Annotated in this window: 66 protein-coding genes and 2 tRNA genes; 61 read left to right on the forward strand and 7 right to left on the reverse strand. The window is 25.6% G+C overall.

The window, feature by feature from the left end:
* Positions 1-461 precede the first annotated feature (461 nt).
* Positions 462-547, forward strand: a tRNA-Leu gene (locus BT993_RS01495).
* 4 nt (positions 548-551) lie between these two features.
* Positions 552-627 (forward strand) — tRNA-Gly (locus tag BT993_RS01500).
* Positions 628-777: 150 nt separating this feature from the next.
* Here the strand turns inward: BT993_RS01500 and BT993_RS01510 are convergent.
* The 6 genes from BT993_RS01510 to BT993_RS01535 form a co-directional block, all read right to left on the reverse strand.
* Positions 778-1,821 carry a site-specific integrase gene (locus BT993_RS01510; protein WP_064581209.1) on the reverse strand — a complete coding sequence of 348 codons (1,044 nt, stop codon included), beginning with the start codon at positions 1,819-1,821 and terminating at the stop codon, positions 778-780.
* Between the two features lie 150 nt (positions 1,822-1,971).
* Entirely contained in the window at positions 1,972-2,949 is a 978-nt protein-coding gene (locus BT993_RS01515) for an Abi family protein (RefSeq protein WP_064581208.1), read from the reverse strand.
* Positions 2,950-3,381: 432 nt separating this feature from the next.
* Positions 3,382-4,389: an Abi family protein gene (locus BT993_RS01520; RefSeq protein ID WP_072592909.1), complete on the reverse strand. Its 1,008-nt coding sequence runs from the start codon at positions 4,387-4,389 to the stop codon at positions 3,382-3,384.
* A gap of 165 nt (positions 4,390-4,554) precedes the next feature.
* Complete coding sequence (locus BT993_RS01525) at positions 4,555-4,938, reverse strand: hypothetical protein (RefSeq protein ID WP_072592910.1); 384 nt, start codon at positions 4,936-4,938, stop codon at positions 4,555-4,557.
* A gap of 38 nt (positions 4,939-4,976) precedes the next feature.
* Positions 4,977-5,405, reverse strand: coding sequence for an ImmA/IrrE family metallo-endopeptidase (locus BT993_RS01530; RefSeq protein ID WP_072592911.1), 429 nt, complete (start codon positions 5,403-5,405; stop codon positions 4,977-4,979).
* Between the two features lie 4 nt (positions 5,406-5,409).
* Positions 5,410-5,835, reverse strand: a complete 426-nt coding sequence (locus BT993_RS01535; RefSeq protein ID WP_072592912.1) for a helix-turn-helix domain-containing protein — start codon at positions 5,833-5,835, stop codon at positions 5,410-5,412.
* A gap of 183 nt (positions 5,836-6,018) precedes the next feature.
* Here BT993_RS01535 and BT993_RS07305 point away from each other — a divergent pair, with 183 nt between their 5' ends.
* The 35 genes from BT993_RS07305 (at position 6,019) to BT993_RS07310 (ending at position 26,119) form a co-directional block, all read left to right on the forward strand.
* The gene (locus BT993_RS07305) at positions 6,019-6,174 is read left to right on the forward strand and encodes a hypothetical protein (protein WP_158007922.1); all 156 of its coding nucleotides are present in this window, start codon (positions 6,019-6,021) and stop codon (positions 6,172-6,174) included.
* 297 nt (positions 6,175-6,471) lie between these two features.
* The gene (locus tag BT993_RS01540) at positions 6,472-6,690 is read left to right on the forward strand and encodes a helix-turn-helix domain-containing protein (protein ID WP_072592913.1); all 219 of its coding nucleotides are present in this window, start codon (positions 6,472-6,474) and stop codon (positions 6,688-6,690) included.
* A gap of 47 nt (positions 6,691-6,737) precedes the next feature.
* Positions 6,738-7,493: a phage antirepressor KilAC domain-containing protein gene (locus BT993_RS01545; protein WP_072592914.1), complete on the forward strand. Its 756-nt coding sequence runs from the start codon at positions 6,738-6,740 to the stop codon at positions 7,491-7,493.
* A 2-nt stretch (positions 7,494-7,495) separates the two neighbouring features.
* The gene (locus tag BT993_RS01550; protein WP_072592915.1) at positions 7,496-7,786 is read left to right on the forward strand and encodes a hypothetical protein; all 291 of its coding nucleotides are present in this window, start codon (positions 7,496-7,498) and stop codon (positions 7,784-7,786) included.
* Positions 7,787-7,799: 13 nt separating this feature from the next.
* A complete protein-coding gene (locus BT993_RS01555) occupies positions 7,800-8,021 on the forward strand; it encodes a hypothetical protein (RefSeq protein WP_072592916.1) in 222 nt (73 codons plus the stop codon).
* A complete protein-coding gene (locus tag BT993_RS01560; protein ID WP_072592917.1) occupies positions 8,021-8,326 on the forward strand; it encodes a VRR-NUC domain-containing protein in 306 nt (101 codons plus the stop codon). Before BT993_RS01555 ends, BT993_RS01560 begins: the two co-directional genes overlap by 1 nt.
* Positions 8,327-8,328: 2 nt before the next feature.
* A complete protein-coding gene (locus BT993_RS01565; RefSeq protein WP_072592918.1) occupies positions 8,329-9,504 on the forward strand; it encodes a helicase-related protein in 1,176 nt (391 codons plus the stop codon).
* Positions 9,505-9,587: 83 nt separating this feature from the next.
* Complete coding sequence (locus tag BT993_RS01570) at positions 9,588-9,809, forward strand: hypothetical protein (RefSeq protein WP_064590377.1); 222 nt, start codon at positions 9,588-9,590, stop codon at positions 9,807-9,809.
* A gap of 2 nt (positions 9,810-9,811) precedes the next feature.
* Positions 9,812-10,468, forward strand: a complete 657-nt coding sequence (locus BT993_RS01575) for an AAA family ATPase (protein WP_072592919.1) — start codon at positions 9,812-9,814, stop codon at positions 10,466-10,468.
* A gap of 26 nt (positions 10,469-10,494) precedes the next feature.
* Positions 10,495-11,103, forward strand: a complete 609-nt coding sequence (locus BT993_RS01580) for a hypothetical protein (RefSeq protein ID WP_072592920.1) — start codon at positions 10,495-10,497, stop codon at positions 11,101-11,103.
* 147 nt (positions 11,104-11,250) lie between these two features.
* Positions 11,251-11,742 (forward strand): siphovirus Gp157 family protein, encoded by a 492-nt coding sequence (locus BT993_RS01585; protein ID WP_072592921.1) that lies wholly within the window; start codon positions 11,251-11,253, stop codon positions 11,740-11,742.
* A gap of 7 nt (positions 11,743-11,749) precedes the next feature.
* Entirely contained in the window at positions 11,750-12,070 is a 321-nt protein-coding gene (locus BT993_RS01590; RefSeq protein ID WP_083557352.1) for a single-stranded DNA-binding protein, read from the forward strand.
* Between the two features lie 21 nt (positions 12,071-12,091).
* Positions 12,092-12,415 (forward strand): helix-turn-helix domain-containing protein, encoded by a 324-nt coding sequence (locus BT993_RS01595; RefSeq protein WP_072592923.1) that lies wholly within the window; start codon positions 12,092-12,094, stop codon positions 12,413-12,415.
* 181 nt (positions 12,416-12,596) lie between these two features.
* Positions 12,597-13,247, forward strand: a complete 651-nt coding sequence (locus BT993_RS01600; protein WP_072592924.1) for an ATP-binding protein — start codon at positions 12,597-12,599, stop codon at positions 13,245-13,247.
* Positions 13,248-13,376: 129 nt separating this feature from the next.
* Positions 13,377-13,610, forward strand: coding sequence for a hypothetical protein (locus tag BT993_RS01605; protein ID WP_072592925.1), 234 nt, complete (start codon positions 13,377-13,379; stop codon positions 13,608-13,610).
* A gap of 4 nt (positions 13,611-13,614) precedes the next feature.
* A complete protein-coding gene (locus BT993_RS01610; RefSeq protein ID WP_072592926.1) occupies positions 13,615-13,908 on the forward strand; it encodes a hypothetical protein in 294 nt (97 codons plus the stop codon).
* Positions 13,909-13,918: 10 nt separating this feature from the next.
* On the forward strand, positions 13,919-14,191 hold the full coding sequence (locus tag BT993_RS01615; RefSeq protein ID WP_072592927.1) for a hypothetical protein: 273 nt from the start codon (positions 13,919-13,921) through the stop codon (positions 14,189-14,191).
* 16 nt (positions 14,192-14,207) lie between these two features.
* Positions 14,208-14,573: a hypothetical protein gene (locus tag BT993_RS01620; RefSeq protein WP_072592928.1), complete on the forward strand. Its 366-nt coding sequence runs from the start codon at positions 14,208-14,210 to the stop codon at positions 14,571-14,573.
* Positions 14,574-14,650: 77 nt separating this feature from the next.
* A complete protein-coding gene (locus tag BT993_RS01625; RefSeq protein ID WP_143604225.1) occupies positions 14,651-15,046 on the forward strand; it encodes a hypothetical protein in 396 nt (131 codons plus the stop codon).
* 286 nt (positions 15,047-15,332) lie between these two features.
* Entirely contained in the window at positions 15,333-15,875 is a 543-nt protein-coding gene (locus BT993_RS07230) for a MerR family transcriptional regulator (protein WP_072592929.1), read from the forward strand.
* A 3-nt stretch (positions 15,876-15,878) separates the two neighbouring features.
* Positions 15,879-17,672, forward strand: coding sequence for a phage terminase large subunit family protein (locus BT993_RS01635; RefSeq protein WP_064580841.1), 1,794 nt, complete (start codon positions 15,879-15,881; stop codon positions 17,670-17,672).
* The gene (locus BT993_RS01640; protein WP_064579425.1) at positions 17,672-17,911 is read left to right on the forward strand and encodes a DUF6148 family protein; all 240 of its coding nucleotides are present in this window, start codon (positions 17,672-17,674) and stop codon (positions 17,909-17,911) included. The genes BT993_RS01635 and BT993_RS01640 overlap by 1 nt, the downstream gene beginning before the upstream one ends.
* A 22-nt stretch (positions 17,912-17,933) precedes the next feature.
* Positions 17,934-19,505 carry a phage portal protein gene (locus BT993_RS01645; protein WP_072592930.1) on the forward strand — a complete coding sequence of 524 codons (1,572 nt, stop codon included), beginning with the start codon at positions 17,934-17,936 and terminating at the stop codon, positions 19,503-19,505.
* Complete coding sequence (locus BT993_RS01650; RefSeq protein WP_064590489.1) at positions 19,465-20,454, forward strand: head maturation protease, ClpP-related; 990 nt, start codon at positions 19,465-19,467, stop codon at positions 20,452-20,454. The genes BT993_RS01645 and BT993_RS01650 overlap by 41 nt, the downstream gene beginning before the upstream one ends.
* On the forward strand, positions 20,454-20,777 hold the full coding sequence (locus tag BT993_RS01655; protein WP_064590488.1) for a hypothetical protein: 324 nt from the start codon (positions 20,454-20,456) through the stop codon (positions 20,775-20,777). The genes BT993_RS01650 and BT993_RS01655 overlap by 1 nt, the downstream gene beginning before the upstream one ends.
* Complete coding sequence (locus tag BT993_RS01660; protein WP_072592931.1) at positions 20,777-21,805, forward strand: major capsid protein; 1,029 nt, start codon at positions 20,777-20,779, stop codon at positions 21,803-21,805. The genes BT993_RS01655 and BT993_RS01660 overlap by 1 nt, the downstream gene beginning before the upstream one ends.
* 13 nt (positions 21,806-21,818) lie before the next feature.
* Entirely contained in the window at positions 21,819-22,022 is a 204-nt protein-coding gene (locus tag BT993_RS01665) for a hypothetical protein (RefSeq protein WP_064590484.1), read from the forward strand.
* 2 nt (positions 22,023-22,024) lie between these two features.
* Positions 22,025-22,357: a hypothetical protein gene (locus BT993_RS01670; RefSeq protein ID WP_064590482.1), complete on the forward strand. Its 333-nt coding sequence runs from the start codon at positions 22,025-22,027 to the stop codon at positions 22,355-22,357.
* Positions 22,354-22,890, forward strand: a complete 537-nt coding sequence (locus tag BT993_RS01675) for a phage tail protein (RefSeq protein WP_064590480.1) — start codon at positions 22,354-22,356, stop codon at positions 22,888-22,890. The genes BT993_RS01670 and BT993_RS01675 overlap by 4 nt, the downstream gene beginning before the upstream one ends.
* Positions 22,887-23,396, forward strand: coding sequence for a hypothetical protein (locus BT993_RS01680; RefSeq protein ID WP_064590478.1), 510 nt, complete (start codon positions 22,887-22,889; stop codon positions 23,394-23,396). Before BT993_RS01675 ends, BT993_RS01680 begins: the two co-directional genes overlap by 4 nt.
* Complete coding sequence (locus BT993_RS01685; RefSeq protein ID WP_064590476.1) at positions 23,387-23,623, forward strand: hypothetical protein; 237 nt, start codon at positions 23,387-23,389, stop codon at positions 23,621-23,623. Before BT993_RS01680 ends, BT993_RS01685 begins: the two co-directional genes overlap by 10 nt.
* The gene (locus tag BT993_RS01690; RefSeq protein ID WP_072592932.1) at positions 23,623-25,062 is read left to right on the forward strand and encodes a phage tail sheath protein; all 1,440 of its coding nucleotides are present in this window, start codon (positions 23,623-23,625) and stop codon (positions 25,060-25,062) included. Before BT993_RS01685 ends, BT993_RS01690 begins: the two co-directional genes overlap by 1 nt.
* Before the next feature lie 12 nt (positions 25,063-25,074).
* Positions 25,075-25,605: a phage major tail tube protein gene (locus BT993_RS01695; protein ID WP_072592933.1), complete on the forward strand. Its 531-nt coding sequence runs from the start codon at positions 25,075-25,077 to the stop codon at positions 25,603-25,605.
* Between the two features lie 14 nt (positions 25,606-25,619).
* Complete coding sequence (locus BT993_RS01700) at positions 25,620-25,943, forward strand: phage tail assembly protein (RefSeq protein ID WP_064590442.1); 324 nt, start codon at positions 25,620-25,622, stop codon at positions 25,941-25,943.
* A gap of 14 nt (positions 25,944-25,957) precedes the next feature.
* A complete protein-coding gene (locus BT993_RS07310; RefSeq protein WP_155729856.1) occupies positions 25,958-26,119 on the forward strand; it encodes a hypothetical protein in 162 nt (53 codons plus the stop codon).
* Positions 26,120-26,175: 56 nt separating this feature from the next.
* Here the strand turns inward: BT993_RS07310 and BT993_RS01705 are convergent, their stop codons facing one another.
* Positions 26,176-26,445: a hypothetical protein gene (locus tag BT993_RS01705; protein WP_064590441.1), complete on the reverse strand. Its 270-nt coding sequence runs from the start codon at positions 26,443-26,445 to the stop codon at positions 26,176-26,178.
* A gap of 66 nt (positions 26,446-26,511) precedes the next feature.
* Here BT993_RS01705 and BT993_RS01710 point away from each other — a divergent pair, with 66 nt between their 5' ends.
* The 24 genes from BT993_RS01710 (at position 26,512) to BT993_RS01825 (ending at position 46,027) form a co-directional block, all read left to right on the forward strand.
* The gene (locus BT993_RS01710) at positions 26,512-28,980 is read left to right on the forward strand and encodes a phage tail tape measure protein (protein WP_064590440.1); all 2,469 of its coding nucleotides are present in this window, start codon (positions 26,512-26,514) and stop codon (positions 28,978-28,980) included.
* Positions 28,980-29,204 (forward strand): tail protein X, encoded by a 225-nt coding sequence (locus tag BT993_RS01715; RefSeq protein WP_064579440.1) that lies wholly within the window; start codon positions 28,980-28,982, stop codon positions 29,202-29,204. Before BT993_RS01710 ends, BT993_RS01715 begins: the two co-directional genes overlap by 1 nt.
* Positions 29,205-29,206: 2 nt before the next feature.
* Entirely contained in the window at positions 29,207-29,944 is a 738-nt protein-coding gene (locus BT993_RS07165) for a phage late control D family protein (RefSeq protein ID WP_231101145.1), read from the forward strand.
* A 2-nt stretch (positions 29,945-29,946) separates the two neighbouring features.
* Positions 29,947-30,288, forward strand: coding sequence for an XkdQ/YqbQ family protein (locus tag BT993_RS07480; protein WP_064590438.1), 342 nt, complete (start codon positions 29,947-29,949; stop codon positions 30,286-30,288).
* Positions 30,289-30,795 carry a phage baseplate assembly protein V gene (locus tag BT993_RS01730; protein WP_072592934.1) on the forward strand — a complete coding sequence of 169 codons (507 nt, stop codon included), beginning with the start codon at positions 30,289-30,291 and terminating at the stop codon, positions 30,793-30,795.
* Positions 30,795-31,313, forward strand: a complete 519-nt coding sequence (locus tag BT993_RS01735) for a phage tail protein (RefSeq protein WP_064590436.1) — start codon at positions 30,795-30,797, stop codon at positions 31,311-31,313. The genes BT993_RS01730 and BT993_RS01735 overlap by 1 nt, the downstream gene beginning before the upstream one ends.
* Complete coding sequence (locus BT993_RS01740) at positions 31,310-31,618, forward strand: hypothetical protein (protein ID WP_072592935.1); 309 nt, start codon at positions 31,310-31,312, stop codon at positions 31,616-31,618. Before BT993_RS01735 ends, BT993_RS01740 begins: the two co-directional genes overlap by 4 nt.
* Positions 31,618-32,727, forward strand: a complete 1,110-nt coding sequence (locus BT993_RS01745; RefSeq protein WP_072592936.1) for a baseplate assembly protein — start codon at positions 31,618-31,620, stop codon at positions 32,725-32,727. Before BT993_RS01740 ends, BT993_RS01745 begins: the two co-directional genes overlap by 1 nt.
* Entirely contained in the window at positions 32,724-33,368 is a 645-nt protein-coding gene (locus BT993_RS01750; RefSeq protein WP_072592937.1) for a phage tail protein I, read from the forward strand. Before BT993_RS01745 ends, BT993_RS01750 begins: the two co-directional genes overlap by 4 nt.
* 10 nt (positions 33,369-33,378) lie before the next feature.
* The gene (locus BT993_RS01755; protein ID WP_072592938.1) at positions 33,379-33,921 is read left to right on the forward strand and encodes a phage tail-collar fiber domain-containing protein; all 543 of its coding nucleotides are present in this window, start codon (positions 33,379-33,381) and stop codon (positions 33,919-33,921) included.
* 1 nt (position 33,922) lies between these two features.
* A complete protein-coding gene (locus BT993_RS01760; RefSeq protein ID WP_072592939.1) occupies positions 33,923-34,168 on the forward strand; it encodes a hypothetical protein in 246 nt (81 codons plus the stop codon).
* Positions 34,158-35,177: a hypothetical protein gene (locus tag BT993_RS01765; protein WP_072592940.1), complete on the forward strand. Its 1,020-nt coding sequence runs from the start codon at positions 34,158-34,160 to the stop codon at positions 35,175-35,177. Before BT993_RS01760 ends, BT993_RS01765 begins: the two co-directional genes overlap by 11 nt.
* A 523-nt stretch (positions 35,178-35,700) precedes the next feature.
* Entirely contained in the window at positions 35,701-36,366 is a 666-nt protein-coding gene (locus tag BT993_RS01770; RefSeq protein WP_072592941.1) for a DUF4376 domain-containing protein, read from the forward strand.
* Complete coding sequence (locus tag BT993_RS01775; RefSeq protein WP_072592942.1) at positions 36,350-36,841, forward strand: hypothetical protein; 492 nt, start codon at positions 36,350-36,352, stop codon at positions 36,839-36,841. The genes BT993_RS01770 and BT993_RS01775 overlap by 17 nt, the downstream gene beginning before the upstream one ends.
* Positions 36,831-37,262 (forward strand): M15 family metallopeptidase, encoded by a 432-nt coding sequence (locus BT993_RS01780; protein WP_072592943.1) that lies wholly within the window; start codon positions 36,831-36,833, stop codon positions 37,260-37,262. Before BT993_RS01775 ends, BT993_RS01780 begins: the two co-directional genes overlap by 11 nt.
* Positions 37,263-37,367: 105 nt before the next feature.
* Entirely contained in the window at positions 37,368-37,559 is a 192-nt protein-coding gene (locus tag BT993_RS01785; RefSeq protein WP_072592944.1) for a hypothetical protein, read from the forward strand.
* Positions 37,540-37,971, forward strand: a complete 432-nt coding sequence (locus tag BT993_RS01790) for a DUF2335 domain-containing protein (RefSeq protein ID WP_072592945.1) — start codon at positions 37,540-37,542, stop codon at positions 37,969-37,971. The genes BT993_RS01785 and BT993_RS01790 overlap by 20 nt, the downstream gene beginning before the upstream one ends.
* A gap of 114 nt (positions 37,972-38,085) precedes the next feature.
* A complete protein-coding gene (locus BT993_RS01795; RefSeq protein WP_072592946.1) occupies positions 38,086-38,442 on the forward strand; it encodes a phage holin, LLH family in 357 nt (118 codons plus the stop codon).
* A 280-nt stretch (positions 38,443-38,722) separates the two neighbouring features.
* A complete protein-coding gene (locus tag BT993_RS01800) occupies positions 38,723-39,796 on the forward strand; it encodes a Fic family protein (protein ID WP_072592947.1) in 1,074 nt (357 codons plus the stop codon).
* Between the two features lie 73 nt (positions 39,797-39,869).
* A complete protein-coding gene (locus tag BT993_RS01805) occupies positions 39,870-40,445 on the forward strand; it encodes a hypothetical protein (protein ID WP_072592948.1) in 576 nt (191 codons plus the stop codon).
* Positions 40,446-40,825: 380 nt separating this feature from the next.
* A complete protein-coding gene (gene dtd / locus BT993_RS01810) occupies positions 40,826-41,278 on the forward strand; it encodes a D-aminoacyl-tRNA deacylase (RefSeq protein WP_072592949.1) in 453 nt (150 codons plus the stop codon).
* Positions 41,278-41,913 (forward strand): C40 family peptidase, encoded by a 636-nt coding sequence (locus BT993_RS01815; protein ID WP_072592950.1) that lies wholly within the window; start codon positions 41,278-41,280, stop codon positions 41,911-41,913. The genes dtd and BT993_RS01815 overlap by 1 nt, the downstream gene beginning before the upstream one ends.
* A 108-nt stretch (positions 41,914-42,021) precedes the next feature.
* Positions 42,022-44,001, forward strand: a complete 1,980-nt coding sequence (locus tag BT993_RS01820; RefSeq protein WP_072592951.1) for an elongation factor G — start codon at positions 42,022-42,024, stop codon at positions 43,999-44,001.
* Between the two features lie 145 nt (positions 44,002-44,146).
* Positions 44,147-46,027, forward strand: a complete 1,881-nt coding sequence (locus BT993_RS01825; RefSeq protein WP_072592952.1) for a DNA methyltransferase — start codon at positions 44,147-44,149, stop codon at positions 46,025-46,027.
* Positions 46,028-46,067 lie beyond the last annotated feature (40 nt).

Consider the following 46,067-nt stretch of genomic DNA (forward strand, 5'->3'; position numbering starts at 1 on the left):
TGGGAATATAGATGATTTTAAGACAGAATTAAAATCTAAAATTGCTAAAAACCCAAAGGATATAGATTCATTAAAAAAACTTGCAGGTGTATATCATGCGTATTTAGAAAATGATAAGGAGTCATAGGGAGGATAGTAAGTATTATTTAAGGAGAGTATTTAGGAGTATAGAGGAGTTAAAAAGAGGAGTAAAAAAGTATTGTAGTAGATATAATAATATAAGGAGAAAAGTACTAAACTTTAAGAGTCCGAATGAGGTAGTAAGAGAGTATCAAAATAGTTTAACAAATTAATAAAAATGTAAAAAAGGTGACTAAGTGGTTAATTACACACTTATACAGAAACTTTTTAAATATTTTGTTACATATGTTTGACAACTAAACAGGGGAGGTCATTTGATAAATAAATTTTATTGACAAAATTTTAAAAATAATATATAATAATTTTTGTCAATAAAAAATGCCTTGGTGGTGAAATGGTAGACACACAGGACTTAAAATCCTGTGGGAGCAATCCCGTGCCGGTTCGAGTCCGGCCCGAGGCACCATGATGCGGGAGTAACTCAGTTGGTAGAGTGTCAGCCTTCCAAGCTGAATGTCGCGAGTTCGACCCTCGTCTCCCGCTCCATGTGAGTCATTAGCTCAGTCGGTAGAGCACTTGACTTTTAATCAAGGTGTCACTGGTTCGATTCCAGCAGGGAACGGAAAAATTGTTATATAAAGTCATTAAATAAAGGAGTTAGATACTCCTTTGTTTTTAAAAAGTTCTATTAAAGTTCTAAACTTCTTCTAGCATATTAGAAATGGTTTCATTTTCTTTATCAAATAAATGAGCATAAGTTGATAAAGTTATTTTTGAATTTTTGTGTCCAATTCTTTTAGAAATGCTCACTATATCTATTCCTTTATGTATCAAAAGACTAACATGAGAATGTCTAAATCCATGAAGAGTAATTGGGTTTAAATTATTTGCTCTAATTATATCATTTAAAATATTTTGATATGTTTTAACTGTAGTGAATAAAAAATCATTTTCAAATATTTTGTATTCTTTTACTAATTTTCTAACTTCATTCATTATCTTGTTTGGAATTTGGACAGTTCTATTACTGCTTACATTCTTAGGTGGGTTAAAAGTATTATAATCTATTCTAGTTTTATTAATATTAATTGTATTCTTAGTTAAATCAATATCATTTAAAGTTAATGCTGCAATTTCTCCTGGTCTAGCTCCAGAATAATATAGAAGATTAAAGTAAAGTGAGTGAGGTGTCTTATTTCCTTTAACTTTTCTTTTTTCTAGACATTCCATAAATGTTTTAAATTCTTCAACAGTCCAAATTTCTCTTTCTTTAATTTCAGTTTTATTTACCAATTTAACACGTTTTATTATATTACTAGGAAAATTATAGTATAATACAGCATAATCATATACCATATTAAGATGTTTTTTTAATTTTTTTTGTTGTTCAGGTCTATTGTCAAAAGTTCTTAAAAATTTTAATATTTTTAATTCATTAATGTCTTTTAATAAAGAATTTTTGAAATATAGGTTAATTTGACGCATAAAGTGCTTATATTTTTTTAAAGTACTTTCACGCAATCCATTCGCTTTATAATCATAAAAATCGTCCATAAGGACTTTTAACGAGATATCTTGGTTACTTTTTTCATATTTACTTTTAAATGCAATTGAATAATTCTCTGCATCTTTTTTTGTTTTGAAACCTCTTTTTTTGTATCTTATATTTTCACCTAGATAATTTTTACAATAAAAAGATACTTGCCAGTTGTTTTTTTCTAATTGTTTAAAACTTGCCATTTTTATTCCTTTCTAGCATTGCCAAATAATATTAAAAAATGCTATAATACTACAAAAGGCAATACTTATTATTGTATTGTTTAAATATTTCTAAATTCTAAATATCCTTTGACTTTCGCGAGTGAAGGATGTTTTTTTTATTTTATATACTTATAACCAAAATTTTAACAGTAGTTCTTTCCAGTTTTTAGGTATATTTAAATGACTGTTTTCAATATGAGAATATATATTTGGAAGATTATTCAATGACACTTTAAGTTCTTCTAGAATAACTTCGAATTCTTCTATTAATTTATTAAAGTCTTTTTTTAATAAAAATATTTTTAAAACAACTAATAAATCAAATATATTTCCTCTATATTGTTGAGTAGTGTATTTTGAATAATCTAAAAAAAATTTTTTATTTTTAAATCTTTTACCAGATTCAAAATACAGTCTTTCATTATGAGCACAAATATTTCTATATTTATTTAAAAAATGTGCTAAGTTCTCTAATTTGTTGGCATCAATAATATTGTTACTTTTTATTTTATAATTATATTTAAATTCTTCATTTATTTCATCATTAATTTCTTTTTTTATATCAGATTTAAGTACTTCAAAAAAATAACATACTACACCAAAATTTGATTTTTGAAAATAAACCCAAAGAGGTAATTCACCGTGTTTATTAAGATAATGAGAAAATGAGTTTTTTATATTATCTATATTATTTTTATTAATATCATTTGAAATAGTTGATATAAGCTTTGTTATTTTTGAACTATTACCTTGAAAGTTATTAACATCAAAAAAGTTAAATTTTATATTATGGTATTTTGAATGAAAGTAAGAAACCTTTGTTTTTAATAAAGTTTCAAACTTTAATATATATTTTAAAAATAAATTTCTTAATCCTTCATCAAAGCAATATAAGGAATAAATATTATCAAAAGTTGTTCCGTTTAAATATTTTTCTTCTTTAGAATTTTTATCTAAAAATATTTCTTTATAACCATTAATAATATTATAGTAATTTTCTCTTTGTAAAACTCTTTTGCATTCTGTTGGCTTAATTATTAGACCACGTTCTTTTAATATTTTAATCTGTGTATGGTAACTTTTGAATGGTTTTGTTGGTTTTTCCATTTTTCCTCCTAAAAAAAAATCTTGCGCCTCCGTAGAATTGCAAGATTTTCGTTCGCCTCCTCAGAATTGAACCGTCCACTTACAATAATACTAGCACATTTTGTGTGAAATTGTCAATAACTTTTTATGCTTTTATTTACTTTTTAACACTTTTATTTACATTAATTTACATTTAATGGCAATTTCTTTCATTTGATTGTAAAATTTGTGCTTTATATAAAAAGATTAAAACACAATATATTGTGTTATCTTTTTATCTTTTGTTAAATTTTAAATCTTTACTTTTTAAAATAAATATGTTATTATATTCATATATTAAAGATAACTTGTGAAGGATAAGTGCTGGGTTCCTGGATAGGAGTAGATATATACTTTATATATATTTAGAATTCCTTTGCCCCTGAGGTTATCTTTTTTATTTTTATTAATATATTATATATTAGATTGGTTAATTTTGATTAATTCATCTTTAAGTTCTTCTAATATTTCATTAAAATTTAAGGGTAATTTATACATTTGAAAATACATACTAGAATATTGAATATGTCTTTCTATGATTGATTGCAAATGTTTTACAAATAATATAGAAAGAGGAACATCTAATAATAAAATTATAGATATAATACATGTATATAAATCACCAGAATGGTTTTTATTAGACACAATAAAAAACTTTTTTATAAATTCATCATCAAAACGATACATTGAAATACCATTTTTTAATTTATAAGTAAATACTTTTAAATTATGCCCTATCAAATTTCTAAATTTTCTTATAGTTACTAATGATTTTTTAAACATTTCTATTTGTTTTGCATTTTTAACTCCTTTTTTAGGTTTAGTATTAAATTTGAATTTTATTTTAGAAAAAAAGTTGAACATTTTTATTACATCTATTTGTAAATTGATATTAAGTATTTTAAAAAATTCTGTTATATCATTAAAATTACTATTTTTAAAAAGAATCCAAGCTGGAATGTGATTATGTTTTTCTTTGTAATGTTTAGTTGGCTTTTCATTTGTATTATTTAAAATATTTTCTAATTTATTTATAATATTAGATTCAAAATCTTTTTTGAATAAATTTTCATCTTTTAAATAAATTTTTTCATCTACATGATTATAACTTTGACTACTAATTATATATGCTAATTTATGTTTGAAAATATCTTCTACATATGTACTATATTCAAATATTATAGTTAAAAAATCTTTATCTAATAAATGAATAAAAATTAAATCCTCGAATGAAGTATTTAAATATTTTTCTTCTTTCATAAAATATTCTTTATAACCGTTTATAAGATTATAATAGGGAAAATTTTTTAAAAGATTTAAAGTCGAACTTTCATCTTGAATTGTTAAATTATATTTAGTTTTTAAGTATAAAATTTGTTCTTCAAAAGTTTTAAATTCTTTATCATATTTTATTTTTTTCATTTTAAAATTCCTTTCACAAAAAAAAGATATGAATATATCATATCTTTTTTTTACTAACCACTACTTAAGTATCATAAACCTTAAGCTTTATTTGAAAAAATTCAAAAACGGTTGCTACATCATCGATAAGATATACTACCATATTTAATTTAAATTGTCAAATTATTATTTTATAATTTTAACTTTATCTCCTAATTTAACAGGTTCATAGCTTCTGTAAGTTGTTTTTTCTAAATTTGGAACATCACCAACATTTATTTCTTTAATTTTTTTAATTTTTCTAACTCTATTAAGTGGATTGTGAAATAAAATATTGTAAGAACTTTCTTCTATCGTAATTTTTTGACATATTGAAAATTGTTGATAAACTTCTACTATTTCAAGCTTTTCTTTTATTTTGTACATTTCGCCATAGTTTTTATTTTTATAAATAATTTCTATACCAGGTTCAAAAATTATAATTTTTTCTTCTTTTAAAGCACCATTTTCTTCACCGTAATCTATAACTATTTCTTTTTCATTTAATATTTTAATAACTTTATATTCCATTATTATATCCTCCTGATTTTATTATTTTTTAATGATTTTTAGTCAATCTCTTTTATATCAATATAATTATTCAAAAAATTACAATGTATATAATTGACTATTTTTTGAATAGGGCAATCATTTAAATTATCCTGGTATTCATAACCTAAAAATATTGTAGCAAATAAATTTGCTTGTAGTTCACATTTATCTCTACTATCACAAATATTGCTAAAATATCTTAAATTTTTATCATGAAAAAGTGAATGACCTAACTCGTGAGCTAATATAAAATCTTTTTCATATTCTTCTAAATTATCATTAATAACTATCATTTGATAATCTTCACATATAGTAGAAAAACCTTTGCATTTTTTTAATTCAGCATAATTTACAATAATTTTATTATCCTTAATTAATTCAAATATATTACTATTATAATGGTGTTTTAATTCTTTGCTTATTTTAATTACTTCATTATTTTTCATAATACTATAATTCTCCTTTTTTCTTTAATATCTTTATAAAAGAATCCGTTAGAGCTTTTTCTATTAACTCTTGTGTTTCTAAATCCTCCTTACCATTGCTATTAAAGAACATTATACTATTTGATTGAAGAAATGCTTGTAGTCTTTGCTTTTGATTTTCATTTAAAGCTTTTTTTTCTATTTCTATTTCATCATATGATGTTTTTTGAGTTTCTGATTGATTGCCAGTTAAATAATCTAATGATACATTGAAGTAGTTACAATACATTTCAAGTGATTGAATACTTAATGGTTGCTTTTCATTTTCCCATAAAGAAATTGTACTTTTTAATGTACCAGTACCATATTTTTTTGAAAAAATTTCTGCTAATTTTTCCATAGTTAGATCATTACTTTTTCTTAATTTTTTTATTTTTTCACCTATTTTCATCTTAAACTCCTTTATTGTTTATAAAATCATAAATACTATTGAATATAAAATACTATTTTTTTATTATAAAATCAACTTTATTTATATATTTATAAACTTTATTTTGAAAAAAACAAAAAAGTTGTTGACAAAACGAACAGAATGTTGTATAATATATTTGTAGATGAAAGAGAGGTGAACAAGATGAAAATTAAGGGTTCAAAAAAGAAAATTAAAAAGAAAGGAGTTGAAAATAAAAAATCAGTAATGACACCATATGAAAAAATTTCATTACTGATTATGATACTAACATTTATAACTAACATAATAATGATAGTGATAATGTTAAGAGGGGTATAACCCCTCAACCCTTAATTCATTTTATCATAAATATATTTTAAAATCAAGGAGGATTTATATGAATAAAATTATATTAATATTAGCAATTATAAATTTAATTTTATCTTTAATAGGTATAGGAGTAATATTATATGCTGTATTTAAAAGAAATAATATAGATAAAAAATAAAAAATAAAAAATAAAAAATAAAAAAGAAAATATATGATTTTTATATATTTTTTTTGAAAATTTAGTTTATGTTAAAATAAACAATATATAAAAAGTTTTTTTAAAAGAAAAGAGGTGCAGTGCATAGGATGAATTTGACATTGGGAAGAAGAATTAAAATAACCAGATTATTGGCAGATAAAACATTAGATGAAGTTTCAGAAGAAACTAAAATAGGTAAAGGTGCTTTATCAAGATATGAAAATAATAAGCAATTACCTAAATTAGATACATTGGAAAAAATAGAAAAATCAATAGGTAAATTAGTACCTAAAGATTTTTCAGAAAAAATACGAAAAGATAGTTAATATAATTAATATTGTTTTAGAAAATATTTATAAGAAAGGAGAAAAGAATGCAGCTATCATTAAATGAAAAAAGAGAAACGATAACAAGTTTAGAACTTGTGGAAATTATAAATAAATTTAGGAAACAAGAATTAAAAGAGAACGAATTAAGACACGATACATTGCTTAGTATTATTCGTGATGAATTTAAAGAAGAAATAGGTATCCAAAAAATTTTGGAGACCCCTTACATTCATCCTCAAAATAAACAAAAATACCCGATGTTTATTCTAAGTTTTTCACAAGCTAAACAATTATTAATTAGAGAGTCAAGACTTGTAAGAAAAGCTGTCATAGAATATATAGAAAAGCTAGAGAATAAACTTAAAGAGAAATTTCAAGTACCTAGTAATTTTAAAGAGGCTTTAATGTTAGCAGTTAAGCAACAAGAGGAATTAGAAAAATTAGAACAAAAGATAGAAACAGATAAACCTAAAGTACTATTTGCAGAGGCATTAGAGATATCAAAAACAAGTATTCTTGTAGGGGAGTTGGCAAAACTAATAAAACAAAATGGTGTGGAAATGGGAGCAAAAAGACTATTTGAATGGTTAAGAAAAAAGGGTTACTTAGGTAATAAAGGCGAACAATACAACATGCCAACACAAAAGAGTATGGAATTAAAGATAATGGAAATAAAGACGACAGAAACAGTGAATACTAATGGAAGTATTAGAATTAATAAAACTCCTAAGATAACAGGAAAAGGTCAATCATATTTTGTAAATAAGTTTTTAAAAAATACAGTGATGAAAGGAAGTTAAAAATGGTTGAAGAAAAGAAAATAAAATTATTTGATTTTGATGATGTTAAAGAAAGAATGAAGGAAATGGAAATTGAAAGAAAAGAGGAGTTGAAAGCATTAAAAATATTTAAAATTATGTTTTCGTTTATTAAGATAGCTATATTTAGTATACTAATTATATTTGTATTTATCAAAGAGCTTACAATATTTCAAGTACTTATGGCATGGGCCTTATTCCCATTATATGTTTATTCAATATACATCTTTGAAGAAATAAGCGATAGCATAGATAGAATGATTAAAAAAAGATGAAAGGAGTTAGAAAATGCTTAAGACATTCAAAGGAATTGAAAGAGTTGTCTTAAATAATAAAGAGTTTGTTATGGAGCATTTAGAGTGTTCAGAATCTAAAGCATTAAAATTAATTAATCAAATAAATAGAGTGGGAAAGATGAAGCACGGAAAAGATACAAGCGTATTCGGGAATGGTAAGACTTCATTATCATGGTATTGGCAGTATCAAGGATTAAAAGGGGAGTTTGTTTAATGAATGAAAAAACATTAGAAAATAAAATAAAAAGACATTTAAAAGAAAATGGTCATTATTTCTTTAAGACGCATGGTGGAGCATTTGGGAAAAGTGGCATTCCTGATTTAATTATTTGTATTAAAGGTCTTTTTGTAGGTTTAGAGATTAAAAATCCTAATAAAAAAGGAAAGGTTTCTGAACTTCAAAAATATAATATAGAAAAAATTAAGGATAGTTTTGGACATGCACTGGTAATTGATAGTTGGGAACAATATTTAGATGAGTATTATAAGATAGTTAGTAAGAAATATGATAGGAGGTGAAGATGTTATATCAAAAGCAAATAGAAATTTTTAAACAAATTAAACCAAATGGAATGATACCGGCGGGAACATCTACAGGAAAGACATTAATAAGTTTATTCTATTATTTGAAATATTTTAGTAAAGTTCCATTAATAGTAATAGCACCTGCGGTTAAAGTTCAAGAAGGTGGTTGGGAAAGAGAATTAAAAATAGCTTGCAATTTTTTAAAAAGAGATGTACCTCCAATCGAAGTAATTAGTTATAGTAAGATAGTTAATCATGAATTTAAAGAGGCGTTTTACATTTTGGATGAGGCACACTATATAAAAAATAGCACTAGTCAACGTGGGAAAGCTGTAAAAAAAGGACTAAAAAAAGCAAAAGGATTTTTAATGCTTACGGCAACACCGGGAAGTAAAATAGAAGAATTTATTAATTATTTCATAATATGGGAGTTTATTAAAAACAAAACGCAATTTCTTAAAAAATATACAATTCAATCTAAATCATATTTTGGAAATTTTATGGAGATTAAAGGATATCAAAATGAACAAGAGTTTTATAATCTGCTTAACTCAAAATGTACTGATAAATTAAATGTAGAAGATATATTTGAAATGCCAGAAAAGATACATAAATTTATAGAGTTTAATCCTTGTAGTGAATATAAGGTAGCAAAAAATACAAGAATAGGACATAAAGGTGAGATATTAGACACACAAGCTAAACTATGTGCATACTTACGTGCTAATTGCTCGAGTAAAGCTAAATTAGATTATTTAGAGTATTTAGTAAGTGAAATTAAAGAAGAAGATAAAAATGTACTTATTTTCTATAACTTTAAAAAAGAATTAGAGGAAATTAAAAGTAATATAAAAATAGACTATTTAATAAATGGAGAGATTAAAGACTTTCCTATAAAAGAAGAATTTGAAAAACAAAAAAGTAAAGTAACGTTAGTTCAGATACAAGCTGGAGGAGCAGGAATAGAATTAACATATAATTCAAGAGTAATTTATTATAGTCCGACTTATTCTTATCAAGATTATGAACAGTCTTTAGGAAGAGCATATAGAAAAGGACAAGAACATAAATTGATTATATATAAATTTATGACTAAAAATACTATGGAAGAAGATGTATGGAAATCATTAGAAAATAAAGAGGATTTTAATGATAAATTATGGATAAAATAAAAAGAACACTTTGCGAGAGTGTCCTTAAAAAACTAAATATTAATTTAATATTATCATAAATTTAAAATAAAGGAAAGAGTAAAATGAAATTAAAAAATAAAGAATTTAAAATTATAGATATTGATATAGGTAGAATTACTGAAATAAATGTAACAATAAAAGATAATTTTTCAGTATTTTATATGGTTATATTTCAAGGTAAAAAATGCGATAGCTTTTTTGCTTATAATAATGAGAATTTAACAGAATTTTTTATAGAGATAATGAAAGAATTTAAAAATAATAAATTAAAAGAAAGGATTTAAATATGGCAATAGGAGTGCTAATTATAGGAGAGAGTGGAACTGGTAAGAGTACAAGCATAAGAAATCTTAATCCAGATGAAACATTTATTATACAGGTGGTAAATAAGCCATTACCATTCCCTAAATTTAAAGATTTTTATCCTTTGTATAACAAGGAAAATAAAAAAGGAAATAGAGTAATTACGTCTAATTATGAAGTTATTGTTAGAATATTAAAGATTTTAGATATGGAAAGAAAATATAAAAATATCATAATAGATGACTCAACATATTTAATAGCAAAACAATATTTGGAATCAAATTCAAAAGGTTATGATAAATTTAATGGATTATTAGAGAGTTTTTATTATCTAGTTAAGTGTATAGAAAATTTAACAAATGAAAACCTAAAAATAATCTTATTAGGACATCAAAAAGAAAACGAAAACGGAAAAATGACTTTCAAAACAATAGGTAAAGCTATAGATGAAAAAATTACAGTTGAGGGACTTTTTAGTATAGTTTTAAATACAGAAATAAAAGATAGACAATATTATTTCAGAACACAAAATAATGGATACAATACTTCAAAGAGTCCAATGGGAATGTTTGAAAATGAGTACATAGAAAATGATTTAAAAATGGTAATAGAACAAATAGATGAATATTATGGAATATAAAATAAAAATAAAGGAGAGTAATAGTTATGTTTAGACCAAATGAGGAAAGTTTAAAAAGAGAAGTTGGAAATGGTGGTAATGCGTTAAAAGAGAGTGGGGCTTTTGATTGTAAAATCAAGAAAATGGTTGAAATTCATGGAAGAGATAGCAAATCAGAGGGCTTTAGGATAGAGTTTGAAAGTGATAATGGAGATTTTAGAGTAACACTTTTCCACAAGGACAAAAATGGTGAAACTATGAAGTTTAATGTTGATAAATTGAGTTGGTTATATTACTTAATGAAAGATAGAGATTTTTTCAAGACTAAAGCTATAACAAATGAATATGGATTTGAAGAGCTTGTATGCGAAAATGCAGAAGGTAAAGAAGTAGGGGTGTTTGTAGATTATTTAGGTGGAGAAGAAAAGGAAAGAAACGGGCAAACATATATTGAATATAAGTATAATCTAGACGGATTTTATGATATTGATACATTTATGACGGCACATGAAATATCAGAGAAAAAAGAGGCTACAAAATATACTAAAATGACTGAAAAATATATGAAAAATAACTTAATAGAAAAAGAGATAAAAAAACTTGAAAAGAAATCTAATCAATTTTCAGGAAGTCAAGATGATGAGTTCCCATTCTAAAATCTGATAGGGCATTTAGCCAGAATTTTGCACCTACAAGCTTTAAAAAAGATTTTTTGGATAATTAATCGACTGAGAGCTTAAAACGGCTTGTAGGTATCTTAAAACTAAGATTAAGACTATATCATAAAAAAGGAGATTAAAAAAATGAATTTAATAGAACTAACTAATGCAGAAAATGAAATACTAGAATTAGCACTAAATGAGGAGATAACAGAAGAAGAGCTTTATATAGCGATTAACAATTTAGATTTAGCTATAAAAGAAAAGGGTGTTAATTACATCAAGGTAATAGATAGATTAAAAAATCATATAGAACAAGGGAAGATGTATAAAAAGGAAATAGAAACAAGACTTAAGAAAATAGAAAATACAGAAAAAAAGATAAAAAACTATATACTATTTGCTATGGAAAACGCAAAATTAAAGAAAATTGAAACACCTCTTGGTACTATAACATATTCTTCAGGAAGAGACTCGGTTGAAATTGAAAATGAAGATGATATACCTAAAGAATTTAAAATAAAAGAGGAAGTAATTAAAATAGATAAAAGAAAAATACTAGAACATCTTAAAACTACTGGGGAGATAGTTGAGGGAGTAGACATTGTACAAAGACCTTTTATAACTATCAAATAATAGCGATATGAAGTCGGCAAGTTTTATTGGCAGAATGTCGTATAAATCAAATATAGAGCTAAAGAAAAATGTAAAATTAATTAAATTTGAATTAGCGATAAATAAAAAAGATAGCGATACTGAATACTTTAAGTTTACTGCTTGGGGCAAAATGGCAGAAATAATAGAAACATATTGTCAAAAAGGGGTAAAAATATGGGTTAGAGCAGAGCCAAGACAATTAAAAATAGACGGTAAAGAATTTGTTTATTTTCAAGTAGAAGCTATTGAGCTATTAGAATTTAAAAAAGAGAATAAAAAAGAAATTTTAAATAATTTTGACTGGTAGTTTAAAAGGGAGGATAGGTACTTGGATATACTAAACGAAACTTTTTACCAAGTACCTAAATCTATTTTTAGACTTTGGGTGCAAGGTAAAATAAGGGATTCAACATTTAAAGTTTACATAGTCTTTTTAGAAAGATACAAAATATCTAAATTCAGAGATGAGGAAAATAGGAAATATTTTACATTTACATACGATAGCATAATGAAAGAGTTAAACATTAAAGGTAGAACTAAAATTTCAGATATTATAAAAGAACTTTTAAGTCTTAAATTAATTGAAAAAAAGGGTAGAACTAGACAAGCTAATCGATTTTATATTAGTCCAGTAGATTGTACTAATAATTAGTCCAGTGGACTGGACTCTAATAATAAATATATAAATAATAAATATATACTAAAATATACTAAATAAAAACATATAATACTAAAAATAACTATACTAAATATAACTTATAGTTTTAACGCGTGCGCGCGAAAGACTTTTGGTTAAATAATTTTTTAAATTTTTAAGAAAGGGGGATTTAAAAATGCAAGTAATGAAAATAGAAAAAGATCTAACGGAATTGGAAATAGATATAAGAGATTTTTTTAGGAAAGAAATTAATCCAGACTTATTTACAGTTTCAAAAAAGACTTTAGAACATAAATTTGAAAATTGGGATAAAAACACAATGCAAGAACTAAAAAAGAAACTTGAAAGACTGTGTAGTAACTTTAAAAGTGGAAATAAATATGGTGCAGTCTTTACAGGCGATGTAGGAACAGGGAAAACATTTGCGGTTGATTGTATATATAATGAGCTAAAAGAAAAATTTATTGTTTTAAGGACTAATCTAAGTACTATACTTGAGGTCTTAAAAGACAATTTTAACTCTAATAAAGATGTTAATTATTCAGTAAAAAGATTTTACAAAGAACTAAGATATTTAGATATTTTGATTTTAGATGATTTAGGGAGTGAGAAAAAAAGTGAATGGAGGTTAGAAATTCTTTTTAACATAATTAATATTTGTTATGAAAATAGGAAAACGTTATTCATAACTACTAACATGGATAAAATTGAGCTTGAAAAACATTTAAAATTTAATGGAACTGATAAAGCTTTAGACAGAATTTTAAATATTTGTTATGTCGTTGAATTTGATGAGAAAATGAGAAAGTCATTAAGCAACTGGTAAATGTACCCCCAAATTAGCTAAATTATAGCCTAATTTTAACAAAAATGACTTAAGAGGTATAAATATTCCAAAAACATAAAAAACGGCTTAAATGAGCCTTAAATTAAAAAATAGAGGTATATATTAAAAATGGATAAAATAACATTACAAAATACAAATGGTAAACAAATAGATATAAAGCTTGATAATATAGATTTCATAAATTGTATTATCAATAATAAAGCTTTTGTAAAAACTTTAATAATAACAATTAAAAATGAAAAAACAACCTTTTCATGCATTAATAATCAAGATATAAACGAAGCTTTTTATAATATGTTTAGATATTTAAAAAATAAGAGAGGAATACAAGAAAAAAGGTAAAAATATGGAAGAAAAAAGAATAATTAGAGAATTAATAAGAGAAGTCGTTAAAGAAGAATTAGAGAAAATAGAGAAAGTTGAAACTAAAAAGAAACCTAGAGAATGGTTTATTTTTAACGATGAATTGATTAAAACTCGAGATATTGTAAGTGTTGAAGCAAAATTTGAAATGTTTACTATTGAGAGGCATAAAATCGTTATTGAATTAAGTGATGGAAGAACTGTGTGTAAAACTGCAATAGGAATAGAAAAAGATATGGAACTAGAAAGAATTGAAAATATTTTAAATGGATTATAGAGGAGTTATTATGAAAAAAATACCACTTAAAACTGTAATTAAAATAGCTAATCTTTTATTCGATATTTTTTGTTTAGAAGATGAAGATTTTGTAGATAGAAGAAAGACAAAACCTAAATATCAAAAACTATATAGAAGATTAAAAAATATAAATGAAAATAAAGAAGAGCAAAGGAAAATATGGCATGCTATTGAGAGAGAACTATTCAATGATAAAGACTATACATATAAATGTATGTGCGATAATTTAAGAGAGTTAGGATATGAAATTACTTATGACTAAAGAAAGGTAGTTAATAATGAATTTAAAATACAGAATATTTAACAAAAAAGATAAAAAATATGAATATGATTTATTCTTAAGTCAAGATGGAAGATATTTAACAAAAGCTGAATGGATAACAACTATACCATTAACTGAAGATTATCAAGTAGAATGGGGTATAGAAACTAAATATGGTACATTCTATGAAAATGATATTGTTGAGTGGGAAAAAGAGTATGCAACATTGTATTTAAGTGAATGTGAATTATATTGGAATGGTTACAGTATAATTGAATTTGATGAGACTGCAAAAATAGTAGGTAATGATAATTTTGATAATATAGAAGATTTTTTACCACAAGATGAAAATTATTTATACGAATTAAAAGCTGGTAAATGAAAATTAAAAAATGAGGTAGTTAAATGAATAAAAGAGAATGTATAGAATATATATTATATAATTATAAAAAGTACAAAATGATTCTGTTGTATTTAAAAGATAATTTAAATATAATAAATATTTCATATTTAAAAAGTATTCCTTTTGATTTAGAAAATGTAGACGGAGGACTAAAAGAATATAAGTCAATATATGAAAAAGAAGAAGAAATAAAAGAATTGAGAAATATTAGAATTGATATGTATACTAAATATTTTAAAGTAATTGATTCAGTACTAAAATTACTAGAGGAAGATAAATATTACTATATATTAGTTGACAAATATATTAATAAAAAGACTAATTTTGAAATGGAATATAAATATAAAATAGATTCTAGAACTATTTTAAGACATAAAAATAGATTATTAAATGAATTTGAAAAATATCTAGATTTAGAATTAATATATAGTATTTTGAAAAAAAATGTATAATGTCGTGTAATTGTCGTATAAATGTCCGATGAATGTCCGATAAATGTCCTTTGAATTTCCGAAATTATATGTTATAATATTAATATATAGAATTATGTACAGATTTCTTAACCTAGAATTATATATCTATAAAATTATTTTAAGCCACGTATAAACGGGGCTTTTTTAGTTTAAAAAAATAAGGTACTTTTGAGCTTTTAAAATTGCTTGAGGGTCTTGCGAAGCCCGATTTGTATCTATTTAGAGTTGTTTTTTTAATTCATTTCCGTTCCGAAGGGAGGTTCATATGTTGATAAAAGAAGGGCAATTAATAAAAGCTGTAGAATTAGCAAAAATAATAGGTATAACAGATAGGCATGTAAGGAATTTAGCAAAAGAAGGAATTATAAAAAAAACGGAAACAGGTAAATATTTATTCATTGAAAGTTTACAAGGATATATTAGATATTTAGAAACTAAAAAAGAAGCTGATGTAAATTTAAAAGATGAAAAAATAAAAGAGGAAATTTCTAAAATTAAAGTTGATACTGAATTAAAAAAAATTAGAATAGCAGAATTAAAAAATCAATTATACGATGCTAAAATTGTTGAAGAAGTTATGAATAATATGCTTGTAAATCTTAAGGGGAAATTATTATCTGTTTCTAATAAAATAGCACCTTTAGTTATTGCATGTGATAATCTTGGAGAGATACAAAGCATAATACACGATTCTATTAGTGATACATTAGTAGAATTAAGTAATTATAATTCTGATTTATTTAAAAATCAAAAACATATTGAAGAAATAGAAGAAATAGAAATAGAAGAAATTATTAAAAGAGAGTAGAAAATGGAAAAATTAAAAAATAAAACTGAAAGTCTTTTTAAAAATATTTTGAAAGTATTAAATCCGCCGCCTAAACTTACAATTGATACTTGGGCTGATAATTATAGAAAACTTAGTTCAAAAACATCAGCAGAACCTGGTAAATGGAATACAAAAAGAGTTCCATATCAAAAAGAAGTTATGAAAGCTATTTCAGATAATAAGACTAGAAAAGTAGTTATGATGTATGGAGCCCAATTATCAAAAACAGAAATATTACTAAATACATTTGGATTTTATGCTGATTATGATCCATCGCCTATAATGTATTTGCTACCAACAAAAGAATTAGCTAAAGATTTTGCTACTACAAGACTTAATGATATGATTTTATCTACACCACAATTAAAAAATAAAATAATTGATAGTGATTCTAGGGATACTATAACTCAAAAAGAATTTGCAGGAGGATATATAGTTTTGGTTGGAAGTAATTCAGCTACTGAGTTATCAAGTAGACCTATAAGAATATTATTAGCTGATGAGGTTGATAGATTTCCTAACGATGTAAAAGGCGAAGGAGATCCATTGAATTTGGCTATTGCACGGACTACTACATTTTGGAATAAGAAAATAGTATTAACATCTACTCCCACAATAAAAGGAGAATCAAGAATTGAAGATGAATTTGAAAATAGTACTCAAGAATTATATCATATACCTTGTCCTAAATGTGGAATATTACAGAAATTAGAGTGGCAAAATATTATATTTGAACCAATTGGACATAAATGTAATAGTTGCTTTAATGTTTCAAATGAATATGAATGGAAGAAAAATTTAGAAAAAGGTGTGTGGATAGCACAAAATGATAAAATTGATATTTATGATGTTAGAGGATTTCATATATCAGAATTATATAGTCCATTTTCAAAGTGGAGTGAAATAATAAAAAAGTTTAAAGAAGCAAAAGGTGATTTGCAAAAAATGAAAGTTTTTACAAACACTTGTCTTGGTGAATCTTTTGAAGAAAAAAGAGAAAAACTAGATCCTATACAAATTCAAAAAAGAGTAGAACATTATGGTTGTGAAATACCAGATGAAGTGCATGTATTAACTGCTGGTGTTGATGTCCAAGATGACCGTTTAGAAATAGAGGTTGTTGGTTGGGGTGAAGAAGAGGAATCATGGGGAATTTATTATAAACAATTTTTTGGAAATCCTGGTAAAAAAAATGTATGGGAACAATTAGATAGATATTTAGATACAGAATTTTCATATAAGAATGGAGAAAAAATTAAAATTTTGTGTACTTGTATAGATACAGGAGGACATTATACAAATGAAGCTTATGAGTTTATAAAACCTAGAGAATTTAAGCGAATTTTTGGTATTAAAGGTAGTTCTCAAGAGGCCGCACCTTTTATTAAAAGACCAACTAAAACTAATAAAGGACAGATATCTTTATTTAGTTTAGGAGTAAGTACAGGTAAAGAAACTATAATGTCTAGGTTAAAAATAGATATTCCAGGACCAAGATACATGCATTTTCCAGATGATGTGGAAAGAGGATATACTGAAACATATTTTAAAGGTTTAACTTCTGAAAATAAAGTTGTAACTTTTGAAAAAGGTATTAGAAAAGTAAAATGGAAAGTTGTTGGAGATAAAAGGAATGAACCTTTAGATTTAAGAAATTATAGTTATGCAGCATTAAAAATTTTGAACCCTGATTTAAGTAGAAAATATAAAATTAAAGGAACTGAATTAGTTCAAAATCAAAAAAAAGGTAGAAGAATGATAAGAAAGGGGATATAATGGAGCATTATAATAAAGAAATATGTCAAGAAATGATAAATATGTATATTGAAGCTGAAAAAGCTGTTTTGACAGGTCAAAGATATAGAATAGGTTCAAGAGAATTAGAACGTGCTAATTTAAGTGAAATAGTAAAAAATAGAATGATATGGGAAAGAAGATTAGTAGATTTAAATACAGGTGGAGGAAGTACTATTAAAAGAAAGAAAATAAGAGGGATAATACCCAGAGATTTATAACATCTAAAGGAGAAGGGAATAAATGAATTTAATTGATAAAACTATTGAAATAGTTAGCCCTACAATGGCTTTAAAACGACAGTTAGCTAGACAGAATTTAAAAAAATTAAAAATAATGAATAAGGGATATAGCGAACATGGAGCTAGTAAAAGAAAAAAATCATTGCAAGGTTGGATTACTTCTTTAGGTGGTCCACAAAGTGATATTTATGATAATAAAGATACCTTAGTAGCAAGATCTAGAGACTTATTTATGGGTTCTCCATTAGCAAGAGGAGGACTTGAAAGAATAAACACTAATGTTATTGGGTCAGGATTAAAATTAAAATCAGCTATAAATAGTAAACTTTTGGGATTAAATGATATAGAAGCTGAAGAAATAGAAACAAAAATAAAACAAGAATTTTCATTGTGGGCTGACTATAACATAGAACAGACAGGATTATTAGATTTTTATCAAGTTCAAGATTTAGTTTTTTTAACTACAATGTTAAATGGTGAATGTTTTATACATTTAAGCTATTTTGAAACACCAAATACACCATATTCATTAAAATTAAATGTAATAGAACCTGATAGAATTGCAACTCCAAAAGATAAGAAAAATGATAAAACAATTGTAAATGGAATAAAAATTGATAAGAATGGAAGAATTGAAGGATACTATATTTTAGATAATCATCCAAATGATTCTTCTGTTTTTAGTTTAAATTCAAATGAAAATTATAAATATATACCAATATATGGTAGTGAAGGACAACTTAATATTATACATTTAGCATTATTAGAAAGACCAAATCAAATTAGAGGAGTTCCTATATTAGCACCTGTAATAGAAAGTTTAAAACAATTAGATAGATATACAGATGCAGAATTAATGAGTGCAGTAATTAGTTCTATGTTAACAGTTTTTATTGAAAGTTCAGGACCAGAACAAGGAAGTCTTGGAGAGTTTGGAAATATAAATGAAGAAGACAGAATTGATACTAGTGGAGATAATTTAGAATTAGGTTCGGGAGCTATACTTGAATTAAATCCAGGAGAGCATGTTAATACAGTAAATCCTGCAAGACCAAATTCTCAATTTGAACCATTTATGACAGCTATTATAAGACAAATTGGTAGTTCTATAGGCGTACCATATGAATTATTAATTATGCATTTTACAAGTAGTTATTCTGCAAGTAGAGCTGCATTATTAGAAGCATGGAAAACTTTTAGAAAAAGACGTGAATGGTTATCTCGTAAATTTTGTCAAGTTGTTTATGAAGAATGGTTAAGACATGCATTTTTAATTAATAGATTAGATTTACCAAAATATGAAGAAGATTATTTAATTAAAAAAGCTTATTCAAATGCAACATGGAATGGACCAAGTCAAGGTCAAATAGACCCATTGAAAGAGGTTAATGCAGCGATTAAAAGAATTGATAATGGTTTATCTACAAGAAGTAGAGAAACTGCTGAATTAAATGGTGGAGATTTTGAACAAAATGTTAGAATTTTATCAAAAGAACAAAAGATATTAATTGAAAAGGAGGTGAAAATATCAAATGAAGAAAAAAATGATGTTTTGGAATTTAATCAAGAATGAAAAGGAGGCTAACTTATTTATTTATGGAGAGATAGGAGAATCTAGTTGGACTGGAGAAGGAGTAACATCAAAAGAGATTGCTAGGCAATTATCTAGTTTAGAAAATATTGATACTATAAATGTCCATATAAATTCAGCTGGAGGTAGTGTTACTCATGCTGTAGCAATTTCTAATTTATTAAAACAATCTAAATTAAAAACTATAGCTTATATAGATGGAATTGCAGCAAGTGCTGCTACAATAATAACTAGTTCATGTGATATTGTTAGAATGCCTAAGAATGCTATTTTCATGATACACAACCCTAGTACATTTGTAGTTGGAGAAACTAAGGATATGGAAAAAGCTATAGAAATATTAGAAAAGATGAAAGATAATATAATTGAAACATATTTATCTAAGACAAAATTATCTAAAGAAGAGTTATCGGATTTAATGGATAAAGAAACATGGCTAAATTCAGAAGAAGCTAAAAAATATGGATTTATAGATGAGATAGTTGATGATGATATAGATTTAGAAATAAAAGATAATTGTATAATTTCAAATAATTTAGTTTTTAATAAAACTAAAAATATTAAAAACAAGGAGGAAGTAATAATGACTAAAGAAGAATTATTAGAAAAATACCCTAATATTTATAATGAAATATTAAATGAAGGTGTAGAAAAAGGTGTAATTCAAGAAAGAAATAGAATAAAAGAAATAGATGATTTAGGTATTATAGATGAAATAGTAACAAATGCAAAGTTTGTAGATATTAAAAATGCAAAAGATGTATCTTTTGAAATATTAAAAAATAAAAAAATATTATCTTCAGATAAATTGACTAATATAATTTCAGAAGGTAAGCCTATAATTTTAGATAAAGAAAAATCAGAAAATATAGACACAGATGAAATAAAAGCTGATTTAATTTTAAATCAATTAAAAGGAGTGAAGAAATAATGAAAATGGATTATAAAGTAGAGAATAAACAATTATTAACAGGATTTAAAGATCCCGTAATAATGTTTTTAGAATTATCAACAGGAGCATTAAAAAAGGGAGATATTGTAAATGAAGACTGTAAAATTATAACAGAAGATACAGAAGTATATGGAATAGTTGCAGAAGATATTGATGCTTCAAAAGGTAAAGTAAAAATTCCTATATATGTTGAAGGAGAATTTATAATAGATTATTGTAATTATGGAAATGTTTCAAAAGAAGAAATAATAAAAAAATGTAAAAAACAAAATATATATTTAAGAAAATTAGGAGGTAAATAATGTTAGGAATAACTTTAAAAGCTTTATTTTTAGTAATAAATCAAATGGAAAAACCCAAAACATTTTTATATGATACATTCTTTGGAGATAGAGAAACAACAGATAAACAAAAAATAATTGTAGAATATTCAAATGGAAGAAGATTAATGGCTCCAGTAGTAAGTAGATTTGTTCCAGGACAAGAAATGCCTAAAGAAACATTTAGCGGGAAATTTTATGAACCTCATAAGATAGCACCAATGAGAACATTTACTGCTGATGAATTTGCTTTTGAAAGAATTGCAGGACAAAATCCTTTCTCAAATTCTGATCCAGAAACAAAAAAGGCTAAATTAATTGCACAAACACTTGAAGAACAACAGACACAAATATCAAGAAGATTAGAAAATATGGCTGCCTCAGTATTGTATAATTTAGAAATAAATGTAGAAGGAGATAGTATTATAGATAAAGTTCAATATTATGACACTTCAAATACAGAACATCATGTAACAATAGCTACTAAATGGGATCAAGCAAATGCTAATCCTTTAGAAGATATAAAAACTGCATTAAGAAATATATCAGAAAATGGTGGAAGTAGACCAAATATTATAGTATTAGATCCTGTTGCATCAGATTTATTACAAAAAAATAGTAAATTTATGGAACAGTTAAATACAAGAAGATATGATATAGCAACAATTAAACCTGAATATGTTTCTATTGACGGAGTAATATATTTAGGTTCAATACCTTCTTTAGGTGTAGATTTAATAGAGTATCAAGAATATTATGATTATATAGATAATGATGGTGCAACAAAAACAAAATCAGTTATACCAGAAGGAACTGTACTTTTGGCACCAATTAACAATAAAGTTAAATTTGCTGCTGAGAGTTCAATAAAAGATGGATTATTAGAAGGTGAATTTATACCTAGAGTAACAGAGGATGAATTAAATGATAAAATAACTTTAAGAACTATATCAAAACCTATTCTAATACCTAGAAATACAAAATCAATTAAAGTTTTAAAAGTAAAATAGGAGATGATAATTGATGAAATATAAAGTAAATACACAATTAATATATGGTGGTAAATTATATAATATTGGAGATGATATATCAATATTAGAACCAACTACATTAGAAGTTTGTTTAAAAGATAATTTAATAGTTGAAATATCTGAAGAAATAATATCTGAAAATACGCCTGAAGAAATATCTGAAAAGGTATCAAAATCTAGTAAAAAAGGTAAATAAAAATGAATTTTAAAGAAATTGTTTCTAAAGATATAACTACAACATTTTTAAATTTAAATGAATTTGCAACAGATCATAAATTAAATGGTAGAATAGTTAAATGTGTTATTGATGAAGATAAATTTGAAAATAAAATAAGGATGGGGACTATACTTACTCAAGTAGAGGGGGTAATAAGACGAGGAATTACCATATTTATCGGACAAGAGGAACTATATGCTATTCCCCATGTTGGAGAACATTTTAAACTTGATGATTTAGATTATGAAGTTTTAAAATTTAAAATGGATATAGGAATTTATGAAATAGATTTAGTTATTTGGGAAGAGATATGATAAAGTTAGAATATGATGTAGAATCAACTGTTAAAGAGTTTGAAAAAGCGCCTAAAGAACTTAAAAAAGCAATATCTTTTGCAATAAATAGGACTTTAGTTATGGTTAAAACTAGACAATTAAAAAGTGCAACAGATGAATATTCTGTTAAAAGAAAGGATTTATCTAAAAACTTAAATTTGAAAAAGTCCACAACTTCAACTTTAAATGGAGTAATAAATGTTGTGGGCTCTCCTTTGGGGCTTGATCATTTTAAGTTAGTACCTAGATTTAGAAGCAAGAATAAAGTTGTAAGGGCCGCTGTTAAAAGGGGAGCTACTAAAGTCTTGCCTAATGCATTTATAGCATATCATAATGGTTTTTTAGGTGCATTTAGTAGGGTAGGTAAATCAAGTTTACCCATTAAAAGATTAAAAGGTCCTTCTGCTCCACAAATGTTAGGAGGAAGTACAATTATTGAAAAATTGCAAGGATTTGCAGAAAGTAAACTAAAGGAAAGATTAGAACATGAGATTAGGAGATTAATTAAATGATAGTAAATACAGAAAGGCATTTGTATGATTTTCTTAAGAAAGTTTTAACTAAAGAAAAATTAAAATCTTTTTGTGACGGTATAATTGATTATGATATAAATATATATCGTGGGTTCTTACCAACTAATGATTTTGCTGATAGAGAAAATGGAAACAAGACTAATAATTACTTTCCATTTGTTTTGTTAAGAATTGTTAATTTTTCACAAGAAACAACAGGTATTAATAGTTATGAAGCACCTGTTGATATTGAAATTTGGATAGGCACAAAAGAAGAAAAGGAAGAAGATTATATAAAAAATTTAGCATTAGGGGACTACATTAGACAACAATTATTAAGTGAAGTACATAAAAAAGGTTCATTTGCTGTTGATGTTACTAAAAATTTTTCAGTTAATTTTTTTAGTGATAAGCAAGAACCTTTTTTCTATTCTAAAATAGATTTTGTTGTTTATGGGGAACCTGTAGATCCAATTAGTAACTGGGAGGAAAATACATGGATATAAAAAAACAATATATCTACTTAGGTAAAAATATAGATTTATTAGGAATGAGATTTAATGAAGGTACGGTATATTACGGAGAAAAGATAGAAGAAGTTTTAGAAAAATACCCGATATTATCTAAACTTTTAATAGAAGTTGAAAATGTTTCTAAATTAAAAATAAATAAAGTAGTATTAAATAAGATAACAGAAGAATTAAAAGAAATAGTAGAGAAGGAGGGTAATTAATGGCATATAAACACGGGACCTATCAAAGTGAAGTAAAATCAGATATTAATTTGCCTGTTGAAATGGCATACGGTTATTTTATTGTTGGTAATGCACCTATGAATAAAGTAAAACAGGATAAAAGAACTTCTAATAAAATTTTAAGAATATCAAGTTATAAAGAGGCTATAGAGATGTTTGGAGATACTAATGATTTAGATTTTAGTATTTCACAAGCAATAAAAATATTTTTTGAATTATATTCAGTATCACCATTATATGTAGTAAATTTAGTTGATGTAGATAAACATAAAAAGACGGGTACTAAAATTACTGGTTTGAAAGTAGAAGATGGTAAAGTATTAATAAAAAATCATAAAATAATACCAGAAACAGTTATTGTTAAAAATAATACAAATAGTGTTGAAATTGTAGATAAAGTATTGAATTGGACAGAAGAAGGGTTAGAGGTATATGTAACGCCTACGAATGATTCTACTATAGATATTGAATACAATGAAATAGATTTATCAAAAATAACGAAAAGTGAAGCTATAGGTGGATATGATACTACTACAATGCAAAGAAAAGGATTAGAATTATTAGACGAAGTATTTTTAAGTTATTCAGAATTACCAGCATTTATAGATGTTCCTGACTTTTCACATGAAGGTGATGTTGCAGCAGTTATGGCTACTAAAGCTAAAAATATGAATGGTGGAATGTTTGAGACAGTTGCTTTAATTAATGCACCATTAGATAAAAAATATGATGAATTATTAAAATGGAAAGATGATAGTAATATATTAGATAATGATCAAATTATTTTATATGGTAAATTAACGCTTGCTGGTAATTATTATAATCATTCAACACATTATGCTGCTTTATCATTATTAGTAGATAAAGAAAATGATGGTGTACCATGTCAGACACCATCAAATTATATGTATAAATGTGATGGCATGGTTTGGAAAGGTAAAGAAGGATATGAAAATTTAAGATTAGATAAAGAAAATCAAGCTAATTTTTTAAATAAAAATGGTATAGTAACGGCTATAAATTTTAAAGGTTGGAGATGTTGGGGGTCTGAAACTGCTAAAAATCCATTGGCAACAGATCCTAAAGATAAGTTTGTATATACTAGAAGAATGTTTAAATATATAGGAAATGAATTAGTTATTACTTATTTTGATACAGTAGATAAGAAATTTACTAGAAAACTTGCAGAAACTGTTACTAAATCTATAAATATTAGATTAAATTCATTTGTACCTAATAAATTATTAGAGGCAAAAGCTGAAATTTCTAAAGAAGATAACGGTTTAATAAATACAATAAATGGTGATATTACTTGGATAATAAAATTAGGAATAATTCCATCGTTAAAATCAATGACATTTAAGAAAAAATATGATGTAGATGTTTTAACAAATTTTGCAAAAGGAATAAGTAAATAGAAAGGAGAAAATATGGCAACAACAAATAATATACCTGTGGCGTTAAATAAAGTTGAAATATATATAAATGGTTCTAATAGTTTAGCTGGTATAGGTGAAGTAGAATTACCTAACATAGAACTTGCAACTGTAACTACAGAACAGATAGGTTTAACTTCTGAATATGATGCAGTTTTGGATGGACATTATAAGAAATTAGAAGCTAAAATAAAAATGGACACAGTAGATAATACATTAATTACATTTAATAACGATAAGCCTATTTTATTGGAATGTAAGGGTGTAATTCAAGTTATGAATAAACAAACTCATGGTTTTGATTTATTAGGTGTAGATGTTACTATGAAAGGATTAATTAAAAAATTTGATGGTTTAAAACTAAAAAATGGTTCTAAATTAGAAACATCATTTGATTTATCTGTTTCATATTATGAATTAGTAATAGAAGGAAATCAAATAGTTCAAACAGATGTTTTTAATAACATATCAAATATAAATGGGCATAATAATAGTAAAGTGTTAGCTTTACTAGGAATAATATAAGGAGAAGATAAAATATGATAATAAAATTAAGTAGAGAATATAATTTTTCAGGAAGAACATTTAATGAATTTGAGTTAGATTTTGATATTTTAACTGGAAAGGATATGATAGCCTTAGAAAAAGAATATAAATTAAGAAATAAAGGTTCTATAATAAAAGAATTGGAAGATGGATGGGCATTAACAGTTGCTGCAAGACTTATAGATGTAAAATATGGAGATTTATTAAATTTAAATGCTAATGATTATTTAAGATTAATAAATACTGTTAAGGCTTTTTTGAACAAAACATTGGAGGTTACAGAGGAGAAAGAGAGTATGGAGGAAACGGAAGAATAAATCATGTTGAAATATTGTTAGATACTATAACTGATTTATTAGGAATATTAAATAATTCACAAATTAATTTAAATGTTAGTTATGATGATTTGATAAGTTGTAGTTTATATGAATTACAATATTGGATAAATAGGGGTAATAGAATAGTAGAGATGTTAAAAGAACAAAATGAATAAAACAGTAATAAAAAAGGCGACTGTCAACTAAGTTGATTTGTCGCTTTATATTTTTATTATTCATTGTAAAAGATATCGTAGAATGAATAAATTATATAATTAATGTAATTATATACTACAATATATAACCATAGAATAACTGTAATAACAAATATTTTTCCTGAAAAACTCATATTAAATACACCAAGTAGTAATATACCTAAAGGAAAAAAAATAGTAAAAGTTGCTGAAATAAGAAATAATATTAATATGGCTTTTAATGTTTCAATTATTATTTTTTTAAGTATTTTAATTATTAATTTTTTTGTAGATGTACTAATTTTCATTTAATCATCTCCTTTTAATTAATTATATCATTTAAATCATAAGTTTTCAAGAAAGGAGGACATTAGATGGCTAAAAATATGGAATTTAATTTAGTGCTTGGAGTTGCAGCTGCAGGAGCTTTAACATCATTAGCTAAAGCAGGTAATGCTTTTAAAGAATTAGCTGTAAAAGCAGAAGCATTAGATAGTAATTTAAAAAAATTAAGCGATTCACAAGAAAAGTTAAAAAATGTTAAAGAGTCTTTGCAAAGTTATAAAAATTTATCAAATGAATATGTAAGAGCTGTAACTAAATTAAATGAACTAAAAAAAGTATATGAAAAAACAGGCAAAAGTAATGCTGGACTATCAAAGAAAATAAAAGAACAAATGTCATTAATTGATAAATTAAATAAGAAAAAAGAACATCAAAAAAATGTGTTTAAAGCTGCTAGAAGTGAAATAGAAAAAGAGGGTTACTCAATAAAAAAATATTCAGAACATATAGATGCATTAAATAGAAAAATAAAATTTCAGACTTTAAGAAAAAAAATAAATAATTTTTATGATAGTGCGGATAATGTAGTAGGAAATATTTCTAACTTTGCTGATAAAAGGTTATCAGTTGGTACAAGATTTGGTGCAGTTGTAGGATTGCCAGTAAAAATATATATGGATATAGAAGAGTCGCAAGCAGATTTAAGAAAAATGCTAGGAGATGAGGCTAAGAAATACTATTCTAATTTAAGAAAGATATCAGATAATTCTCCATTATCACAAGTTGAAATTTTTGAAATTTCAGGAGCTTTAGCACAATCAGGAATTAAAGGAGAAGAATTAGTTGAATATACTAAAAAAGCACAACAAATAGCAGTAGCATTTGATTTAGGAACAAAGGAAGCTGGAGAATTTCTAGCAAAGACTAAAAATCAATTACAATTAGGGCAAAAAGAATTATTTAAATATGCTGATACAATTAATTATTTATCAGATAATACAGCTTCTAAAGCTCATGAAATAGTAGAAATATCACAAAGAGTTGCCTCATTAGGAGGTGTTGCTGGAATATCACATGAAGCAGTTGCAAGTTTTGGTGCAACACTTTTATCAGTTGGTAAAACTCCAGAAATAGCTTCAACAGGACTTAAAAAGCTTTATACTGGTTTAGTGTCAGGTACTGCAGCAACGAAAGCACAACGAGACGCTTTTGCTTTATTAGGTACAGATACTATGACATTAGCTAAAAGTATGAAAGAAAATGGAGAAGAAACAGTTATAGCAGTATTAAGTAGATTGAAAGAACTCCCTAAACATATGCAAGTTTCTACAATAAAACAGATTTTCGGTTCAGAAGCATTAGATTCAATAACTGGTATGATGGCTAATGTTGAAATGTTAAAACAAAACTTAGAAAAAGCAAAATCAGCTCAAGCACAAGGAGCTGTAGAAGCAGAGTATAAGAACAGATTGGACACTTTAAAAAGTGATATGTTAATAGTTAAAAATAAACTATTTAATGCTTTAGCAGATGCAGGGAAAGCATTAGCACCTGTAATTAAAAATTTATTGGTTTCAATAACCCCATTTATAGAAAAACTTGCTAGGTTTGTAGAAAATAACCCTAAATTTGTAGAAAATTTTTTGAAAGCCTTAGGTGTCATGGCTTTATTTAATATTGTAGTTGGAATAGCTTTAAAGGGTCTTGTATCTCTTATATCATCTTTTATTAGTATTTCTAAAGCAATTACGTATTTTGTAAATGTTTTATCATTTACTATTAAGGGTTTTAAATTTTTAATTTCATTTCTACCCTCTGCTGTAGGGGTATTTAAAAGTTTATTTGGTATATTGAAAGCTGTGAGTATAGTAATTAAGACATTTTTTGTTGCTAATCCTTTGGTATTGATAGGGGTAATAGTAGTTGCAGTAGTTTCTGGTCTTGTGCTTATGTATAAAAAATTTGCATGGTTTAGAAATTTTGTTAATAAAATATGGACTGGTATTAAATTTGGTGCAGTTTATGTATTTCAAAAGATTAAAAATGGAGTAATAGCTGTTTTTAATGGAATAAAGGGAGCTATAGTTATTATAATTGAAAAATGTAAACAGTTATTTATGGGATTATTTTCTTGGATTTCTAAGGGCTGGCAAGGAATTAAAAATACTGTTTCTAAAGTTGGAAGTTGGATAAATCCGTTTAACTGGGGTAAAAATTATTCGGGTACTAATTATTGGAGAGGAGGGTTAACAACAGTTGCAGAACGTGGGGCAGAGTTAATTAATTATGGGGGTAGTTCTATTCTTGCAACATCTAGTATGCTATTGAACCTACCTAAAGGAACAAATATATTAAATAATTCTCAGACTAGAAGTACTTTACAGGATAAAGTAAATAGTTTAAAAACTAATGCAAGTAATACTATACAGGATATAAAAACTAGTGGCGATAATCTTAATTTCTACATAACAGGGCAAGATCCTAAAGAAATAGCAAGAGAAGTATTAAAAATAATAAATGAAAATAATAATAGAAAAAGAAGGGTGGCTTTTGATTAATGGAAGATGTAAGAGTATATTTAACAGTTTCTGGTGATACGTGGGATTTGATTTCATATAAAGTATATGGTAATGAATTTTATTGTAGTAATCTAATAAAGGCTAATTTAGATTTAATTGATATAGCTGTATTTGATTCAAATATTCCTATTATTATTCCAGAATTAAAAGCTAATGATATTATAAAAGATTATTCTATGTTACCACCTTGGAAAAGAGATTAGTTATGTTAGCTAGGCGTATAAGAGCAATAATAATATTTAATAAAAAGGATATAAGTAATGATATAAGCCATTCTATAAGCTCTATAAGATATACAGATAATTCAAGAAATGCTATAGATGATTTAGAAATTGAGTTAGAGAATTTAGATTATAGATGGCTTAGGGAATGGTATCCTGATGAAAAAGCACAGCTTGTAGTTGGTCTTTTTCAAGGTGATAATGAAAGTGGTGAGGGCATTTCTTTAGGAACTTTTTATATAGATGAACCAACATTTAATGATAATAGACTTAATTTAAAATGTATAGCATTACCTTTAAGAAGTAATATTAGAGATCAAAAAAATACTAAGGCTTGGGAAAAAATAACATTAGAAGAATTAATATCTCAAATAGCAGCAAAACATGGTATGAGTATATTATTACATGCTGATAATGAATTTTTTGAAAGAATAGATCAAAGTAATGAAACAGATTTAAAATTTATAGATAGAATTTGTGTAGAACATGGTTTAAGTATGAAAATATCAGATGATAAAATAATAGTCTTTGATGAGGATAATATGCTATTTAATAAAGCTGTAGTAGTATTTAGTATAGATGATTATAGGATAAGAAGCTTTACCCTAAGAAAGCAAAATAAGGAAATTTATGATAAAGTCGAAGTATCGTATTATGACCCAGATAAAAAGAAATTAATAAAAGAAATAATAACTAAAAAAGAGTTGGAAAAGAGAAATTGACAATGGCTGATAAATATGAAATTGTTAAAAATAAGTTATTTAATAATGCATTATCTAAAAAGAAATTAGCAGAAGTGGAAAAAGTAAAAAAAGTTAAAACTAAAGGTAAAAGCAAAAGTAAAAAAATCGCTAAAAAGATAATGAGAGATATTGCAAGAAAAGAATGTAGAATTAATTTAAATGTTGATGGTGATTTTAAATATGTTGCAGGTGGGATTATAGAGCTTGATAGTTCATTTGGTAAGTTTGAGGGTATATATATAATAGAAACAGTGACGCATAACGTTGATGGTGACTATTCGTGTGATATAGAAGCAACAAAAATAAAAGAAAGGAGTAAATAAATGGAAATATTTAAAGTTGGGGAAGTAAGTGATATGGATGTAGAAAAAGGTAAAGTTAGGGTAATATTTCCACAAGAAGATGATTTGGTAAGTGATTGGATAAATATATTAGTTCCTTTTAGTGAAAGTTATCAAGATAGTTATATGTTATCTAAAGGACAGACTGTATATTGCTTATTTATTCCAGGGATGATTGAACAGGGTGTGGTTCTAGGTTCTCCTATGAGAAAAGGTCCAAGCAATGAAAATGAAATTAAAAGAACATTTTCTGATGGTGGCTTTTGGTCATATAAAGATGGAATTTTAACATTAGAACCTATTGAAAAAATAAAGATTAATGCTAAAAAAATAGAAATAAATGCAGATGTTGAAATATCTAAAAATGTTAAAATAAAATCTGATTTAACAGTTGATGGAAGTACTATAACTGGTGGAAGTATTAACCTAAATACACATACACATTCTGGAATTTATCCAGGTCCAGGTATTACAGGAGGTCCACAGTAATGATAGGAAGTTTTGGAAAATTAATATTTGAAGTGTCAGATAAAAAGGTTGTTTCTTTAAATAATCAAATTTCAAGGAGTTATAAGGCAAAAATTATCGAACATTCTCCTATTTATGGCATAGGTATGCTTAGGTTTCAGGGTAGAGAATTAATTACTGTTAGCTTTAATATTCATTTTAATAGAACACTTACCCCTAATTTAAGAGAAGAAGTATTAAAAGTTAAAGATATGTTTGAAAAAGGTGAAGTTAATAATCTAGTTTTTGGAGGTCAAGTATTTGGCGAAAATCCATTTATAATAACAGAATTAAATGAAACTAACAGCTATTATAATATTAATGCTTCAGACTTTGATGTTATAGAATTAAGTTTGTCTTTAAAAGAATATATAGAAAAACCTAAAAATCATAATGATAGAATAATTAAACAAAATGATAATAGACCAAAGTTAGCAAAATTAAATAAATCCAGTGTACAAAAAAAGCAAATAAAAATATTAAAAGGAGCTAAAAAATGATTTTTAATATATCAACAGAAGATACAAATATAAATTATAATCCTTTAAATGAAATAGATGACGTTTTAAGAAGTGTTGCTATAATTTTAAGAGTTTGTAAAGAAGAACAACCACTACAAAGAAATTTTGCTTTTGATTCTGATTTGATTGATAAAAATATAGATGTTGTAAAAAATAAACTTAGCTTACATTTACTAGAAGAATTTAAAAAATATGAGCCGAGAGCTTTTTTAAAAAGTGTTGAAATTAAATTAAAAGAAGATAACAATTTTGATATTTCTATTGGAATTGAGGTGATAATATAATGGAATATACAGATTATGAAGTAATTAATGCTAATTTTCAAGAATTAGTTAATGATATGAAAAATAAATATGAGGAATTAACTAAGAGAAAATTGACTGAAGCAAGTCCTGAAATGCTTATATTTAAAACAGTTTCTTATGTTTTGGGATTAAGAGAAGAAAAATATAATGATGAAATTAAACAAAATTATTTAAGGTTTGCAAGAGGAGAAAGATTAGATTTAAAAGGTGAATTATATGGAGAAAGAGGGAAACGCTTAAAAGAAAGTCCAGCACGAGCAACCTTTAAATTTATGATATCTAAAGAACAGAAAAGAGATATAATAATTCCTAAAAATTCAAGGATTAGATATAATGACCTATATTTTTATACAGATAATGAATATAAGGTTAAACAAGGTGCTTTATTTACAACGGGGATAGCTACTTGTTCAACACTTGGAACAGGGGCTAATGATATAGCTGTAGGTGAGATAAATGAAATGGTAGATATTTATCCATATTATTCAGGAGTAGAAAATATTAGTGTTACTAATAATGGTGCAGATGAGGAAAGCGATGAGGGTTATAGAAACAGAATAAGAGAAATACCCAAATCATTTACCACGGCAGGTTCAAGTGGTGCATATTCATTTTGGGCAAAATCAGCAAGTAGTAATATCATAGATGTTACAGTAAATTCACCGAGTGCAACAAATGTAGATGTGTATATCTTAACTGATAATGGTTTAGTAAGTGAGGAGTTAAAAATTCAAGTAGAAAATACTTTAAATGATGAAAATATCAGACCTTTAACAGATAAATTAACTATTAAATCACCAATTATATACAATTATAATATTGACTTTGACTATTATATAGAAAGAGAAAATGAAACTCTTTTAAATATAATAAAGGAAAATGTAAAAAAAGCAGTAGATGAATTTATAACTTGGCAAAAAGAAAAGATAGGTAGAGATATTAATCCAGATGAATTAATTAAAAAACTAAAACTTGCTGATGTTAAGAGGGTTGTGTTAAGAGAACCAACATTTAAAAAGTTAGATTTTAATCAAGTAGCAATAAACACATCTAGTAGCTTTAATTATCAAGGTGTTGAAGATTTATGATATTATTAGAGAATTTAAGTTTATTAGATTTAGCTGCTAAATCAACATTAAATGATGAAAACACTAAAAATATCTACAAATCAATTGATTATGCCTTACATAAAAGATATGAAACATATATAAAAAAATTTTACTTGAATTTAGATAATTTAACAGATAGTGAATTAGATTATTTACTTTGGGAAAATAGTTTAGATTATTTAGATGAAAATTTAGACAGGAAAAATAAAATTGAATTATTACATAATGCTTTATTATTGCATTTTAATAAAGGTACTGTTGGAGCTGTTAAAGCAATTTGCAATATATTATTCGGTAATGCTGATGTTCTTGAATGGTTTGAATATGGTGGACTTGCCGGACATTTTAAGATATATACAGAATATTCACAAATAACAGAAAATTCATATGATAAAGTTCTAAGAACAGTAAATGAATATAAAAATGTTAGAAGTTTATTGGAAGCAATAATATTTATTAGAAGCTCTATTTTTAAATTAAATGCTAAAATTTATTCAGAGTGTAAAAAAGTAAATTTTATTAGTATGAGAGATTTTAATTTACCATATTTAAATGAAAAATTGAATGTATCTATTTTAGGATTAACTAAAAAACAAAATTATATAGGAATAAGAAAATAGGAGGAAAAAAATGTCAAATTATATGGGGTGGATTTTAACTAATGAAGGTAGAAATTTATTAAGTAGAGCTATAGCACATGAAACTAAAATTAATTTTACTAAATTTAAAATAGGTGCTGGCTTTAATAATGGTGATGATAAAACATTGACAGAATTAATAGATTTTAAAAATGAATTTCCTGTAAATTCATACACCACTAAAAATGATGGAATAGTCGAATTTATATTTGTAGTATCTAATAGAGATGAATCAGGTTCTAGTATAATAAATGAAGGTTTTAAAATAAAGGAAATGGGAATATTTGCACAAGATGACACAGGGAAAGAGATTATGTATGCTTATAATAAAGGTGAGGAAGGGGATTATCTACCAGCATACAATGGAAAAAATGCAATAGATATTGTTCAAAAGTGTATAATTGTTGTAGATCAACAAGCTGATTTAAATATTAAAATAGATAGCTCTTTAACTTATTTAACAGTGGAAGCATTTGAAAATTATAAAAAAGGTATAAGGTTTGCAACTTTTGAAGAAATATGGCAAGAGGTGTAACATGGCTATAGATACTAAAAAAATAATTGATAAAGAATGTGAATTAAGAAGTTTAAGGGTTTTACTAGGACAAGGAGTAAATAGAAATAGTGGTGTTGAGCAAGAATATAAAAAAGGCGATATAATGAAATATTTTAAAGATGATACTGTAATATTATATAAATGTAAAAATGCTGGTAGATATTCAATACCTGATGAACAAAATTTTAAAAAGGTAAATCTAAGAGGTAATAAAAATGGAGAGTAAAAAAGTATTGGATATTATTAATAAATCAAAAAGTCTAAAAAGTATAATTGGTACTGAGAATATAAAGAGCATAAATGATAACTTATCAAAGGGCGATATAATTATATATAATGAGCAACTATATAAATGTAAAAATCCAGGTAACTATTCTCTTCCTGATGTAATAAATTTTAAAAAGATTGGGTTAAGGTATATAGTAGAAGAATATGATGAGCAAGTTGTATCTGATATGGAATCATTATATCAAAGTATATATGAAAAAGGAATTAATGGGGATAATCAAGGTAGAAATTGGGATAATTCTATGCAATCATTAAGACAAAATAACAATATTAATTATAGTTTTTATCCTAAAAATATTAAAGAATTAAAAATATATGACAGTTCATCGGAGTATGGTGATAAAATTACACTCAGATATTTATTTGATTTATTAAAAAAGTATGCAAAAACTAATGATGTTTATGAAATTGTTGAATTTCCAATAGTTTTAAATTCATCATATAATAGACTTTTAGATACTATTACAAAAGATAATTTAGAAGAAAAATTAAATAATAAATATTATATTGGATATTTAAGTGCTATAAAATTAAAAACTGAAATTTTTAATAAAGCTATTGAAAAAGAATATGAAGAAATTAAAGAGTATTCAAAATCTCCTAAAATGATGAATAATAATGATTTTGTATATTTTGATATAAGAAATTTAGGAACTTTAAATAATTATGAAACCATGTACTATTTAAATGAATCAGAAAATAAAAACTATTTTTTAAAAGAGTTTATAAACAAATATGAATATAGATTTGGAGTATATCAAAAAACAGAGAGCCTTAATTATGAAATCAGTAAAGATGATATAAATTTAAAATTAGATTACTATGTATCTAGTAGCACAAATAGAAGAGATGATGGAAGTGAATATAATAGTTATTATAGACATATTTATCTAAAATTTGAAAAAGATAAGATAGTTAAACAAGGAGAAGCTAAAGAAAATTTTTGATTACCTCGTTTTGATGATATCATATCTAATGATAAAAATGGTCAAAGTGCAAATATTTTAAATAAAGAAAAAAATAAATATGGTATATATTTTACTTTAGACGAAGATGGAATATATGAATATAAATTTAAAAGTGTATTTACTGATAGAAATCAACACGAAGAATGGGGTTCACATGGATATCAAGGACAAAGATATGCATACTATTTAAATGATAAAAATGTAAGAGGATATGGTGCTTCATATTGTACTTGGCAACCAAAAGAAATTGAAACAGTATTTAGTTTTGAATTAGAAAATGGTCAATTAAAAGATATAGAATTAAATTGTTCAGAAGATGATATTAATACAGAAAGATTTAAAAAAGAATTTTTAGAAACAGGATATCAATTTGAAGATAGCACTTTATACATAAAAGTATTCTATGCAATATGGAGTTTAGACGATCATGGTGAGTGGAATGAATGGCAATTTGCCCATATTATACCACCATTTAATTTAGAGTTTAAAGGAGAGTGAAAGAGTGAGTAAATATGTATATGATGATAAAGGAGTCTATATAGGCTCTTTTTTTGATGAAATAAAAGATAGTGATATATTGGTTAGTTATCCAAAGGCTATAATCAAAAATGAATATATAGAATATCCTAAAATAAGTAATTTTGATGTTGTAAGTATGAATGATGAAGAAATAGCAAAATATAAATATAAAGAATATAAAGCTAATAAATATACATTATCAAATAATGAAATAATAGAAGATAATAAAATTATAAAAGTAAAATTAAATGAATTTGAATATGTAGAAAATGGAATACTTAAATTTAATTATCAAGATAAAAGAGATAAACTAATAAATAAAACAAAAACATATGAGCAAGCAGAAAAAGAAAAACCATTTGAGTTTAAAGGATATATACAACCGAACAGAGAACTGCAAGACCAAACTAGTTTACTTAAAATTTTATCATTTATGCAAATGACTAATCAAACAGTATTTGATAAATGGAAGATGAAAGATAAGAATGGGCATGAGCATTATGTAGTCTTAACAATACAAGAGATGATGTCTTTAGCTTTAAGAATGCAAGAACAGACAACAAATACTATGCAAAAGTACTCAGATATAAGAGAAAGAATAAAGTCTATGAGTGATGAAGAGTTGGAAAAATATGAAATATCAAGATAGCAATATATACATAGCAGTGTATAAAGATAATTTTACATTTTGGAGTAGACCTATTAAATGGTGGTTAGGTCATCCTTATTCACATATTGAAATTTATAAAGATGGAACTTTAATAGGGATTAGTAATGACCAACATGTTAGAAAAGTAAGGCAAGGATTAAATACTAGTAAATGGGATATATATAAATTAACTGTAGATATATCTGAAGAATTAGAAAATTTTTATAAAGAAACTAAAGGTAAAAAATATGATTGGAAAGGAGTATTGTTAACATGTATTTTTAATAGAAGAAAACACAATCCTAATAAATACACTTGTTCTGAATGGGTATCTGAAATGCTTGATAGAAATTTAGATGTATTTAATCCTAAAGATTATATTAATCTAATGCCTTATGATATAATTTGTGCCTTAAAAAATAAGGGATTAATAGAAAAAGTAGAATTAAAAGAAAGGAGGTTTTATGGCATTTAAGTTCAGTAGAGAAAGTTATCAAAAAATGGAGAATATACACCCTAAATTGGTACGATTAATGGAAAAGGTTATTGCAAATAGTCCTTATGATTTTAAGATAACACAAGGAGTAAGGAGTGCAGAGTATCAAAATGAGTTGTATCAACAAGGTAGAACTGTAAAAGGGTCTATAGTTACGAATTGTGATGGATATATTAAAAAATCTAACCATCAAGCAAAATTAAGTGGATATGGACATGCTATTGATATATGCTTATATATCCCTAATGAAAAGGATATAAAGAAACTATATGATGTATCAAAGCTTACAGCTATAGCTAATGTATTTAAAAAGTTCGCTATAGATAGAGGACTTAATGTGGCGTGGGGTGGAAATTGGAAGACATTTAAAGATTATCCACATTTTGAATTAAAATATTGACTATAGTTGAGTAATTACAGGATTTACTGATGATTAATGAATTGACTTTTTTTTGCATATAATGTATAATTACATTACAAAATCATTCTAATATTGGAGGTTATTATGAATAATTTTAAAATGTTTATTAAAGGTATGGCAAGTGTTGTATCACCTAAAAATGAATTTACTAATGTGCTTGAAAGATACCCTGCAACATTTAGTAGAAATGATAACGAAGCTATTAGAAATGATTGGATAAAGGTAGGTAATGATATTAAAAAAGGAATAGAGCAATATGAGAAGACCAAAAAATAATAATTCAAATATTCAAGAATTAAAAAAAGAAAACAAAAATGATAATTTAATTCTAACCGCTAGATTTGAAGGACCACTACCGCATCCAAGCATTTTAGATGGATATGCAAAAATAAATCCAGATATTCCAAACAGGATAATAAAAATGGCAGAAGAGCAATCAAAAGCAAGAATTGATAATGAAAAAAAAGAAAATGAGAATATTATTGAATTAAGAAAAACAGCTTTAAATAGTGAGGTTAGTTATAATAAAAGAGCTCAATGTTTTGGGTTTATACTATTATTAATATTATTTCTTGCTGGACCTATTCTTATAGTATTAAATAAAGATGTAGGAGGATATTTATCTGTAATGGTGGGTATTATAGGAGCTGTAGGCTCAATTCTGTACAATAATAAAAAACAAGATTAAATTATAAATAGACTATTTCAAAAAGGGATAGTCTTTTTTAATTATAAAAAATTACAAATTAAAGAGTAAAAATTAGATTATAAAAAAATAAAAAATATAAAGGAGAAAAAAATTATGACAACAAAAGAAATTTTATTATTAGTAGGTGGAGTATTGGTAGCAATATTTGGAGCATTAGTACCATTATTTAAGAAGTTAGCAAAGAGAACAGAAACAACAATAGATGATACAATTTTAGATTTATCTATACAAGCAGTAGCATTTGTAGAAAAGCACTTTTTAGATAAGTCAGGAATGTCAAAGAAAGCGTTAGCAACAGAATTACTTGTAAATGCTGCTAAGAATAAAGGAAAAGAAATTACAGAAGAAGTAGCAGAAAAAGTAGTTGAGAAAGCATGGGCAACACAAGAAATAGCAAAAGCTACAGAAAAAGATAAAGAAGAAAAAGAAGAAGTTGAAACGGGGAAGTAACCTCCCCTGCCCCTCTTTATAACTCAAATTTTTCTAATTTCAGTGATGTTCTAAGTGATATCAAAAGAGATTATCATAGGTCTTTAGTATATGCAGATGTAGCACTTAAAACAAAGCCATTTGATATTAAAAAGACAGAGGTAGTGGCAAGAGCAGGGGCAACTTGGTATTTTTGAAAAAAACAAAAAAATATAATATAGTAGATAAAAACACCTCTATATTATAAAAACTTGAAAAAAATTAAAATATAAGTTATAATTGTGGCGAGGAGTTGATGAATATGAAAAAACCGTTTGAACCACAATTGTTACCTATTAAATTTGAAAATGAAGAAATTATAAAATTAAATAAAAAGGTTATAAAAGCACGTGAGTTAATAAAAGAAATAAATGTGAGAACAGAACATAGCAAATTAAGTGAAACATTCTTTTATTTATTTTCTGTTAATGAATCCTTACAATCAACAAGAATAGAGGGAACACAGTCAAGTTTTAATGAGATAATTCAAGCAGAAGCTACATTAAAATATAATAATGATACATTAGAAATTAAAAACTATATTGAAGCTTTAAATAAAGGGATTATAACACTAAGAGACTTACCAATAGGAACTAGATTAATTAAAATTATACATAAAGAAATGTTGAAAAGTGGTCGTGGATCTAATAGAAATGTTGGAGAATATAGAAAAGTACAAAATTGGATTGGTGGGAAAAATATAGAAGATGCGAAGCATATACCACCAATAGCAGATAAAATTGATTTATATATGTCTAATTTAGAAACTTATATAAATGATGTGAATGATGAATTGGATGAATTGATTAGGATAGCTATTATTCATGCACAGTTTGAAACAATACATCCTTTTTTAGATGGAAATGGTAGAGTTGGTAGATTACTTATAATTCTTTATCTTTATGAAAGAGGGTTGATAAACAATAAAACTTTTAATATAAGTGAAGAAATAGAAAAAAATAAACTTAAATATTATGTTTATTTAGATGAAACAAGAAAAGAAAACTCAAATTGGATTGGTTGGATAAATTTCTTTTTAGATAGTGTTATAAATCAATCTAAAAGGAATATAGAAAAATTAAAAATGGTAGAAAAATTATATGATGTTTTAATTAAAGAAGTAAAAAGCAATAAATTAAAATATGAGTATATAGACTATATTTTTAGAAATCCAATCTTTTCAATTAATAATTTATCAAGTTCGATGAATATAACATATACAACAGCTAAAAATAATATTAAAAAGTTTGAAGATTTAAAATATGTTTTTAGCGATGGTAAGAGAAAGAATAGATTGTATTTCTTTTATGATCTTTTAAGAATTTTTAATGATTAATTTTAGAAAATAATTGAATTATGAATGTAAGAGAGTTAATATAACCTAATATATATGTAAATAGGTGAATTAAATGGAGATAGAAATAATAAGTAATATAATTAAAATGATAGGAGATAATGGCATTAGCTTAGTTGCTAGTGCTATACTCCTGTATTTTACTATAAAGAATTTTAAAGAAAATTCAGAAAATCAAAAAGAGATAATACAAGCAATAATACTTGTAAAACAAAGGCTAGTTAATGGACATTTAGGCAGTGATGATTTAAAAATACAGGTAGGGTTGCATTGGTCTAAGATGATAAATGCTTATAAAAGTAGTGTATTTAAATATATTATTCAAAATAATATTAAAAAGAATATTAAACAAATAGAAATAGAACTAGATAGAATGATTATAGAGATGTTAAATAGAAGTGATGAACTACTTAGAGAGCAAACAACTTATCATGACTATACTAATATAATGGAGCTATTAAAAAGTGAATTAAATAAACTACATTTAACTACAATGGAAATATTTGAATCAATTATAGAATGTTATAGTAATGAATGTCTTGATTATAAAGAACTAGCAAGAACAATAGAAAATCATATTAATCACATTAAAAGTGAAGTAAAGATTAAAATAAGTGAATTGAAGATATAGAAAAAAAGGTAGGATTTTGTCCTACCCTTGTTTTTTATTAATCGTGCGAATAATTGTACGTGAAATTAAAAAAATAATTCTATAACTTGTATAGAAAATATTCATATTTAGAATATAAATAAGAGGGTAAAAAAAGGTTCTAAAAAAGTACTAAAAGTTCTAAAAAAGTTCTAAAATTAATCAAAAAATTATTATTTTTAAAAATATATAATAAAAAAAGCTAGCATTTACTAGCATTTGTATTTTTTAAAATATAGATTGGTGAGCCAGTATGACTCACCATTTATATAAAAAACATTTTATTTTTATTTCAGAGGAAGATTTTTTCTTCCTTTTTTCATTTTTTTATGTTATAATACATCGAGAGGTGTTTTTAAATTATGAAAATGTTGATACAAAGAGTAAACAATGCTAAGGTTTTATTTGAAGATGGGACATATAATTCAATAGAAAAAGGACTTTTAGTTTATTTGGGTGTTCATAATGAAGATAATTTAAAAGATATACAAATTTGTGTTAGAAAATTAATCAACCTTAGAATATTTGAAGATGAGGAAGGAAAAATTAATTTTTCATTATTAGATAAAAATTATGAATTAATGATTATTAGTAATTTCTCACTTTATGGAAATATGAAAAAAGGTAATAGACCCTCATTTACAGAGTCTGCAACTGCTTTAAAAGCAAATGAAATATATGAAATTTTTCTTGAAGAACTAGATAAAAATAATGTTAGATATAAATCTGGGAAATTTCAAACATATATGAACGTGCAATCTAGTAATGATGGTCCGATGAACTTTATTTTTGATACAAGAGAGGAAGTAAATTAATGTTGAGATACAAGAAAATGATGTTAGTATTATCACTTGCATTATTACCTATAACAGGTTTTGGTGCGAACAAAATAAGCCTAAAAAAATCTTCTACAAAATCTCAAAGAGAATTAGTAATGCAAGATTCTAATTCAATAGTGTTTGATTCAGAATATATACATGATCAATCATATATTGATAAGAAGATAAATGAAATTGAAGAATCAGTAATGTCTATGTCTGGTGTATACAACAGTCTGGATAATATAATATTAAAAAACAAATTGTTTAGTGCTTATGATAAATGGGCAGGAACGAAATATATATTTGGTGGAATAAATCATAATGGTATAGATTGTTCAGCCTTAACAAGAGAAGTGTTTAGAGATGTATTTGGTTATGAATTACCTAGAGTAAGTGTTGATCAAGTAAAAAAAGGTAGAAAAATTGAAAGAGGAGAAATGAAACCTGGAGATTTATTATACTTTAGACCAGAAAATAGGGTAAATCATGTTGCCGTTTATATAGGTAACTCGTTATTTATCAATGCTTCATCTTCAAAAGGAGTGGTACTATCAAGTTTAAATAATTCATATTGGGGTAAATATTTCAAATATGCAGTAAGAGTAGATGCAGCAAGAGAAGTGAGATAATAAAATGAAAAAGTGCTTTAAGCACTTTTTTTTAGTACTTCTTGTTTTTTTAAATTTTCAAGCTATAATGTTAATATAGTAATAACCAATATTTTTAGGAGGTAGGGTATGAAAGTTTATGCCAGTGATAATATTAGGAATATAGGAATATTAGGACATAGTGGTTCGGGAAAAAGTAATATGTTGGAGTCTTTAGAATTTACAGCTAACTTAATTTCTAGGATTTCATCTCCAACGGAACAATTTAAAATGTCTAATAGTTTAACATTATCAGCAGTAGAATATCAAAATATGAAATATAATTTATTAGATATTCCTGGATATTCAGATTTTTATGGTGAATTAGAATCAGCTATTTCAGCAATAGCAGGTGCAATAATAACTATAGATTCTACTACAGATTTAAGTGTAGGAACTGAAATAGCATTAGAATTAACTGAAGAAAGAAAAATCCCTAAATTTATATTCGTTAATAAAATAGATTCTGATAAAGCAGACTATACTAAAATTCTTAATCAATTAAGAGAAAAATATGGTAAAAAAATAGCACCTTTTCATCTTCCGTGGGGTAAAGGTGTAGATTTTAAAGGTCATATAAATGTTGTAGACTTATTTGCAAGAAAATATAATGGTAAAGAATGTGAAACAGTTAAAATGCCAGAAGAATTTGAAGCTGAAGTAAAATCGGTTAGAGATATGCTATTAGAATCAGTAGCAGAAACAGAAGAGATGTTAATGGATAAGTATTTTTCTGGAGAAGAATTTACAACAGAAGAGATACATAGAGGATTAAGAAAAGGTGTATTAGATGGCACATTAATACCTGTAGTTTGTGGATCAACTTACAAAAATATTGGATTACATACTACATTTGATATGATGAGAGAATATTTACCATCTCCTAAAGATAACAAGAAAAATATTGATATAGCAGAATTCGTAGGACAAGTATTTAAAACAGTAATAGATCCATTTGTAGGTAAAATTTCATATGTTAAAGTACTTTCTGGAGAAATAAAAAACGATTCAGAAGTATATAATATAAATAAAAGAGAGTATGAAAAAGTTAATAAAATATTTACATTAGTTCATGGTGAAATGATAGAATTACAGAAAGCAACTATGGGAGATATAGTATTATTAACTAAATTAAATTTTGTACAAAATTCTGATACTTTAGCTAAAAATGAAGGAATAGATGCTATTGAAGCAATCAAGTTCCCTAAAGAACAAATGTTAGTAGCTATACAGGCTAAGAATAAATCTGATGAAGACAAAATATCTACTGCATTACATAAAATAAGAGAAGAAGATTCTTCACTATATTGGAGACGTGTTGTTGAAACAGGACAAACTGTTTTAGGAGTACAAGGAGAAATACACGCAAACTCTGTAATTGAAAAATTAAAAGAAAGATATAGTGTTGAAGTATTAATAGAAGAACTTAAGGTTCCATATAAAGAAACTATAAAAGGTACATCAGATGTTCAAGGTAAGCATAAAAAACAATCTGGTGGACATGGGCAATATGGAGATGTTAAGATAAGATTTAGTCATTCTGAAAAAGAATTTGAATTTGAAGAAGAAATAGTTGGTGGAGCAGTACCTAAAGGATATATTCCAGCAGTTGAAAAAGGATTGTTAGAATCTATGAAAGAAGGGGTATTAGCTAAATATCCAGTTACTAATATTAAGGCAGTACTTTATGATGGTTCATATCATGATGTGGATTCATCTGAAATGGCATTTAAACTTGCAGCTAATTTAGCATTTAAAAAAGGTATGCTTGAGGCTAAACCTGTTTTACTTGAACCAATTATGGAATTAAAGATAGTTGTTCCAGAAGAAAATGTTGGAGATATAATGGGAGATATTACTAAAAAACGTGGTAGAGTACTTGGTATGCAAGCTACAGGAAAAGATAAACAAGAAATATTTGCAGAAGCTCCTATGGCTGAAACATTTAAATATTCTAATGATTTAAAATCTATGACTCAAGGAAGAGGATATTTTGAGATGAATGTTGTTAGATATGACCAAGTGCCAGAAGAAATAGCTAAAAAAATTATTGAAAAAACTGAAAAATAGAGTAAATACTATTAAAAAGTTCTAGTTTATGCTAGAACTTTTTAGGTTAATATTAATAAATAGAACTAAATGTGTGGATATATATCAATAACTTATGTTATACTTTATGAGAAAAATAAATAAAAAATAAAATGGAGGACATTATATGCAAAAAAACATATATGAAATAGTAGAAGAATTACTTTGTGAAAAAGTTTTTTTTTGGGGGGGCTATTTATCAGAAGATAATAAGCTATTAAAGGCAAAAGTCTATAGTGATGTAATGACAATGAATAAAGAATTATTATCATTACTATTATCAAATGAAAAAGTAAAAGAAACATTCTTTGAAGAAGTAAATGGAACATTAGTATTTGATAAACAAAGATTTGCATGGTTTATAGAATCAAAAGAATTTTTACCAGATTCATATACAAGATATACAAATAAGATAGGTTTAACAAGTAATGGAGAATTCATATCAAAAGTAAATGATGTAGTATTAGATTTTCCCTATAAAGATTGTATACTAGAGGGTGTACAAGATAGAGATGATCAAAAGAGGAAAGAGATATTCTATAATGAGATAATAGCAAGAGAAGAAATAACAAAAATGTTATCTCCAAAAGTGTTGACTAAAGCAAAGAGATATAGTAAAGCTGGAGTAGAAGAAGATATAGAATTTAGAGGAGAAGATAATTTAATAATAAAGGGGAATAATCTTATAGCTTTATCAAGTATATTAAGAAGATATGAGGGCAAGGTAAAATGTATATACATAGATCCACCATATAATACAGGAAATGATAGTTTTAACTATAATGATACATTTAATCATTCAACATGGTTAACCTTTATGAAGAATAGGTTAGAGTTTGCAAGAAGGTTATTAAGGGAAGATGGGGTAATATTTGTTCATTGTGATGATAATGAACAAGCTTATTTAAAAGTACTTATGGATGATGTGTTTGGAAGAGAGAATTTTGAAAGTACTATATTTTGGAGAAGAAGACATAATCAACCTAATGATAAAACTAAAATGATAGCTAAAGTAGCAGAAACTATAATTGTATATGCTAAAAATATCAATACATTAAAGAATACAGCTAGTTTTTATACATTACCGTTAAATGATAAACGAAAGGAAGATTATAAAAATAGAGATAATGATAGTAGAGGCGATTGGACTACTACTCCGTGGAAAACTTCAACAAATCAAGGAGGTTCTGCATATGAAATTATAACACCAACAGGTGTTGTATACAATAAAACGTGGATGGGTAATAAAGAAACATTTATAAAACTTTTGAATGATAATAGAATAGTATTTTCTAATAATGGAAATGGATTGCCAAGAAAAAAAGTATTTTGGAATGAAAGAATTCAAAATGGACAACCAGCTCATAATTTCTGGGAACATACATTATTTGGAAGTAATCAAGATGGTAGCTCGGAATTAGATAAATTATTTGGCAAAGGAATATTTTCAAATCCTAAGCCAGAGTTGTTAATTAACAAAATAATAACAATTGCTACAACTAAAAACGACTTAGTCCTAGACTTCCACTTAGGCTCAGGGACAACTTGTGCAGTAGCTCATAAGATGGGGAGAAGATATATAGGGATAGAACAAATGGATTATATAGAAGATATAACGGTAGAAAGAATGAAAAAAGTAATAGAAGGAGAACAAGGGGGAATATCAAAGACAGTTAATTGGGAAGGAGGAGGTTCATTTGTATATTGTGAATTACTAGAAGATGCAAAAGGAGTAATAGAAAAGATACAAGAATCTACAGAAGATACAATAAAAGAAATAAAAGAGGAAATATATAGAGATGAAAGGATAATACCGTATATAACAAGAGAAGAGTTAGAAAAGGTAGATAAAGAATTTGAAGAATTAGAATTAGAAGAAAAAAAGCAAGTATTAATAAAACTTGTAGATAAGAATAAGCTATATGTAAATTATTCAGATATAGAAGATGAAACATTTACTATTAGTGAAAGAGATAAAATTTTTACAGAATCTTTTTATGAAATATAATATGTGTCGGTGTATAAGGGGGCCTAAATTCCAAAAGTAA

The sequence above is a fragment of the Streptobacillus ratti genome, assembly GCF_001891165.1.
Classification (GTDB): Bacteria; Fusobacteriota; Fusobacteriia; order Fusobacteriales; family Leptotrichiaceae; genus Streptobacillus; species Streptobacillus ratti.

Bases quoted from the DNA above. Each gene is read 5' to 3' on its own strand.
- BT993_RS01575 (WP_072592919.1), top strand. From the start codon at position 9,812: ATGGCAATAGGAGTGCTAATTATAGGAGAGAGTGGAACTGGTAAGAGT.
- BT993_RS01515 (WP_064581208.1), bottom strand. From the start codon at position 2,949: ATGGAAAAACCAACAAAACCATTCAAAAGTTACCATACACAGATTAAA.
- BT993_RS01535 (WP_072592912.1), bottom strand. From the start codon at position 5,835: ATGAAAATAGGTGAAAAAATAAAAAAATTAAGAAAAAGTAATGATCTA.
- BT993_RS01585 (WP_072592921.1), top strand. From the start codon at position 11,251: ATGAATTTAATAGAACTAACTAATGCAGAAAATGAAATACTAGAATTA.
- BT993_RS01645 (WP_072592930.1), top strand. From the start codon at position 17,934: ATGAATTTAATTGATAAAACTATTGAAATAGTTAGCCCTACAATGGCT.
- BT993_RS01650 (WP_064590489.1), top strand. From the start codon at position 19,465: ATGAAGAAAAAAATGATGTTTTGGAATTTAATCAAGAATGAAAAGGAG.
- BT993_RS01790 (WP_072592945.1), top strand. From the start codon at position 37,540: ATGAGAAGACCAAAAAATAATAATTCAAATATTCAAGAATTAAAAAAA.
- BT993_RS01640 (WP_064579425.1), top strand. From the start codon at position 17,672: ATGGAGCATTATAATAAAGAAATATGTCAAGAAATGATAAATATGTAT.
- BT993_RS01610 (WP_072592926.1), top strand. From the start codon at position 13,615: ATGGAAGAAAAAAGAATAATTAGAGAATTAATAAGAGAAGTCGTTAAA.
- BT993_RS01560 (WP_072592917.1), top strand. From the start codon at position 8,021: ATGAATGAAAAAACATTAGAAAATAAAATAAAAAGACATTTAAAAGAA.
- BT993_RS07165 (WP_231101145.1), top strand. From the start codon at position 29,207: ATGTTAGCTAGGCGTATAAGAGCAATAATAATATTTAATAAAAAGGAT.
- BT993_RS01510 (WP_064581209.1), bottom strand. From the start codon at position 1,821: ATGGCAAGTTTTAAACAATTAGAAAAAAACAACTGGCAAGTATCTTTT.
- BT993_RS01635 (WP_064580841.1), top strand. From the start codon at position 15,879: ATGGAAAAATTAAAAAATAAAACTGAAAGTCTTTTTAAAAATATTTTG.
- BT993_RS01700 (WP_064590442.1), top strand. From the start codon at position 25,620: ATGATAATAAAATTAAGTAGAGAATATAATTTTTCAGGAAGAACATTT.
- BT993_RS01540 (WP_072592913.1), top strand. From the start codon at position 6,472: ATGAATTTGACATTGGGAAGAAGAATTAAAATAACCAGATTATTGGCA.
- BT993_RS01760 (WP_072592939.1), top strand. From the start codon at position 33,923: ATGGCTATAGATACTAAAAAAATAATTGATAAAGAATGTGAATTAAGA.
- BT993_RS01715 (WP_064579440.1), top strand. From the start codon at position 28,980: ATGGAAGATGTAAGAGTATATTTAACAGTTTCTGGTGATACGTGGGAT.
- BT993_RS07480 (WP_064590438.1), top strand. From the start codon at position 29,947: ATGGCTGATAAATATGAAATTGTTAAAAATAAGTTATTTAATAATGCA.
- BT993_RS01780 (WP_072592943.1), top strand. From the start codon at position 36,831: ATGGCATTTAAGTTCAGTAGAGAAAGTTATCAAAAAATGGAGAATATA.
- BT993_RS01525 (WP_072592910.1), bottom strand. From the start codon at position 4,938: ATGGAATATAAAGTTATTAAAATATTAAATGAAAAAGAAATAGTTATA.
- BT993_RS07305 (WP_158007922.1), top strand. From the start codon at position 6,019: ATGAAAATTAAGGGTTCAAAAAAGAAAATTAAAAAGAAAGGAGTTGAA.
- BT993_RS01555 (WP_072592916.1), top strand. From the start codon at position 7,800: ATGCTTAAGACATTCAAAGGAATTGAAAGAGTTGTCTTAAATAATAAA.
- BT993_RS01705 (WP_064590441.1), bottom strand. From the start codon at position 26,445: ATGAAAATTAGTACATCTACAAAAAAATTAATAATTAAAATACTTAAA.
- BT993_RS01775 (WP_072592942.1), top strand. From the start codon at position 36,350: ATGAAATATCAAGATAGCAATATATACATAGCAGTGTATAAAGATAAT.
- BT993_RS01690 (WP_072592932.1), top strand. From the start codon at position 23,623: ATGGCATATAAACACGGGACCTATCAAAGTGAAGTAAAATCAGATATT.
- BT993_RS07230 (WP_072592929.1), top strand. From the start codon at position 15,333: ATGTTGATAAAAGAAGGGCAATTAATAAAAGCTGTAGAATTAGCAAAA.
- BT993_RS01735 (WP_064590436.1), top strand. From the start codon at position 30,795: ATGATAGGAAGTTTTGGAAAATTAATATTTGAAGTGTCAGATAAAAAG.
- BT993_RS01565 (WP_072592918.1), top strand. From the start codon at position 8,329: ATGTTATATCAAAAGCAAATAGAAATTTTTAAACAAATTAAACCAAAT.
- BT993_RS01665 (WP_064590484.1), top strand. From the start codon at position 21,819: ATGAAATATAAAGTAAATACACAATTAATATATGGTGGTAAATTATAT.
- BT993_RS01545 (WP_072592914.1), top strand. From the start codon at position 6,738: ATGCAGCTATCATTAAATGAAAAAAGAGAAACGATAACAAGTTTAGAA.
- BT993_RS01800 (WP_072592947.1), top strand. From the start codon at position 38,723: ATGAAAAAACCGTTTGAACCACAATTGTTACCTATTAAATTTGAAAAT.
- BT993_RS01590 (WP_083557352.1), top strand. From the start codon at position 11,750: ATGAAGTCGGCAAGTTTTATTGGCAGAATGTCGTATAAATCAAATATA.
- BT993_RS01740 (WP_072592935.1), top strand. From the start codon at position 31,310: ATGATTTTTAATATATCAACAGAAGATACAAATATAAATTATAATCCT.
- BT993_RS01670 (WP_064590482.1), top strand. From the start codon at position 22,025: ATGAATTTTAAAGAAATTGTTTCTAAAGATATAACTACAACATTTTTA.
- BT993_RS01745 (WP_072592936.1), top strand. From the start codon at position 31,618: ATGGAATATACAGATTATGAAGTAATTAATGCTAATTTTCAAGAATTA.
- BT993_RS01820 (WP_072592951.1), top strand. From the start codon at position 42,022: ATGAAAGTTTATGCCAGTGATAATATTAGGAATATAGGAATATTAGGA.
- BT993_RS01750 (WP_072592937.1), top strand. From the start codon at position 32,724: ATGATATTATTAGAGAATTTAAGTTTATTAGATTTAGCTGCTAAATCA.
- BT993_RS01580 (WP_072592920.1), top strand. From the start codon at position 10,495: ATGTTTAGACCAAATGAGGAAAGTTTAAAAAGAGAAGTTGGAAATGGT.
- BT993_RS01605 (WP_072592925.1), top strand. From the start codon at position 13,377: ATGGATAAAATAACATTACAAAATACAAATGGTAAACAAATAGATATA.
- BT993_RS01600 (WP_072592924.1), top strand. From the start codon at position 12,597: ATGCAAGTAATGAAAATAGAAAAAGATCTAACGGAATTGGAAATAGAT.
- BT993_RS01695 (WP_072592933.1), top strand. From the start codon at position 25,075: ATGGCAACAACAAATAATATACCTGTGGCGTTAAATAAAGTTGAAATA.
- BT993_RS01755 (WP_072592938.1), top strand. From the start codon at position 33,379: ATGTCAAATTATATGGGGTGGATTTTAACTAATGAAGGTAGAAATTTA.
- BT993_RS01805 (WP_072592948.1), top strand. From the start codon at position 39,870: ATGGAGATAGAAATAATAAGTAATATAATTAAAATGATAGGAGATAAT.
- BT993_RS01680 (WP_064590478.1), top strand. From the start codon at position 22,887: ATGATAGTAAATACAGAAAGGCATTTGTATGATTTTCTTAAGAAAGTT.
- BT993_RS01530 (WP_072592911.1), bottom strand. From the start codon at position 5,405: ATGAAAAATAATGAAGTAATTAAAATAAGCAAAGAATTAAAACACCAT.
- dtd (WP_072592949.1), top strand. From the start codon at position 40,826: ATGAAAATGTTGATACAAAGAGTAAACAATGCTAAGGTTTTATTTGAA.
- BT993_RS01620 (WP_072592928.1), top strand. From the start codon at position 14,208: ATGAATTTAAAATACAGAATATTTAACAAAAAAGATAAAAAATATGAA.
- BT993_RS01660 (WP_072592931.1), top strand. From the start codon at position 20,777: ATGTTAGGAATAACTTTAAAAGCTTTATTTTTAGTAATAAATCAAATG.
- BT993_RS01550 (WP_072592915.1), top strand. From the start codon at position 7,496: ATGGTTGAAGAAAAGAAAATAAAATTATTTGATTTTGATGATGTTAAA.
- BT993_RS01815 (WP_072592950.1), top strand. From the start codon at position 41,278: ATGTTGAGATACAAGAAAATGATGTTAGTATTATCACTTGCATTATTA.
- BT993_RS01685 (WP_064590476.1), top strand. From the start codon at position 23,387: ATGGATATAAAAAAACAATATATCTACTTAGGTAAAAATATAGATTTA.
- BT993_RS01655 (WP_064590488.1), top strand. From the start codon at position 20,454: ATGAAAATGGATTATAAAGTAGAGAATAAACAATTATTAACAGGATTT.
- BT993_RS01765 (WP_072592940.1), top strand. From the start codon at position 34,158: ATGGAGAGTAAAAAAGTATTGGATATTATTAATAAATCAAAAAGTCTA.
- BT993_RS01795 (WP_072592946.1), top strand. From the start codon at position 38,086: ATGACAACAAAAGAAATTTTATTATTAGTAGGTGGAGTATTGGTAGCA.
- BT993_RS01615 (WP_072592927.1), top strand. From the start codon at position 13,919: ATGAAAAAAATACCACTTAAAACTGTAATTAAAATAGCTAATCTTTTA.
- BT993_RS01730 (WP_072592934.1), top strand. From the start codon at position 30,289: ATGGAAATATTTAAAGTTGGGGAAGTAAGTGATATGGATGTAGAAAAA.
- BT993_RS01625 (WP_143604225.1), top strand. From the start codon at position 14,651: ATGATTCTGTTGTATTTAAAAGATAATTTAAATATAATAAATATTTCA.
- BT993_RS01825 (WP_072592952.1), top strand. From the start codon at position 44,147: ATGCAAAAAAACATATATGAAATAGTAGAAGAATTACTTTGTGAAAAA.
- BT993_RS01785 (WP_072592944.1), top strand. From the start codon at position 37,368: ATGAATAATTTTAAAATGTTTATTAAAGGTATGGCAAGTGTTGTATCA.
- BT993_RS01520 (WP_072592909.1), bottom strand. From the start codon at position 4,389: ATGAAAAAAATAAAATATGATAAAGAATTTAAAACTTTTGAAGAACAA.
- BT993_RS01675 (WP_064590480.1), top strand. From the start codon at position 22,354: ATGATAAAGTTAGAATATGATGTAGAATCAACTGTTAAAGAGTTTGAA.
- BT993_RS01710 (WP_064590440.1), top strand. From the start codon at position 26,512: ATGGCTAAAAATATGGAATTTAATTTAGTGCTTGGAGTTGCAGCTGCA.
- BT993_RS01570 (WP_064590377.1), top strand. From the start codon at position 9,588: ATGAAATTAAAAAATAAAGAATTTAAAATTATAGATATTGATATAGGT.